Origin of the sequence: Nakamurella multipartita DSM 44233, from assembly GCF_000024365.1 — a bacterium.
GTDB lineage: Bacteria > Actinomycetota > Actinomycetes > Mycobacteriales > Nakamurellaceae > Nakamurella > Nakamurella multipartita.
Map to the genome: position 1 here is coordinate 913416 of NC_013235.1, position 56273 is coordinate 969688.

Genomic DNA, 56273 nt, shown 5'->3' on the forward strand with positions numbered 1-56273 from the left:
GCCGGATCGAGTTGCCCGGGCACCCGCGACTGGTCGGGTGGCACCGCCACGCGGCGCCTCTGACTGAGGGGCCAGGGGAATCGACACCGGAATCGGGATGGGAAGTGTGATGAGCAATTCAGCCGGCGTGGTCGTGGATGAGCTGCGGCAGGCGTGCGCGGGGATGCAGACCCTGGTGGACGGGGTGCGGCCGGCGCAATGGGGTGCGCCCACTCCCTGCTCGGAGTGGGACGCGCGGGCGCTGCTCAACCATGTGGTGTTCGGCAACCGGTCCTTCACCTCGATCCTGCACGGCGATCCGGCGCCCCCGCAGGAGCAGATCCGCACGATGCGCGACCGCGACTACCTGGGCGACGACCCGGCCGCCGCGTGGCGGGACAGTGCCGACGGGTTGCTGGCCGCGTTCACCGGCCCGGAGGTGCTCGGCCGGGAGTTCCGCTCACCGCTGGGCCCGCTGCCCGGTGCCGGCCTGGCCCGGCTTCGCATCACCGAGACTCTGGTGCACGGCTGGGATCTGGCCCGGGCGACCGGCCAGTCAGCGCCTTTCCCGCAGGAAATCGTGGAGGCGACCTTGAGTTTCACCCGGCGGCAACTGTCCGACGGGTCGGTGCGATCGGCCCTGCCGTTCGCCGCCGAACAGCCGGCGGCCGCGGACGCTCCACCCCTGGATCAGCTCGCGGCTCTGCTGGGTCGCGCCGTCGGATGACGGCTGACCCGTCTTCGACCGAGGTCATCCTGGCGGCGGTGGACGCCCAGCGCGAGGCTGATCTGGGCCGATGGGTGATGACATGACTGACCCGACGCCCGACAGCTTCCGGGCCCTGGCCCGTTCCTCTCCGTGGCTGTGGCGCACCCTGCGGTTCACCATCGAATGGGAGCGCCCGCCACCGGGGGAGCCGGCCGCGGTGCGGGCGTGGGTAAGCCGGCCGCACGGTCTGCGGGTGGAGGGGCTGGACGGGCGGCTGATCACGGCCGGGTGGTGGCCGGCGCCGGACGCGGGGATGCCCGCGGTGACAGCCGGCCCGATTGACCGGCCCGACGGGTTGGTCGCCCGCCGACCGGACGACTGGTCGGGCCCGTACCGCTACGACGACCCGATGTTCACCAACTACCGGTGGGTGGCGATGCTGCACCCGTTCGAGCTGGCCGACGGGGTCGACCGCGACGACGACGGCGCGCAGGACGGGCTCTGGTCGCCCGACCGGACGCCCATCGAGTTCATCGAGTCGCCGCGGGCGGTGGACCGGGCCGGCCGCGTCGAGTGGGAGGCGACGGTCGTGACCACGCCGTCCTACGCGGCCCGGTGCTCGTGCTGCCCGCTGCTCAACGGTGACCAGGCGGCTCGGACGCTGGCCGGCGAGGGATGGGTGCGCACGGACGTTGGCCGCCCGAGGGCGTGGCGGGTCCGGCTGGACCGGGAGACCGGGATCGTCAGCCACCTGGCCGAGTCGGGTGGCCGCAGCCGGAGTGGGGGCTGGTCCCTGCGCATCGAGGCGGTGGACGAACCGATGCCGCGGGCACTGTTCGGTCCCGACACGGGCGGAGGCACCACGTCGGTGGTGCGGATCGACCTCACGCCCTGATCGGTGCGGGTGGTCAGCGACCCAGGATGTCGGCCAGGTCGTAGCTGACCGGTTCTTCGAGCTGCTCGTAGGTGCACGACCGCGGGTCCCGGTCCGGGCGCCACCGGTTGAACTGGGCGGTGTGCCGGAACCGGGTGCCTTCCATGTGCTCGTACCGGACCTCGACCACCCGCTCCGGGCGCAGCGGGATGAACGAGAGATCCTTGCCCACGTTCCACCGGCTGTACTCCGAACTGCGCGGGGTCCGGGCCCCGCTCTCGTCCGGCTTGGCCCAGTTCCACGGGTGCTCGTCGAAGGTGGTGACCAGCGGCTGCAGCTCGGTGAACAACTGCTTGCGGCGGGCGGCCGGGAACGCGCCGATGACGCCGACCGAGGCCAGATCGCCGGCATCGTTGTACAGCCCCAGCAGCAGCGAGCCGATACTATCCGGGCCGCTCTTGTGCACCCGGTACCCGGCGACGACGCAGTCCGCGGTCCGCTGATGCTTGATCTTGAACATGGTCCGCTTGTCCGGCTGGTAGGTCCCGGTCAGCGGCTTGGCCACCACCCCGTCCAACCCGGCCCCCTCGAACTGCTCGAACCATTCCGCGGCCAGCGCCGGGTCCCGGGTCGCCGGGGTCAGGTGCACCGGCGCCGCCGCGCCGGCCATCGCCTGCTCCAGCGCCGCCCGTCGCTCGGCGAACGGGCGGCCGGTGTAGTCGGTGTCGCCCAGGGCGAGCAGGTCGAACCCGACGAAGCTGGCCGGGGTCTGTTCGGCCAGCATCCGGACCCGGCTGGCCGCCGGATGGATCCGCTGCTGCAACACCTCGAACTCGAGCCGATCACCCACGATCACCACGATCTCGCCGTCGATGACGCAGCGCGGCGGCAGGTTGGCCTTGATCGCCTCGACCAGCTCGGGGAAGTACCGGGTCATCGGTTTCTCGTTGCGCGAGCCGATCTCCACCTCGTCGCCGTCGCGGAAGACGATCGAGCGGAACCCGTCCCACTTCGGTTCGTAGGACAGCTCACCGGTCGGGATGTCGGGCACCGACTTGGCCAGCATCGGGGCGACCGGGGGCATGACGGGCAGCTGCATGGGCCTCATTGTGGTCGACGGGTCCGACACCGCCCGGCGAATCGGCTTCCAGTGGGTGGAGGACGACCCGCGGTCCTGCCCCACGGCCCGTGGCGGTCCGATACTGGACCGGTGACCTCGAAGAAGAAGCGGTACGCCCAGCCGGCCGCGGCGCCGGCCACGCCCACCCGGTCGACGACCACGACCCGCCAGTGGGTCATCCGGGGCATCGGCGCCCTGGCCGTGGTGATCGGCGTGGCGATGGCGCTGATCGGGGTCACCCCGGGCATCGCCGGCGGCTGGGGCAAGCTCGTGCTCGTGGCCCCGGGCATGATCCTCGCGGTGGGCGGCTTCATCGCCGTCATCGAGACCACCCGATTCGCCCGCAGCCAGCGCACCAGCCGGCGCCGGTTCGGGCTCTGACGGGCCGGTCGATCAGCGGCCGGACACCGAGAAGTGCTGGTAGTCCACAGGCTCGCGCCAGCTTCCGCCCCAGCTGAACCCGTGGTCGGCGAAGACGGTCACCACCGCGTCGCCGGCGTGGATCACACCCGGCGCGTCCGGCCGGTCCACGAATGCACGGCCCGCGGCCGGCAGCACCAGTGAGCCACGCAGGTACGGGTTCTGGACCGGGTTCACGTCGATGGCCGTGCCGTAGGAATGCTCCGAGAAGCCGACGCCCCCGGTCACCGGGCGGCAGTTGAAGGCCGAGGTGTTGTTGGCCGCCATCGACGCGTCATCGTCACCGCCGAAATCGTCGACCAGCCGCATCGACGCGATCGGGTACCCGATGTCGTACAGCTGCCGGAAGATGGCGACCACGTCGTCCGCGACCGCCGCGGAGACCACCAGTTCGCCCTGCTGGACCGTCCCGTCCGGGCTGCGGTAGGTCAGGCTGAGGTAGCGCAGGTCGGTCAGCGCGACGGGACAACCGGGTCGCCAGCTCGAGGCCATGCGTGCGGCCAGCGCGGCATCGACGGGCTCGATCAGGCCGGTGAACGCCGGGTCGGCCGGGGGCACCGGCCCCGCGGTGGTGTCCGTTGACGCCTCGTCGGTGGTCTCGGGCACGGTCACCGACGGTTCGGCCGTCGCTGTCTCCGCGGCCGCCGGTGGGACCGAGGACGGAGCCGAGGGCGGTGCCGACCCCGTCGAGCCGGTCGACCGGGCCGACGAGGCCGAGGACAGGGCCGAGACTAGCGGCGACCCCGTCGAGCTGTCCTCCGACGCCGAGGCGCCGGTCGTGCAGCCGGCGGCCAGTCCGAGCACCACGATGAGGCCCGCGACCAGGCCGGCGATCAGAACCGCGCGCCTCACCCGTCGGACGGCCCGATCTCGGATGCCTCGCGCAGACCGCGGGCGTCGATCGCCACGACCTTCTCGACCCGGCGGCGGTACTTCTCGTCACCGCCCGGGGCGCCGGGCACGCCCAGCCAGTCGGTGCTCATCCACACCCGCACAATCTCCATGGCGATGGCCGGTCCGATGATCTTGCCGCCCAGGCACAGCGCGTTGGTGTCCGAATGCGATCGGGCCAGTTCGGCGCAGAACGGGTCCTGGCAGACCGCCGCGAAGACCCCGCGGACCTTGTTCGCGATCATCGCGCTGCCGTAGCCGACACCGTCGACCATGATCGCGCGGTCCACCTCGCCCCGACCCAGGGCGAGCGCGGCGGGATAGGCGAAATCGGGCAGATCGCATGCCTGCTCGTCGTGGGTGCCGAAGTCGACGACCTCGTGACCCTGCTCGGTCAGCCACTGCTTGATCTGCGACTTCATCGGGTATCCCGCATGGTCGTTGGCCATCGCGATGCGCATCGGTGAACTCCTGTTCCGGCCCGGCGGCGGGCGGCGAATGGCGCGGGTGGGCGCCGATTCGACGGTAGCCCGGCGGGCCCGGCAGGGCGCGCGGTCAGGCGCGGGAGCGGGGCCCGGCGCATCAGGATGCGGGGCCCCGCCGCAGCGGAGGGGGACCCGGGTGAGCGCGACGTTGCGCTCAGTGCCGGGCGCCGGTGTGACCTCCGGTCCCGTCGCTGCCGACCGGTCAGGGTCCGGCCGCGCGACGTCCGCCCGCCGCGCCGAGGGCCGACCACGAACCCACATCCGATGTCACGTCGGGGGAGCGCCGGTCACCCGTCGCCGTCCGTTCGTGCTCCGTCCTCAGCCGCACCCGACTTGGCGGTCCGGTTCGGTCCGCAGACCTCCGCGTCGCGCTGCCGGTGTGCAGGAATGTGTCTACTCCGGTCGGGTCCGGGTGGCAACGAGTGATCGATTCAGGCGACGGGACAATGGCCTCATGTCTGGGCCCACGATCGACAGCGTCGTCACCTTCCCGGCCGGTTCACTCACCGAGTCCGCGGTGGTGCAACTGGTTGCCCGCGCCGACGGGGAGCTCGGGGTGGTCACCGACCGGACGCCGTTTCATCCGCTGGACCCGACCTGGCCCGATCAGGGACCGGACCTCGGGACCATCGGCGTCGACGGCCGGTCGGCGGCCGTGCTGGACTGCCGGGTGGGCGCCTGGGACGGGACGGACCTTTTCGTCGGATCGGCGGTGCCGGTGCGGCGGGGCGAACCGGGGTGGACGTTCGTCGTCGTCCACGTTCTCGCCGCCGGCCCGCTCGAGGTGGCGAGCGGGGACGAGGTCACGCTGACCGTGGACGAGCAGCACCGGGCGGCCCTGTCCGCCGGACACACCGGATGTCATCTGGCCGCGCTCGCGCTCAACGCCGCCCTCGCCGGTCGCTGGCGCAAGCAGCCCCGCGTGGACAGCCTGGGTCACCCCGACTTCGACCAGTCGGCGATCACCTCGTCCCGGATCGAGCCGTTCGGCTCCGTGGACGAGTACCGGCTCGGGCGAAGCCTGCGGCGCAGCGGCTTCGACGCGGCCGGGCTGGCCGACGACCTGCCGGCGCTGACCGAGACGGTTACCGCCACCCTCGACCGGTGGGCCGCGGCCGCCGGCGAGGTTCGGGTGGAGGTCGCCGGACCCGGACTGGCCGATCGCCGCGAGTGGGTCTGCCTCCTGCCCGACGGCCCGGCCCGGATCCCCTGCGGCGGGACCCACGTGCGTTCCACGGCCGACGTCGCCCCGATCCGGGTTCACCTGACCCTGGACGAATCCGGGTCCCAGTTGACCATGCACACCGAGGTCGGCTCCCCGATCCGGTGATGGTCGTCACCGTCCGTCAATGGCGCCGCGCCCGTTCCCAATTTCGAGTGAATTGTCGGTCGGCGGTCAATGATCGACGTACATTGAATTGAATGCCGCGTGCGGCGGGTTTCGATTCACCGCCAAATATCGCGAACGATGCCCAGCGATCACCGCCGACGGTGGCGATCCGGGGGGAGGGGTGGCGTGATGCCGGCTTCCTCCGTGCCCCGATCTGCCTGGTTGCGCCCCGCCCTCCGCGGTTGCGTCGTAGCCGGGTTCGGCCTTGGTCTGTGGCTGTTCGGATCCGCGGTCGCCTCCGCGTCGAGCGGGGATGCCGATCCCGGTGCGGCGGTCGGGGGCATCACGGCCGGCGTGGCCGGCCCGGTCGGTGCGGCGGTGGCGCCGGTCGTGGGCGGCGCCGGTGATGTGGCTCAGCCGGCGGTGGACGCGACCGCATCCCGGGTCGTGGCGCCGGTGGCCGAGGCCGCCGAGCCCGTGGTGTCGACGGTGACCGAGCCCGTGGCCCCGGTCGTCGAACCGGTGGCGGAGGCCGTGGAGCCGGTGGCCGAGCCCGTGGTGTCGTCGGTGGCCGAGCCGGTGGCCCAGGTCGTCGAACCGGTGGCGGAGGCCGTGGAGCCGGTGGCCGAGCCCGTGGTGTCGTCGGTGGCCGAGCCGGTGGCCCAGGTCGTCGAGCCGGCGGTCGAGGTGGCCGAGCCGGTGGTCGAGGGCGTCGCGCCGGTGACCGATCCGGTGGTCGACGTCGTCGCACCGGTGGTCGCTCCGGTCGTCGAGGCGGTCGCGCCGGTCACTGATCCGGTGACCGATGCCGTCCACCCGGTCGTCGAAGCCGTCGTTACGACGCCCGTGGCTGACCCGATCCTCGATTCGAGCCCGACCGGCGTCGTCGAGGCCATCACCGCGGAAAGCCCCGAGGCCGGCCCTCTGAGCGCCCCGGTGCTCGATCCGGTGCTCGACAACCCGGTGCTCGACAACCCGGGGCTCGAGCTCGCCGGGCGCGGCGTCGCCGGGGGCGTCACTGGGTCGACACCGGTCGCAGTAACCGGGTCCTCCCCGGCGACGACCGATTTCGAGCGGCGCATCACGAGCGTCGACGCAGCCGCCGTTCCGGGTGGCGCCTTCACCGTCGGCCCGCTGGACACCCAGATCGGCTGGCTCGGGTCGGCCGCGCCGACCGGGTCCGGACCTGGCTCCGCCGCGAGTGTGACGGTCGGCTGCGGCGCCAACGCAGGGTCCGGCGGCGGCTCCGGTGGCGCCGGCAGCGCGGGCGCGGCCGAGCTGCCCGCCGGCATGGTGCAGCCCTGCGGCGCGGGCATCCGACCCGCCGCCACCGATCCCACGGCACTGCCGACCCGGGCCTACGACCCGGGATTCTCACCCGACTAAGTCGGTCTCCCCGCCGTCGTCGACGGCAATTTGATGGTGTCACGCGTTCGGCCGATGGCTGCACGCGGAATTCAGAATGCTCTTTTCTCTGACACACATTCCATTGGGGAGATTTGAAATGAACGCTTGGATGAAACGAGGGCTGTGCATCACCGCCCTCAGCGCAGGAACGATTCTCTTGGGGACCGCGATGGCCAGCGCCGACGAGCCGGCGCCGGACGGATCGCTGGTGTCCGTGCCCATCGAGGTGTCCGATGTCGACGTCGACGTGCTGGACAACTCGATCACCGTGTCGATCGAGGACACCACCTCGGTCGCGCCGGCGGTGGGCGACGACGATGCTCTGGTCTCGGTGCCCGTCACCGTGGAGGGCGTCGATGTCGATGTGCTCAGTGACGGCGGCGACGACGCCCCGCCGCCGGCGCAGGCGGAAGTGGACCCGACGCCCGCCGCATCGACCGGCGACCTGGTCGAGGTCCCGGTGGACGTCCACGACGTCGACGTCGACGTGCTGTCCGATCAGGCCGACCACAGCGCGGGCAGCGAACCCGCGCCGGCCCCGGAGGCAGACGCCGGCCTGGTGCAGGCGCCGGTCGAGGTGTCGGACGTCGACGTGTCCGTCCTGTCCGCCGAGCCGGCCGAGCAGCCGGCCCAGCCGCAGGCTGAGCAGCCCGCGCCGACCGGCACCGATTCCGGCACCGCACCCGAGTCGTCCTCGGACGGTGCCCTGGTCGATGCGCCGATCACCGTCTGCGGGGTCACGATCGGCGCCGGCTCCACCGAGTGCTCGGTCGCGGAGCCGGCGGGGTCCTCTGCGTTGGTTGATGCGCCGGTGACGGTGTGTGGGATCGGCGCCGGGGTGCTGGGGGATGCCGGTGCCTCGTGTGCGGGGTCGTCGGAGCCGGCGGGGTCCTCTGCGTTGGTTGATGTGCCGGTGACGGTGTGTGGGATCGGCGCCGGGGTGCTGGGGGATGCCGGGGCCTCGTGTGCGGGGTCGTCGGAGCCGGCGGGGTCCTCTGCGTTGGTTGATGTGCCGGTGACGGTGTGTGGGATCGGCGCCGGGGTGCTGGGGGATGCCGGGGCCTCGTGTGCGGGGTCGTCGGAGCCGGCGGGGTCCTCTGCGTTGGTCGATGTGCCGGTGACGGTGTGTGGGATCGGCGCCGGGGTGCTGGGGGATGCCGGTGCCTCGTGTGCGGGGTCGTCGGAGCCGGCGGGGTCCTCTGCGTTGGTCGATGTGCCGGTGACGGTGTGTGGGATCGGCGCCGGGGTGCTCGGCGATGCCGGGGCGTCATGCGTGCCGGCATCCGGTTCGGGTGGCGGCGGCACGGTCGATGTTCCGGTGACGGTCTGCGGCATCGGGATCGGCGGGCTGGGCAATTCCTCCGCCACCTGCGGCTCCACCGGCCCGGTCGGGGCAAGCAGCGCCACCGATCCGACCGATCCGACCGATCCGACCGGACCGAGCAACCCGGTGAACCAGGGCACCTCCACCGTCCCGGGTCAGACGATCGTCAGCCCGGCCGGGTTGGCCCCGAGCGCGGTGCGGCCGGCCGCAACCGGCGCGATCAGCCCGGTCGTCCTGGGCGCCCCGCTGGCCGCCTCGGCCACCGCGCAACCGCAGCTGACGGCATCGGCCACCGGACCGGAATCCACCCGTCTGGCCTTCACTGGACTGCCGGTCGCGGCCGGGCTGGGACTGGCCGTCCTGCTGCTGCTGGCCGGTCTCGGGCTGCTGGTCGGCACCCGGCGTCGGGGCGTTCGCAGCTGACCGCTGGGTGGGCGTGACGCCGGCGAGGGGTCACGGCCCACCCGCCGGGCTGCAGAACCGGGTGCGCCCGCACCCGGTTCTTCAGCGTCCGATGAGCCGGTTCAACCATTGCGGACCGGCGATGGTCACGGCGTCCGGCAGCCGCGCCCGCAACCCCCGATCGGCGGTCACCACCAGCACCGCCGCGACGGCAACCGAGCCGATCAACTGTGCCGCCTGCGTGGCGATCGTCGAATCGCCATCGCGGGGCGCCGCGATCACCTCCACCGAATGGGAGCCGGCGGGCGCCGCACCCCGGGCGGCGCCCTCGACGACGGCGACCACTCGGGCGATGCGCCGCCGCTGCCCGTCCGGATCCACCACGTCGATGCCGATCAGCGGGTCCAACGCGGTCAACAGCCGGGTCGCGGCCGACCGCCGATCCCGCCACCAGCCATCGGGCCGCGAGCCCATCACGTTGGCCACGTCCACCAGCAGCACGGCCTCCATCGGCCGATCGGGCGTTGGCAGGTGGTCGGTCACCACCGCAACCTATCGGTCGGGGGGCGGCGGCGACCGGACCCGGTAAGCACCGGCTCAGCGGGTGCCCGAGGGCAGGACCGTCGCCACCCGCATCACCGGCCGAACCCGGGGTCGGCCACCTGCTCGGCGGCGTCCAGCACCCGCAGGATGTTGCCGCCGGTCAGGCCAGCCAGGTCGGCGTCCGACCAGCCGCGGTCGGCCAGCTCGGCCAGCAGCGCCGGGTAGGTGGAGACGTCGGCCAGGCCCTGCGGCAGCGACTCCACGCCGTCGTAATCGCCGCCCAGCCCGATGTGGGCCACCCCGGCCACCTCCCGGGCGTGGTCGACGTGATCGGCCACCTGGACCAGCGTCGCGACCGGCGCCGGATGCTCGGCGCGCCACCGCTCCAACTCGGCCAGGGCCGCCGGATCCAGGTGCTCGCCGTCGTGCTCGGTGAATACGGTGACCTGGTCCAGGCCCAGCTCGTGCCGGCGGGCGTCCTCCGCGGCGGCGTGCTCGGCGCATTCCTGGGACACGAAGTGCGGCACGAACGTCACCATCTGCACGCCACCGTTGCCGGCCAACCGGGCGAGCACCTCATCGGGCACGCACCGCGGATGATCGGTCAGCGCCCGGCACGACGAGTGGGAGAAGATCACCGGCGCCGACGAGGCATCCAGGGCAGCGTGCATGGTCGAGGGCGCCACGTGCGAGAGGTCGACGAGCATGCCGATCCGGTTCATCTCGGCCACCACCGCCCGGCCGAAATCGTTGAGCCCGCCGACGGCCGGCACGTCGGTGGCCGAGTCCGCCCACGGCACGTTCTGGTTGTGGGTCAACGTCATGTAGGCGACGCCGAGCCGCCGCAACATCCGCAACGTGCCCAGCGAGCAGTCGATGCTGTGCCCACCCTCCGCGCCCAGCAGCGCGGCGATCCGGCCGGCCGCCATGATCGCGCGAACCTCGGACGCGGTCCGCGCGGCCGCGAAGGTGTCCGGGTACCGGGCCACGAGCCGCAGCACGCAGTCGATCTGCTCCAGGGTCGCCGTCACCGCCGATCCGCCGGTCATCGTGCCCGGCACGTACACCGAGAAGAACTGGGCACCGACGCCGCCGGCCCGCAGCCGGGGGATGTCGGTGTGCAGGGTGGGCTGGTGCTCGGCCAGGTCGCGCCGGTTCAGGTCGTAGGCGACCTGTTTGCGCAGGGCCCAGGCGACGTCGTTGTGCCCGTCGATCACCGGGGATGCGGCCAGCACCCGGGCGACCCGTTCGGCCGGCGTGCTCACGGCATCCCCGCCAGCCGCTGGACGGCCTCGTCGATGACCTCGTCGCGCTTGCAGAAGGCGAAGCGGACGAACGGCGTTCCGTCGGCCGGATCGTCGTGGAACACCTCGTCCGGGATCGCCACCACCCCGGCCCGGGCCGGCAGATCCAGGCAGAACTGCATGCCGTCGGTGGCGCCGAGCGGCCGGATGTCGGTCATCACGAAGTAGGTGCCCTGCGGGCGGCCCACCCCGAAACCGGCCGCGGCCAGGCCGGCGCACAGCCGGTCCCGCTTGCCCTGCAGGCTCCCGCGCAGGTCGGCCACCCACGGCATCTCGTGCCGCAGGGCATGCGCGACCGCCGGCTGGAACGGCGCCCCGCCCACATAGGTCAGGAACTGCTTGGCCGCGCGGACCGCGGCCACCAGGGGCGCCGGCCCGCACACCCAGCCGATCTTCCAGCCCGTGGTGCTGAACGACTTGCCGGAGCTGGAGATGGTCAGCGTCCGCTCGGCCATTCCCTCGAAGGTGGCCAACGGCAGGTGCGGCACGCCGTCGAAGGTCAGGTACTCGTACACCTCGTCGGTGACCACGACCAGATCATGCTCGACGGCCAGCCGGGCCAGACCGGCCAGCTCCGTGGCGTCCAGCACGGTACCCGTGGGGTTGTGCGGCGAGTTGACGATCAGCATCCGGGTGGCCGGGCCGATCGCCGCCGCCACCTCGTCCACATCGAGCGCGAAGCGCCCGCCGGCGTCGGGACGCAGCGGCACCGACCGGTGCCGGCCGCCGGCCATCGCGACGATGGGCGGGTAGGAGTCGTAGTGCGGCTCGATCAGCAGCACCTCCGCACCCGGTTCGATCAGGCCGAGGACGGACGCGGCCAGCGCCTCGGTCGCCCCCACCGTGACCAGGACCTCGGTGTCGGGGTCGAAGACCTGCCCGTAATCCCGCTCCCGAGCGAAGGCGATGGCCTGCCGCAGTTCGGGGATGCCGGGGCCGGGCGGGTACTGGTTGATCCCGTCGGCGATCGCCTGCCGGGCCGCGGCCAGCACCGACGGCGGACCGTCGGTGTCCGGGAAGCCCTGACCCAGGTTGATCGACCCGGTCCGCGACGCCAGCGCCGACATCTCCGCGAAGATCGTGGTGGTGTAAGGGCGCAGCCGGGACACCAACGGGTCCGTCCAGCGGGAGGACCCGCGCCGCGGCGAGGCCAGAGTCATGCCCTATTCCTACCGCGTGGGTCCGACGGGCGCGTGGGCGCGGTGGGTCGGCGGGCCCGCGGGGAACAATGACCGCATGAGCACCACCGAATCGGAGTCGACCACCCCGCCGGTCCCCGGCGGACCGCCGCCCGCCCCCGCTGCGCCGGCGCCCCGTCCGGCCCCGGTGTCGACCCCGGCCGGGGAGTTCCTGAGCGCGTCGGATCAGGTCAAGCGACGGGCCCTGCGCAAGATGAAGGCGATCGCCACCGGGGCGTTGGGGCTGATGGCGGTCATCTTCGTGATCGCCTTCCTGCTCGAGGACCGCTACCCGTGGCTGGGTTACGTCCGGGCGATGGCCGAGGCCGGCATGGTCGGCGCGCTGGCCGACTGGTTCGCCGTCACCGCCCTGTTCCGCCGGCCCCTTGGCCTGCCCATCCCGCACACGGCGATCATCCCGACCCGCAAGGACGCGATCGGCTCGTCCCTGTCGGAGTTCGTGGCCACCAACTTCCTGTCCGAGACCGTCGTACGCGAGAAGCTCGCCGGGTTCTCGGTGGCCAAGCGGATCGGCGAGTACCTGGCCCGGCCCGAATCGGCCGAGCGGGTCACCGCCGAGCTGGCCTCGGCCGTGCGCGGCATCAGCACCGTGCTCTCCGACGACCAGGTCGCCGACCTGCTCGAATCCATGGCCCGCCGCAAGATCGCGGAAACCAAGATCGGCCCACCGCTGGGCCGGATCTCGGCCGAGGTGTTCGCCCGCGGCGACCATCATCCGTTCGTCGACATGGTGGCCGAGCGCTGCTACGAGTGGATCCGCGACAACTACACGGCCGTCTCCCGGGTGGTGTCGCAGCGGGCGCCGTCGTGGTCGCCGCGGTTTCTGGACGACATGGTCGCCGACCGGATCTACAACGAGGTGCTCACCTTCGCCCGGGCCGTCAAGGACGATCCGCAGCACCAGCTGCGCCAGTCCCTGGACACCTTCCTGTCCGAGTTCGCCCAGGACCTGCAGCACGACGAGGCGACCATCGAACGGGCCGAGTCGATCAAGGATCAGGTGGTCGGCAACACGGAGGTGCGCTCGCTGGCGGCCAGTGCTTGGCAGTCGGTCAAGGAGTCGCTGCTGCGGGCCGCGGAGGATCCGGACTCCCCGCTGCGCCGGTCGGTCGTCCAGGGTCTGCTCGGCTTCGGCCGGCGGCTGCAGGAGGACCCCGACCTCACCGCCAAGGTGGACGGCTGGGTCGCCGACGTCGCCGGCTACGTCGCGCGCAACCACGCCCGCAACATCACCGGCATCATCGACGACACCGTGGCCCGCTGGGACGGCGAGGCGACCAGCCGCAAGATCGAACTGCAGGTCGGTCGCGACCTGCAGTTCATCCGGATCAACGGCACCGTGGTCGGGGCCCTGGCCGGGCTGGTCATCTACACCTTCGCCCAACTGGTGCTGACCTGACTGTCGGTGGTCCGTGCTGCAATGCCGGCATGACCACCACCACAGCCATCGCCCGCTTCGACCTGGTCGTCCTGGACACCCCCGAGCCGCGCCGGCTGGCCGAGTTCTACTGCGCCCTGCTCGGCTGGCGGATCGTGGACGAGGACGAGGACTGGGTCACCATCCGCGGCACCGCCGAGTACGGCCTGGCCTTCCAGCTGGCGCCCGACCTGGTCCCTCCGACCTGGCCCGATCCGGCCGTGCCGCAGCAGTCCCACCTGGACGTCACCGTCGACGACCTGGACGCCGGGGAGGCGGCCGTGCTGGCCATCGGCGCCCGGCCGACGGGGATCACCGGCAAGGGATTTCGCGCCTACCTCGACCCGTCCGGGCATCCGTTCTGCCTGTGCCTGCCGTGACGGCGGACACCTGGACCGCACCGCCGGCCGAGCGGCTCGACGGTGGCCACGCACGCTCGACCCAATTAGCGTCGCCCGGGTGAGCGCAACACCCCTGACCTCATGGCCGACCGGACTGACCGCCCGCCCGCTGACCATCCGGGACGTGCCGGCGGTGACGGACTTGCTGGCCGCCTGGGAGCGCGTGGAACCGACCGATGCCAGCGTCAGCGAGACCGAGCTGGGCGAGCGGTTCGCCGCCCCCACCGCCGCCCTGGACGGAGGCGGGGTGGCCGTCCTGGACGGCGGGCAGCTGGTCGGCTACGGCCTGCTGCACGTCATCTCCGCCGAGCCGCTCTGGCTGGCCTACACCGACGGCGGCGTGCACCCGGACTGGTGGCGCCGGGGGATCGGCCGCCGGATCCTGCACCAGCAACTCGATCAGGCCCAGCAGTTGCGGGGGCGGCGCTCACCGGGTCGGCCGGGCGAGGTTCGCGCGATGGCCGCGCACACGCGGGAGGGCACCCGGCACGCCCTGGAGTCCTTGGGCTTCGTCACCGAGCGCTTCTTCGTCCGCATGCGGGCCGACCTGCGCGGGCCTGCCGCTCCGTACACCGACCCGACGCCGGACGGGGTGCGCATCCGTCCCTACCGGGCGGCCGACGACGAGGCGGTCCGGCTGGCCTCCAACGCCGCATTCGCCGATCACTGGGGGTCGGTTCCGCGGGACCCGGACGTCTGGCAGGCGGACTACTCCGGCGCGTCGGCGTTCCGCCCGGGCGTCAGCCTCGTCGCCGAAGCGGAGGACCAGCGCGTGGGCCTGGCGCCGGAGATCGTGGGCTTCCTGCTCAGTGCCGAGTACGAGGCCGACACCGCGCGGCGCGGCCACCGCACGGGCTACATCAGCCGGCTCGGCACGGTCCGGGCGGTCCGGGGCCGCGGGATCGGCACCGCCTTGGTGGCGCATGGGCTGACGACCCTGCGCGCCGCGGGCTACGCGCAGGCCGAACTGCACGTCGACGCCGAATCGCCGACCGGCGCGGGCCGGCTCTATGCCCGGCTCGGCTTCCAGATCGTGGATCAGGAGCGGCTGCTGACCCATCGGCTCTGACCTGGGCCCGGCCCGACGCAATCGACCGGCCGCCTGTCAGGCTGGCGCAGATGCAGTACCACCCGCTGACCCCCGACCGGCTCGCCCAGGAGCTGGCCGTCGCGATCGACCGCCGGCCGGAGCCCCACCCGCGGATCGGTATCGACGGCGCGGCCGAGATCGGGGCCGCCGCGCTGGCCGACCGCGTGGCCGAACGGCTGCACGCGGGAGGCCGGCCGGTCATCCGAGCCAGCACGGCCTGGTGGTGGCGGTCCGCGTCGCTGCGCCTGGAGCTGGGCCGCACCGACGTCGACATGCTGCTGTACGGATGGGTCGACCATGGCGCCCTGCGCCGGGAACTGCTCGACCCGGTGGCCGTCGGAGCGCCCGCGCGGTACCTGACCCGGCTGCGCGACCCGGACACCGACCGGGCGGTGCGGCAATCCCGCCGGCCGGTTCCGCCCGGGTCGATCCTGCTGCTGGACGGGCCGTTCCTGCTGGCTGACCCGGCCGGGCTGGACGCGGTGCTGCACCTGCAGGTCTCCGGGGCAGCCCTGCGGCGAGCCCTGCCCCCCGAGCGGCTCTGGTGGGTCGAGGCGTTCGAGCGTTACCGGGCCGACCACACCCCGGCCGGCCGGTCTGCGGCCGTCATCGCCTACGACCATCCGGCCGCCCCCGCGATCGCCTGGGCGGACGCCGCCCGGTGACCGGCCGGACCTGCACACGTCCGGTGTGAGCCCGACCACCTGCGCAAACCGGCTGCTTGCAATTGCAAGCAGGATGGTTACTCTGGAGTAGGAAGACGCCAGGGAAGGGCCAGGAGAAGGGGAGGGCGGCATGGACATCGACCTGAATCCGGTGCTGACGCCCGTCCGCGACCTTGGCGAGTTCATCCGCGAGCAGCGGCTGGCCGCGCAGATTTCCCTGCGTGGGCTGGCGGCCAAGGCGGGGGTGTCCAACCCCTATCTCTCCCAGGTCGAACGTGGCCTGCGCCGCCCGAGCGCGGAGATCCTGGCCCACATCGCCCAAGGACTGTCCATCTCGGTGGAGACGATGCTGGCCAAGGCCGGCATCCTCGAGGCCGCCGAGGCGCCCGAGGTGCTGGTGGCCATCCGCGCCGATCCGGTGCTGACCGAACGGCACAAGTCCGTCCTGGTCGACATCTACGCCGCCTTCCGCAAGGAGGCGCAGGCGGCCGCCGCACCGCCGGCCGTCGAGCCGGCCCTGCCGGCCGCGTCCCCGGCTGCGGGCGGCGCCTTTGACCCGACACCCATCACCCCGGGCATCGACGCGATGCCGGAAGGAGACAACCATGCAGATCAGTGACCTCCGCGCGGTCCCCGACGCCGTCATCGACCAGGTGGCCGATCGCTTCGGCGACCTGCCCCGTCCGGTGCTGGCCGCCATCGGCGCCGGCGACCTGGCCCTGGAACAGCTCGTCGCCCTGCGCGAATCCCTGGTGGAGCAGCTCAGCGATCCGGCCAAGCGACCCGATCCGGCCGAGGTCGCCGGCGCCGTCAACGCCTCGGTCGCCACCCTGCAGGCCAAGGTGCAGCAGACGGCGACCGGGTACGTGGCCAAGGCCCAGCAGGCCGTCGGCGATTACGCGCAGAAGGCCCAGCTGGCGATCAGCGAGTACCCGGGCAAGCTGCAGCAGGCGGCGACCGAGTTCCCGGCCAAGGCCCAGCAGACCCTGGCCGAGCTGCCGGACAAGGCCGGCCAGCTCGTCGCCTCCGGCGGCGAACTTCAGCAGCGGGCCGCGCAGATCGCCACCGACGTGGCCGAGGAGATCCAGACCTTCACCGCACAGATCCCGGAGAAGGCCAACGAGCTGGTGGCCGAGCTGCCGCGGCGGGTCGCCGAGTTCACGCCCGACCTGACCCCCGAGACCGTCCGCGACACCCTCGACGCCTACATCGAGATGGTCGGCACCATCTACGAGAGCCTGGCCGAGCGCGGCGACAAGACCTGGTCGAAGGTGCGCTCGGCGTCCCTGCGTCCGGGCACCGTCGTCGACGCCGTCGCCGAGCAGCCCCGCACCCCGGTCCGCACCCCGGTCCGCACCCCGGTCCGCACCCCGGTCCGCACTGCCAAGGAGGCAAAGGCGGCGGCCAAGGACGCCACCGGCTCCGTCACCAGTAACGTCACCGGCCCGGCCGCCCGAACCGCAAAGGCCACCGGGGCCAAGACCGCGACGACCAAGACCGCGACGACCAAGACCGCGACGACCAAGACCGCGACGACCAAGACCGCGACGACCAAGACCGCGACGACCAAGACCGCCCCCGCCAAGACGGCAGCCGCCAAGACGGCCACCGCCAAGAGCGCCTCGGCCAAGCCGGGGACCCGCAAGACGGCGACCAAGGTGACCACGGCCGGTCCCGACACCGCGCGCGCCGCGAAGTCCGCCACCCCCCGGTCAAGCACGACCCGAACCCGGTCCGCCGCCGGCCGCGCCGCCTCCACGACCCCGGCCGCGCCCCCCGCACAGGACTGAACGCGCGCGCCCTCGACCTGCTTGCGGCGGGTCGGGGGGCGGGCGATCCGCACTCGGTATCGACCACCGGCGGATCCCACGTACCCTTGACGGGTGGATTTGGTGCTCCCTGTCATCGCCGTGATCAGCCTGATACTGGCGGTCGTCGGTGCCGGCATCGGCGTGTTTGCCGCCGTCGACGCAGTCAGCCGGCGCTCAGATGCGTTCGCGGCCGCCGACAAGCAGACGAAGGGCACCTGGGCCGGGATCACCGTGGCCTGCGCCGTTGCGCTGGGACTGGGCTTTTTCGGTGGGGCCTTCGCCCCGCAGAGTCTGCTGTGGCTGGCCGGCCTGACCGGCAGCCTGGTCTACCTGCTCGACGTGCGCCCGCGGCTGCGCGAGGTGCAGCGCGGCGGTCGCTGGTAGGAGGAACGACCCGGGCCGGACGAATCCGCACCCGAAGGGGTCGAACCGTTCGGCCCGACCCCCGCCACCGCGGATCAGTGCTCGGCGCGGTGCGTGTGTCCGTCGCCGGTGGCGATGGCCTCCTCGGCCGCCAACCGCTTGCGCTCCCGGTCGTAGGAGACGCGAATCTCCTCCTCGGCCTCGGCCCGGCCGACCCAGTTCGCGCCCTCGACGCTCTTGCCCGGCTCGAGGTCCTTGTAGACCTCGAAGAAGTGCTGGATCTCCAGCTTCTCGAAGATGCTCAGGTCGCCGATGTCCTGCAGGTGCGACTGCCGCGGGTCCTTGGCCGACACGCACAGGACCTTGTCGTCGGGGCCGGCCTCGTCGGTCATCCGGAACATGCCGATCGCCCGTGCCGTCACCAGGCAACCCGGGAAGGTGGCCTCGGACAGCAGCACCAGCGCGTCCAGCGGGTCGCCGTCCTGCCCCAGGGTGTCGTCGATGAAGCCGTAGTCGGCCGGGTACTGGGTCGCCGTGAACAGGGTGCGGTCCAGCCGGATCCGCCCCGAATGGTGGTCCACCTCATATTTGTTGCGGCTGCCCTTGGGGATCTCGATGGTCACGTCGAAGTCCACGAGCGTCACACCTTTCGCACATCGAGGAACGGCAGCCGCGATCCTCATCGGAAATGAATGGGAAATCTCCCCCATCCGGTCCGCGCGCAACTGCATGGCGCGGATCAGGACTGAACAGACTCTAGTCTGGACCGGGTACAAGGGCTCGCGATGCGTGGCCGGGCTCGGATGTGGGCCTGCTGACACCTGACGCGGGCGATGTGGCCGCCGACCGGACGGGCGGACGGCCCGAAGCGGCGCAGGAGGAACTCAGTGGCCCCAGTGACCAGGTCCCGACGCATCGGGATCATCGCTGCCGCCGTGGTCGTCGCGCTGGTCGCGGTCGGCGTCGTGGTCTTCGTCAGCACCCGCGGTTCGAGCACGGCCTCGTCGACCTCGACGAGCGCCACCGAGGTGGTCGATCCGCCGGTGACCGGGCCGCCCGCCCGGATCGCCCCGATGGCCATCTCCGACAAGATCCCCAGCACCGCCGGCCTCGAGTCCCAGCTGGCCGCCCAGTTCGCCAACCCGGCCCTGGCCCAGTTCAGCGGCGTCATCATCGACCCGGAGAGCGGCACGGTGCTGTGGAACCAGAACTCCACCGCCCCCCAGCTGCCCGCCTCCACCGCCAAGCTGCTCACCGGCACCGCCCTGCTGACCTCGGTCGACCCGACCAGCAAGTTCGTCACCAAGGTGGTCAAGGGCGACCAGGAGGGCGACATCGTGCTGGTCGGCGGCGGCGACGTCACTTTGTCCGCCCGGGCCGACGGGGTGGACACCGTCTACAAGGGCGCCCCGCTGATGTCCGACCTGGCCGCCCAGGTCCGGGCCAGCGGGGTGGAGGTCAAACGGATCGTGCTGGACACCGACTACTGGACCGGCCCGGACCTGGCCGACGGTTGGCAGACCGGCGACATCCGGGGCACGCCGACGGTGGCCCAGGGCTACATCACCCGGATGTCCCCGCTGATGGTGGACGGCGACCGCGAGGACCCGGCCAACGAGAACTCGATCCGCACCGGCGACCCGGCCACCACCGCCGGCAAGGCGCTGGCCCGGATGATCGGTCAGCCCGACGTCACGATCGTCGACGGCACCGCCCCCGAGGACGCCCAGGTGCTCGGGCAGGTCTCCTCGCAACCGATGTCCGTGCTGCTGGCCCAGGCGCTGGAGAACTCCGACAACGTGCTCGCCGAAGCCCTGGCCCGGCAGGTGGCGATCGCCCGCGGCGCCCCGCCCAGCTTCGACGGCGCGTCCGCGGCGATGCTCGAGGCCCTGGAGGACCTCAAGATCGACACCATCGGCATCGAGATGTACGACGGGTCCGGCCTGTCCACCAAGGATCAGGTGCCCCCGTCGGTGATGGGCCAGGTGGTGGCCCTGGCGGTCAAGGGCGACCCGCCCGCCCTGCGCAACCTGCTGACCGGCATGCCGGTGGCCGGGGTGTCCGGCAGCCTGGCCGACCGCTACCAGGACGACGCCTCCAGGGCCGGCGCCGGCTGGGTGCGGGCCAAGACCGGATCGGTGCAGCTCACCTACGCCCTGGCCGGGTACGTGCCGGACGTGGACAACCGGATCCTGGTGTTCGCCTTCGTCTCCAACGGCGTCAGCTCGGGCACCCGCCCGGCGCTGGACGCGCTGGCCGCCGGGCTGCGTGGCTGTGGCTGTGCCTGATCCGGCCGGTCCCGCCGCCAGCCCGATCGATTGGGCCGCCGCCGTGCGGGCCGGCCGCCGGCTGGCCCCGTCCGGGCCGTCGGTCACCGCCGACGAGGCCGCCCGGGTGGTCGCCGACCTGCGGGCCTTCTCGGCCCGCGCCGAGCTGCTCGTTCGCGACACCACGGACCTGGGTCACGGCCTGCCGGTCGACGACGCCGACGTGGTCGACCGCCCCGGGTGGGTGGCGGCCACGGCCGAGGGCATGGAACGGCTGGCCACCCCGGCGGTGATCAAGCTCGCCGCGGCCACCGGCGCGCGCAATCCCGGCCAGCTCACCCGCGCCGTGGCCGGGCAGCAGATCGGCTTCATCCTGGGCTTCTTGTCCGGCAAGGTGCTCGGGCAGTTCGACCCGCTCGGCGGCGACCAGGCCAAGCCGGGCCGGCTGCTGCTGGTCGCGCCCAACATCGTCAAGGTCGAGCGCGAGCTGGGCGCCGACCCCACCGACTTCCGGCTGTGGGTCTGCCTGCACGAGAGCACCCACCGGTTGCAGTTCACCGCGGTCCCCTGGCTGCGGGACTACTTCCAGTCGTTGGTCGCCGACTTCGCCGACAAGGCCGACACCGACCCGGCCCGGATGCTCAGCCGCGCCGTCGCCGCCATCAAGGGCCCGGCCGGTCCCGACGGCGGCCGCCCCTCCTGGCTGGAGGGGATCCAGTCGCCCGAGCAGCGGGCCGTGTTCGACCGGGTGATGGCGCTGATGAGCCTGCTGGAGGGGCACGCCGACCACGTCATGGACGCCGTGGGCCCGAGCGTCGTGCCGTCGGTGACCAGCATCCGCCGGTCGTTCACCGAGCGGCGACGCAAGGGATCCGGCCCGATCGACCGGCTGCTGCGGGTGCTGCTGGGCATGGACATGAAGCTCGCCCAGTACGTCAACGGGGCGGCATTCGTCCGCGGCGCGGTCGACCAGGTCGGCATGACCGGCTTCAACGCCGTGTGGCAGTCGCCGCAGACGCTGCCCACCCGCGCCGAGATCGCCGACCCCGCGGCCTGGGTCCGCCGGGTCCACGGCTGACCGAGCCCGTCGGGTGCCTGTCACCGTCCACGGCAGCCGGGTGGCCACGGCCTGCTCGGCCTGGCTGAGCGCCCACGCCCCCGGTGGGCCGGTGGTCGTCGCCTGCTCGGGCGGGGCCGACTCGCTGGCCCTGACCCTGGGCGTGCTGGCCGCGGCCGGTCGCCGGCCGGTCATCGGGGCCACCGTCGACCACGGCCTGCAACCCGGCTCGGCCGACCGCGCGGCCGGGTGCGCCGAGCTGATGCGGCGCCTGGGCTGCGTGCAGACCCACGTGCTGACGGTGACGGTGACCGGCGACGGGGGGCTGGAGGCCGCGGCCCGACGCGCCCGCTACGGTGCGCTGGCCGCGCTCGCGCAGGTGGCCGCCGCCGCGGGCGGAGCAGCCGGACCGGCGGCGTCCGCGGTTCGCGTACCCGTGCTGCTCGGCCACACCGCCGACGACCAGGCCGAGACCGTCCTGCTGGGCCTGGCCCGCGGGTCCGGCCCGCGCTCCATCGCCGGGATGCGTCCCTGGCGGGCGCCCTGGGGCCGCCCGCTGCTGGCCCTGACCCGGGCGCAGACCGAGGCGGCCGTCCACGAGGCCGGGCTCATCCCGTGGTCGGACCCGCACAACGCCGACCCCGCGTTCACCCGGGTCCGGCTGCGCCGCGAGGCGCTCCCGCTGCTCGAGGACGTGCTGGGCGGCGGGGTGCGCGACGCCCTGGTCCGCACCGCCGATCTGATGGCCGACGATCTGGCCGCCCTGGACGATCTGGCCGCGGACGCCCTGGCCGGCGCCCGGTCCGGTGATGCCCTGCTGATCGAACCGCTGGTCCCGTTGCCGGCCGCGCTGCGCCGCCGGGTGCTGCGGGCCTGGCTGGCCGGCGCGGGCGCCGGCCCGCTGACCTACGACCACCTGAGCCGGCTGGACCGCCAGCTCACCGCCCGCACCGGTTCGGCCCAGGTGCGGGTGCCCGGCGGTCTGGACGTCAGCCGCCGGGACGGGGCCCTGACCGTCGCCCGGGTCGGCTCCCGCTGACCGGCCGGCGCCGGCCCCGGCGGGGCGCCGGGACCACGCAGGTGGCAGGCTTGGCCTCGACCGCGATCACCCGCGACCGACCCATCTGGGAGAGCCCGTGCACGGCAGCAGTCACGCAGATCCCGGGTCCACCCCGGACGGCGTCGCCACCCCGCTGACCACCCTGGTGACCAGCGACGATGCGACTCCGGCCGGCGAGGGATGGGACCCCGGCGCGGTTCACGGCTACCCCGGTGAGCTCTCCGCGATGCTGATCCCGGCGCAGGCCCTGCAGGCCAAGATCGGTGAGCTGGCCCGGGCGGTGGCCGCCGACCACACGCTCGAGTCGCCGCCGCTGCTGATCTGCGTGCTCAAGGGAGCGGTGATATTCGTCACCGACTTCGCCCGGGCCATGCCGATCCCGTCCGAGCTGGAGTTCATGGCCGTCACCTCCTACGGCTCGGCCACGTCCTCGTCCGGCGTCGTGCGGATCCTCAAGGACCTGGATCGGGACATCACCGGCCGGCGGGTCGTCATCGTCGAGGACATCATCGACTCGGGCCTGACCCTGTCCTGGCTGGTGAAGAATCTGGCCACCCGTGGCCCGGCGGCGATCGACGTGGTCGCGCTGCTGCGCAAGCCGGAGGCGGTCAAGGTCGACGTGGACGTGCGGTACGTGGGCTTCGACATCCCCACCGAGTTCGTCGTCGGGTACGGCCTGGACTACGCCGAGCGGTACCGCGATCTGCCGTTCGTCGGGTTGCTCGGCGAGCACATGTACCGCTGAGCGTGCCTGGGGGAACCGCGGGAGCCGGCTGAGCGTTCAACGAGGCGGCCGGCGACGACTCGGGACAATCGGGTCGCGACGGTAGGCTGAAACGCACTGGTCGAGCCCTCGTGCCGCCCGGATGTGCGAGGTCGTCCGAACCCGACGGGTCGTCCGTCGGTTCGCCGGCCGCCGCACTCGAGAACCGTCAGGGAGGTCGCGGCCGTCATCGGCCCGGAGCCATATGGACAAGAAGCGTCTTCTTCGCTCGCCGCTGGTGTGGATCGCGGTCGTGCTGGTGCTGTACCTGATGTACAGCTACTTCGCCGACGACACCCGCGGGTACGTGCAGCAGAACACCTCGGTCGCGCTGTCCCAGCTCAAGGACGGCAACGTCACCGAGGCCACGATCGACGACAAGGAACAGCGGCTCCGGCTGACGCTGACCAACCCGGTCGACGGCAGCAACAAGATCTACACCAACTACCCGGCCTCGGCGGGGGAGCAGATCTTCGACGACGTCCAGACGGCCAACGTCTCGGGCGGCTACAACACGGTGGTCACCAGCGAGTCCACCCTGTTCTCCCTGCTGATCTACCTGATCCCGGTCGGCCTGATCATCCTGTTCCTGCTCTGGATGATGAACAACGCCCAGGGCGGCGGGAACCGGGTCCTGTCCTTCGGCAAGTCCAAGGCCAAGCTGTTGACCAAGGACATGCCGCAGACCAAGTTCACCGACGTGGCCGGGGCCGACGAGGCCGTGCAGGAGCTCGACGAGATCCGGGACTTCCTGCAGAACCCGGCCCGCTACCAGGCCCTGGGGGCCAAGATCCCCAAGGGTGTGCTGCTGTACGGCCCGCCCGGCACCGGCAAGACCCTGCTGGCCCGCGCGGTGGCCGGCGAGGCCGGGGTGCCGTTCTACACGATCTCCGGCTCGGACTTCGTCGAGATGTTCGTCGGGGTCGGCGCCAGCCGGGTGCGTGACCTGTTCGAACAGGCCAAGGCGAACGCGCCGGCCATCATCTTCGTCGACGAGATCGACGCGGTCGGCCGCCATCGCGGCGCCGGCATGGGCGGCGGTCATGACGAGCGCGAGCAGACCCTGAACCAGCTGCTGGTCGAGATGGACGGGTTCGAGGCCAAGGGCGGCATCATCCTGATCGCCGCGACCAACCGGCCGGACATCCTGGACCCGGCCCTGCTGCGGCCGGGCCGGTTCGACCGGCAGATCCCCGTCGGCCAGCCCGACCTCAAGGGCCGGCAGGCGATCCTGGCCGTGCACGCCAAGGGCAAGCCGTTCGCCCCCGACGTCGAGTTCCTGCCGCTGGCCAAGCGGACCGTCGGCATGTCCGGCGCGGACCTGGCCAACGTGATCAACGAGGCCGCCCTGCTGACCGCCCGCGAGCACGGCACCGTGATCACCAACGCCGCGCTGGAGGAGTCGGTCGACCGGGTGGTGGGCGGTCCGGCCCGCCGCGGCAAGGTCATCTCCGAGAAGGAGAAGAAGATCACCGCCTACCACGAGGGTGGGCACGCCCTGGCCGCGTGGGCGATGCCGGGCCTGGAGCCCGTCTACAAGGTGACGATCCTGCCCCGGGGCCGCACCGGCGGTCACGCACTGGTGGTGCCCGAGGACGACAAGTCGCTGATGACCCGCTCGGAGATGATCGCCCGGCTGGTCATGGCGATGGGCGGTCGGGCCGCCGAGGAGCTGGTGTTCGCCGAGCCGACCACCGGCGCGTCCTCCGACATCGCCCAGGCCACCAAGATCGCCCGGGCGATGGTCACCGAGTACGGCATGTCGGCCAAGTTGGGTGCGGTCAAGTACGGCCACGGCGACGACGAGCCCTTCCTGGGCCGGACCTATGGCAGCGGCCCCGAGTACTCCATCGAGGTCGGCAGCGAGATCGACGGCGAGGTGCGGGCGCTGATCGAGACCGCGCACACCGAGGCCTGGGCGGTGCTCAACACCTACCGGGACGTGCTGGACGCGCTGGCCGGCGCCCTGCTGGAGAAGGAGACCCTGGAACGCAAGGACCTGGAGGTCATCTTCGCCGAGGTGGAGAAGCGTCCGCGGATCACTGCGTTCGACGAGTTCGGGCCGCGCCTGCCCTCGGACCGCCCGCCGATCAAGACCCCGGGTGAGCTGGCCATCGAGCGCGGCGAGCCGTGGCCGCCGGTCCAGCCCGAGCTGACCAAGCCCGGGTCGCAGCGGCCGGTGCCGGTCGGCGTCGCCGCCGACTACCCCGGCCAGGCCGGCTACAACACGCCCAAGCCCGATCCCCAGCGGTCGGCCCCCCAGCCGCCGCCGAACTGGACCGGCGGGGTGCTGCCGGGTCCGTTGGCGCCGTACGACCCGGGCCCCTACGGTCGGCCCAGCAACGGCAACCAGCCCGCCGGGCCTCCGCCGAATGGCAGCTCCTACGGCGGGCCGCCGAACGGGCATGGGCACGGCACGTGGGGTCAGCCGACCGGACCGGTCGACCCGCAGGACCCCTGGGCACCGCCGCGGGACCGTCAGTCGTGACCGCCGGGCCGGCCACCGATGCGGGCCGCGCGCCGGCCGCCGCCACGGACGGCTCGCCGGGCGCGAACGGCGGCCCGGGCCCGGCCCGGGCACCGTTCGACCAGGCCCGGGCCGAGGCGGCGGTGCGCGAACTGCTCCTCGCGGTCGGGGAGGATCCGGACCGGGACGGGCTGCTGCAGACGCCGGCCCGGGTGGCCCGGGCCTACGCCGAGCAGTTCGCGGGTCTGTTCACCGATCCGAGCGAGGTGCTGCAGACCTCGTTCGACGAGAACCACAACGAGATGATCCTGATGCGGGACATCGACCTGTACTCCACTTGTGAGCACCACCTGGTGCCGTTCTTCGGCCAGGCCCACGTCGGGTACATCCCGGGGCCGGACGGCCGGGTCACCGGCCTGTCCAAGCTGGCCCGGCTGGTCGACGGCTACGCCAAGCGGCCGCAGGTGCAGGAGCGGCTGACCACGCAGATCGCCGACGCCCTGGTCCACCGGCTGCGTCCGGCCGGCGCCATCGTCGTGATCGAGGCCGAGCATCTGTGCATGGCCATGCGCGGGATCCGCAAGCCGGGCGCGGTGACCACCACCTCCGCGGTGCGCGGCATCTTCCAGTCGCAGGCCCGCACCCGCGCCGAGGCGATGAGCCTGATCACCGGCCGATGAGATGAACCGATCGCCCGCCAGCGGCCGGCCGCTGGAGCGCGCGGTGATCATGGGCGTGGTCAACGTGACCGCGGATTCGTTCTCCGACGGTGGCCGCTACCTGGCCGCCCCGGCCGCGGTCGAGCGGGGCCTGGCCTTGGTCGCGGCCGGCGCCGACCTGGTCGACGTCGGCGGCGAGTCGACCCGCCCCGGGGCCCACCGGGTGGCGGCCGAGGTCGAGGCCGCGCGGGTCGTCCCGGTGGTCGGCGCGTTGGCCGCCCAGGGCGTGCGGTGCAGCGTCGACACCACCCGGGCCGAGGTCGCCGCAGCCGCCGTTGCCGCGGGCGCGCGGATCGTCAACGACGTCTCCGGCGGCCTGGCCGACCCGGAGATGGCGGCGGCGGTCGCCGACGCCGGGGTCGCCTGGATCCTGATGCACTGGCGCGGCCACAGTGCCTCCATGGACGACCTGGCCGTCTACGACGACGTCGTCGACGACGTCCGGCGGGAGCTGAGCGCCCGGGTGGAGGCCGCCCTGGCCGCCGGGGTCCGCGAGGACGCGATCGTGCTGGACCCGGGTCTGGGCTTTGCCAAGACGGCCGAGCACAACTGGGCCCTGCTGCGGGCGCTGCCGTCGATCACGGGTCTGGACGGGCCCGGCTGGGGCCTGCCCGTGCTGGTCGGCGCCTCCCGCAAACGGTTCCTGGGCGCCCTGCTGGCCGACGCCGCCGGACCGCGGCCGCCGGCCGGGCGGGAGGCGGCAACGACCGTGATCTCCGGGCTGGCCGCCGCGGCCGGCGCCTGGGGAGTGCGGGTGCATGAGGCCGCCGACTCCCTGGACGCGGTGCGGGTGGCGGCCGCGGTCACCGGACGCGGGCCGGTTCGCCGGCTGGACCCCGAGCGGCTGTGTCATCATTCGCCGGGCTATGATGCGCCCGCCGACCCGGTCACGGGCGGTGCCGACCGGGGGAGCGAATAAGCATGGCGGACCGGATCACGCTGGTCGGGCTGGAGCTGTTCGGCCACCACGGCGTCTACCCGCACGAGAAGCGGGACGGGCAACGGTTCGTCGTCGACCTCACGGTCTGGGCGGACCTGACCGCGGCGGCGGCGACCGACGACCTGACCCACACGGTCAACTACGGCGAGCTGGCCCAGCTGGCCGCGCAGGTGGTCACCGGGCCGCCCCGCGATCTGATCGAGGCGGTCGCCGGTGAGATTGCCGACCGGATCATGCGCGACTATCCCGTGCACGCCGTCGAGGTCACCGTGCACAAGCCGTCCGCGCCGATCCCGTTGACCTTCGCCGATGTCAGCGTCACCATCCGCCGCTCCATCCGGCGGGACGGCGCGGGCCGGACCGGAGCCGGGTCATGAGTCGCGCGGTCCTGTCCCTGGGATCCAACGTCGGCGATCGCACCGCGCACCTGCAGACGGCGGTGAATAGCCTGGGCCGGACGGTGCGGGCGGTCTCCTCGATCTACCGGACGCCGCCGTGGGGCGGAGTGCCGCAGCCCGACTACTACAACCTGGTGGTCATCGCCGAGGACGACGGCAACGACGCGCACGCCTGGTGGGAACGGTGTCAGGCGTTGGAGCAGGAGGCCGGCCGGGAACGGACGATCCGCTGGGGTCCGCGCACCCTGGACGCCGACGTCATTGTGGTCGAGGTGCACGGACACGCGGTGATCAGCGACGAGCCCGAGCTGACCCTGCCGCATCCGCGGGCGGCCCAGCGGGCCTTCGTGCTGCGTCCGTGGGCCGAGATCGACCCCACCGCCGAGCTGCCCGGGGCGGGGGCGATCGCGGATCTGCTCGACCGGTTGGACACGTCCGGAATCGTCCGCGTCGGCCATGTGCGCTGACCGGTGCCGGCGGCGGGCATGAGCACCGCGGACGGGCGAATGGGGCTGACCCGGTGGCGCGACCTCGCGGTGGTCGGCCTGGTCGCCGCGGTCGCCGGCTACCTGCTGGTCCGGGTCAGCTACTCGCAGATTCCGCCGTTGCCCCGGCTGGCCGGGGTGCTGGCGGCGCTGCTAGGCATCGGCGAGGGGGTGGCCGGCCTCGGGCTGCGTCGCCGGATCCGCCCCCGCGAACAACCAACCGGGCCGTCCCCGCGCCGCCCGGTGGAGCCGCTCACCGCGGCCCGGGCGGTGCTGGTGGCCAAGGCCAGCGCGCTGGCCGGGGCGGCCCTGGCCGGGCTGTGGCTGGGCCTGCTGGGGTACGTGGTGCCGCTCTGGTCCCAGTTCGCGGCCGCTGCGGCCGACAGCATCACCGGCTTCATCGGGCTGGCCGGCGCCGTCGTCATGGTGGCTGGGGCGTTGTTCCTGGAGCGGTCCTGCCTGGTGCCCGACCAGCGCTGAGCCAGGCTCGGCCGGCGTCGAGCCGGTCCGCGACGTCGAGCACCCGCGCCCGCAGGGCCTGCGACCGCTGCGTGAACTCCCGCTGGGCGGCCACGTACTGGGCCTTGCCGGCCGTGGTCTCGATCGGGATCGGCGGGTAGCCCAGATCGGCCAGGTCGTAGGGAGAGGCCCGCATGTCGACCTCCCGGATGTGCCGGGCCAGCACGAACGCGTCGACCACCAGCTCGCTGGGCACCATCGGCAGCAGCCGGTAGGCCCACTTGTAGATGTCCATGGACGCGTGCAGGCAGCCGGGCTGCTCCAGCTGCAGGCGGCCGTCGAGGGTGGGCTGCACCAGATTGCGCGGCCGGGCCGGCCCGGTGAAGAAGCGGAAGGCGTCGTAGTGGGTGCACCGGATCTGGTGGCTGCGCACCACCTCGTCGGTGGCCGCCGGGCCCAGGCGCAGCCGCCGCCCGCTGTGCCGGAGCTGGTCGGGGTCGTGCCGGTAGACCATCGCCCATTCGTGCAGCCCGAAGCAGCCGTACTGGGCGGGGGCCGTCGCGGTCGCCCGCAGCAGCCGCCGGACGAACTGCAGGGCCGCGTCCCGGGCGGGCAGGAATGCCGGCACGTCCACCCCGACCACCGCGCCGTCCGGCTCCAGGGTCCGGTGGAAGCGCCAGCCGGCCCGCTCCGGGGCCTGGGCCAGAGCGACGTCGAAACCTGGGTGCCAGCGCCGGAGCTGGCCGGGCCGCAGGTCGTAGTAGGAGAACAGGAAGTCCTCGACCGGGTGCGGCTGCTGGCGGCGGACCCGCTCGCGATGGCCGCGGGTGAGCTCGTCGACGCGGGCCTCGTGCGCGTCCTGCCGCGGCCGCCAGAGCTCGACCGGCAGCACCGTCGGCCCGGCCGGCCCGCTCGCGGTCACGCTGGTCATCCGTCCATTGTCCGGCCCGCGGATCGGGGTTCGGCACGGCTGTGCATGGTCGGGCCGGGGCCGGCCGGCCAAGTAGGCTGACACGCCGTGAGCTCACCGACCCCCGTAGACGACGAAGACCTGCCGGAGCAGATGCGCGTCCGTCGCGAGAAGCGGCAGCGCCTGCTCGACCAGGGCGTCGAACCGTATCCGGTGGAGGTGGCCCGCACCACGAGCCTGGCCGAGATCCGGCGTCGCTTCCCCGACCTGCCCCCGGACACCGACACCGGGGAACTGGTCGGCGTCACCGGTCGGGTCATCTTCCTGCGCAATTCGGGCAAGTTGTGCTTCGTCACCCTGCGCGAGGGTGGTGCCGGCGACACCGGCAGCGAATTGCAGATCATGGTGTCCCTGGCCGGCGTGGGTGAAGAATCTCTCGCGGCATTCAAACGAGACGTCGATCTCGGTGATCACCTGTTCGCGCACGGCCGGGTGATCACCTCCCGGCGCGGCGAGCTGTCGGTGATGGCCGATTCCTGGTCCATTGCCGCCAAGGCCCTGCGCCCCTTACCCGTCGCGCACAAGCCGCTGTCGGAGGAAGCCCGGGTCCGGCAGCGTTACGTCGATTTGATCGTGCGGCCGCAGGCCCGGCGGACGGTGGAGCTGCGGGCCGCGGTGAATCGCTCGCTGCGGGCGACCCTGCACGACCGCGGTTTTCTCGAGGTCGAAACTCCGATGCTGCAGGTGCTGCACGGCGGGGCCGCGGCCCGGCCGTTCTCCACCCACATGAATGCGCTGGACATGCAGGTGTTCCTGCGGATTGCCCCTGAGCTGTACCTCAAGCGGGCGGCGGTCGGCGGAATCGAGCGGGTCTTCGAGATCAACCGCAACTTCCGCAACGAGGGTGTGGATTCCTCCCATTCGCCGGAGTTCGCGATGTTGGAGGCGTACCAGGCGTACTCGGATTACAACGGCATCGCCGAGCTGACCCGCACGCTGATCCAGAATGTCGCCATCGCGGTGCACGGCACGACCTCGGTGATCCACGCCGACGGGCACGAATTCGATCTGGGCGGCGAGTGGCCGGCGATCACCCTGTACGGGTCGCTGTCCGAGGCGGCCGGCCGCGAGATCACCGTGCGGACCCCGATGAGCGAACTGATCGAGATCGCCGAGAAGCACGGTGTGCCGGTCGCTCCGCACTACGGTCCGGGCAAGCTGGCCGAGGAACTGTTCGACGAGCTGGTGGTCGACACCCTGGTCGCCCCCACCTTCGTCCGCGACTACCCGGTCGAGACCTCGCCGCTGACCCGCGATCACCGCAGTGAACCGGGGTTGACCGAAAAATGGGATCTCTACATCCGTGGCACCGAAATCGCCACCGGGTACTCCGAACTGGTCGACCCGGTCATTCAGCGCCAGCGATTCCAGGAACAGGCCCGGTTTGCCGGCCTGGGTGACGACGAGGCCATGGTCCTGGACGAGGAGTTCCTGCGGGCGATGGAGTATGCGATGCCACCGTCCGGCGGCATGGGCATGGGCATCGACCGGCTCATGATGGCCCTCACCGGTCTGGGGATCCGGGAGACCATCCTGTTCCCATTCGTGCGCCCGGGAGAATGACGGACGTCACCGGAGCCGTACGCAAACGCATTGAACGGATGAAGTATTGTGCCCGGGCATTGACTGTGGGTGATCTTCGCCACCAAGGGGTCTTCGCTCCGTGATGGGTGGCGAAAAGGCGATGCACGGCATTTGCGGAAAAAGTGGAAAAGTGGCCCCGGGCCGCTCTATCCTGGGTGTTCGGGGAAAACAGCAGTTTCTAGGAGGCTCACCCAATGGCAACCCTGACCACCGTCTCGTTGGTGGACGATCTGGACGGCTCCGAGGCCGCGGAGTCCGTGGAGTTCGCGCTTGACGGAGTGTCGTACGAAATCGATCTGAGCGAGGAGAACGCGGAAAAACTGCGGGACGCGCTCGCCAGCTACGTGGCCAGCGCTCGCCGGGTGGACGGCGGCCGTCGTGGCGCCCGGGCCAAGGTGGCCAAGCCGGCCAAGGCCGCCCGCGGCAGCCGGACCGCTCCCGATCGCGAGCAGACCGCCGCGATCCGCGAGTGGGCCCGGTCCAACGGCTACGAGGTCTCCGAGCGGGGCCGGCTGTCGGCCACCGTGCTGTCCGCGTTCGAGGCCGCGCACTGAGCGGTGCGACCTGAGCCGGTCTGATCCGGCGCGTATCGACCCCTGTCCCCTGGGTTGCGGACGGGGGTCGATACGTCTGCCGCCCGGTTCGCGGGCGGGTCGTTGCGGCCCTGTTCGCCCACGGCGTAGCCGTCGCGATGGCGGAACGAGACGCCGTGGGGGAGCGTTGGATTGCAGTGACGGCACGGTGCGCGGTGCCGTCGCCGCAGTGACCTGCCACGTTCTCCGGGGCGGATCGCGCCCACTGGCCGACTACAGTGAGCTATCCGACTCCGGGCCCGAGACGGCGACCCCGCCGCTCACGGGAACCAGGGCGGGACGAGTGGCAGATCGCCTCACCGCGCACGCCCGTAAGGAGTGCACATGTTCGAACGGTTTACCGACAGAGCCCGTCGTGTGGTTGTGCTGGCCCAAGAAGAGGCCCGCATGCTCAACCACAACTACATCGGCACCGAGCACATCCTGCTCGGCCTCATCCATGAGGGTGAGGGCGTGGCCGCCAAGGCCCTGGAGTCCCTCGGCATCGCACTCGAAGGCGTCCGCGCCCAGGTGGAGGAGATCATCGGCCAGGGGCAGCAGTCCCCGTCCGGTCACATCCCGTTCACCCCGCGGGCCAAGAAGGTGCTCGAGCTCTCCCTGCGCGAGGCGCTGCAGCTGGGCCACAACTACATCGGCACCGAGCACATTCTGCTCGGCCTCATCCGCGAGGGCGAGGGCGTGGCCGCCCAGGTGCTGGTCAAGCTCGGCGCCGACCTGAACCGGGTGCGCCAGCAGGTGCTGCAGCTGCTCTCCGGCTACCAGGGCAAGGAGACCGCGGCGGCCGAGGGCGGCCGGTCCGAGGGCACCCCGTCGACCTCGCTGGTCCTCGATCAGTTCGGTCGCAACCTGACCCAGTCCGCCCGGGAGGGCAAGCTCGACCCGGTCATCGGGCGCGAGAAGGAAATCGAGCGGGTCATGCAGGTGCTCTCCCGCCGGACCAAGAACAACCCGGTGCTGATCGGCGAGCCGGGCGTCGGCAAGACCGCGGTCGTCGAGGGCCTGGCCCAGGCGATCATCCGCGGCGACGTCCCGCAGACGCTCAAGGACAAGCACCTCTACACCCTCGACCTGGGCAGCCTGGTCGCCGGTTCCCGCTACCGCGGTGACTTCGAGGAGCGCCTGAAGAAGGTGCTCAAGGAGATCCGCACCCGCGGCGACATCATCATGTTCATCGACGAGATCCACACCCTCGTCGGCGCCGGTGCGGCCGAGGGTGCCATCGACGCGGCCTCCATCCTCAAGCCGATGCTGGCCCGCGGTGAGCTGCAGACCATCGGCGCGACCACCCTGGACGAGTACCGCAAGTACGTCGAGAAGGACGCCGCGCTCGAGCGTCGTTTCCAGCCGATCCAGGTCGGCGAGCCGACGGTGGCCCACACCATCGAGATCCTCAAGGGGCTGCGCGACCGGTACGAGGCGCACCACCGGATCACCATCACCGACGACGCGCTGGTCTCCGCGGCCACGCTGGCCGACCGGTACATCAGCGACCGGTACCTGCCGGACAAGGCGATCGACCTGATCGACGAGGCCGGCGCCCGGATGCGCATCCGCCGGATGACCGCGCCGCCGGACCTGCGCGACTTCGACGAGAAGCTGGCCGGCGTCCGCCGGGACAAGGAATCGGCGATCGACGCGCAGGACTTCGAGAAGGCCGCCGCCCTTCGGGACACCGAGAAGCAGCTGCTGGCGCGCAAGTCCGAGCGGGAGAAGGCCTGGAAGGACGGCGACCTGGACGTCATCTCCGAGGTCGACGACGAGCAGATCGCCGAGGTGCTGGCCAACTGGACCGGCATCCCCGTCTTCAAGCTGACCGAGGAGGAGACGACTCGACTGCTGAAGATGGAGGAGGAGCTGCACAAGCGGATCATCGGCCAGGATCAGGCGGTCAAGGCCGTCTCCCAGGCGATCCGCCGCACCCGCGCCGGCCTGAAGGATCCCAAGCGGCCCTCCGGCTCGTTCATCTTCGCCGGCCCGTCCGGCGTCGGGAAGACCGAGCTGACCAAGGCGCTGGCCGAGTTCCTGTTCGGCGACGAGGACGCGCTGATCCAGGTCGACATGGGTGAGTTCCACGACCGGTACACCGCGTCGCGGCTCTTCGGTGCCCCTCCCGGATATGTCGGCTACGAAGAGGGCGGGCAGCTCACCGAGAAGGTGCGCCGCAAGCCGTTCTCCGTGGTGCTGTTCGACGAGATCGAGAAGGCGCACCAGGACATCTACAACACGCTGCTGCAGGTGCTGGAAGATGGCCGGCTCACCGACGGCCAGGGCCGCACGGTGGACTTCAAGAACACCGTCATCGTCTTCACCTCGAACCTGGGGACGCAGGACATCTCCAAGGCCGTCGGGATGGGCTTCCAGCAGGGCAACAACTCGGAGTCCAACTACGAGCGGATGAAGCAGAAGGTCAACGACGAGCTCAAGCGTCATTTCCGTCCCGAGTTCCTCAACCGCATCGATGACGTGGTCGTCTTCCACCAGCTGACCACCGAAGAGATCAACCAGATGGTCGACTTGATGCTCAAGCGGGTCGAAGCGGCGCTGCGGAACAAGGACATGTCGCTGGAGCTGACCGACGCGGCCAAGACGCTGCTGGGGGAGCGGGGCTTCGACCCGGTCCTGGGTGCCCGGCCGCTGCGCCGGACCATCCAGCGGGAGATCGAGGACAAGCTGTCCGAGAAGATCCTGTTCGACGAGATCCGGCCCGGCCAGATCATCCTGGTCGACGTGCAGGACGCCACCGACGTCACCGGCAAGCCGACGAAGGAATTCACCTTCCGCGGCGAGCCGCGTCCGTCCGAGGTGCCTGACGCGGTGCCGGCCGGCCTGGCCATCGACGCCGGCCCGGAAGGCGCCACCGGCTGACGCCGACCGCCCGGACGACCGACCGACGCCCCGCCACCGACCAGGTGGCGGGGCGTCGGCCGTTTCCGGGGCCGGAGCCTGTCCCCGGCGCCGCCGCCCTCCCCAGCGCCGCGCCGGAGCCCGGGTTCGCTGACCGGAAAATCAACGTGCCGTTGGGCAGCCAAGGGTGACCCGTGGTGGTGACCATCGGGTTGAGTGGGTGTCGGGTTTAGGCGGCCGCGGTCAGGGTGACGTTGAAGCCGAGGGCTTCGAGTTGCCGGACGTGGTTACGGGTTCGGCGTCCGATGTCGATGCGTTGGTCGTTGAAGTCGACGCCGAGGTCGTGGAAGGTCGTGCCGGGGTTGGCGAGCAGGTGCCAGATGATGACAAGGATGGATCGGGCGATGGCGACGATCGTTTTGAGTTTGCCGCGGCGTTTGATCAGGCGTCGATAGCGTTCTCCCAGGAAGGTTTGGGTCTTGCCGCCGGTCGCGGCCGCTTCACCGAGCACGGCGCGCAGGTAACGGTTGCCCTTGCCGGTCTTACCGGTTGTTGATCGTTTCCCGGACTGGATCGTGCGGGGGCACAGCCGGGTCCAGGACACCAGATGGCCAGCGGTCGGGAACCGGCTCATGTCCAGCCCGATCTCGGCGATGATGACCTGTGCGTTGCTTGGGCCGATCCCGGGTATCTGGTCCAGGATCTTGATCATGTCTGCGGCCGTCGGCGGTGTCCGGCGCTGGGCCGCCTCGTCGGCGGGTGCGTTCGCCCTCGTACCGGGCCGAGTTTGGCCATCCGGTGCGGGGCGGTCCGGATCGGGGGTGTTACCGGCCGGCAACCTGGCCAGGAGTGCCTCGATGCGTGCGGTCAGGACGTCGATCTGATCGGTCAGCGTGTCGATCTGATGCAGCAGCATCCGGGCCAGCTCGGCGTGATGATCGTCGAACTGACCGGTCAGCGACTCGACCAGGTCGGCGTGCTTGAGCCGCATCCGGCCGCGGGCCATGCCGGCCAGAACCCGCGGGTCCCGCTGGCCCGCGATCAGGGCCTCAATCATGTCCCGGACGGACAGGGTGTCGATCCTGCTCGCCACGGAGGTGACCTTGATCAGGGCGTCCTCCAGCAGCTTCTCCAGCCGTTGCCAGTACCTGGTCCGGTCGCCGGTCAGATCGGCCCGCATCCGGGTGTAGTCGCGCAACTGCCGGACCTGCGCTGATGGCACGAACGATGGACGCAACAGCCCCTTCTCGGTGAGCTTGGCCAACCACACACTGTCCAGCTTGTCCGTTTTGGGGCGACCGGGGACGTTCTTGACATCGCGGGCATTGACCAACTGCACGTCCAGGCCATGAGCTTCCAGCAGATAGAACCAGATCCGCCAGTAGTCCGAGGTCGATTCCAGGGTCACCTTCTCGATGCCCTGGTCTGACAGCTGTGCGGCCAGGCCCAGGACCGCTCTGGTTCGGGCCGGGACGTCCCAGACTTTGCTCACTCGCCGACCCGTCCCGGACGCGGCTGGTACGCGAACGCAGACTGTGCCCGAGTCCTTGCCCACGTCGATCGCGCAGACCCGCTGCACGATCTGTTCATGGGGTTCGTCGAGGATCTCCTCGACCTGTTTGGTCATCACACCGCGTCGCTCCTTCCCTGAGGTGCACCACCGCCACGGCGGGCTGCCCGGGGGCCTCGGTCGGGAACCGAAAATCTGACCGGCGTGCTCGAAGCAACAGTGCGTGACCCGTCAAGGTCGGGCCCCGGCGCCAGACTGATCAACGGGCTCGAAGCTCAAGCGAACGAATCGGCGTCGACAGGCAACCCACCACCCATTTTCACGCCGTCGTGGCGTCACCGGAAGGGACAGGGTGACTGATCAAAGCCGCGGGTGCGTGTCGGAGATGCCGGGTTCGGCGCGGGAAAGATCCGGAATGTCAAGTGGTGGTTGCAACTGTCAACTCCTGCAGCACTTCTGCTGGGGTTCGGTACCCCAGGACCTTGCGGGGGCGGCTGTTGAGCAGGTCCGCGACGTGATCGAGTTCTTCCTGACTGATCGTGCGGAAGTCGGCGACGCCGCGGGGGAAGTAGTAGCGGATGAGCCGGTTGGTGTTCTCGTTCGTTCCGCGTTGCCAGGGGCTGTACGGGTCGGCGAAGTACACCTTGATGCCCGTGGCGATGGTGAAGTCCACGTGCCGGGCCATCTCCTTGCCCCGATCCCAGGTGAGGCTGCGGTGCAGATCGGCGGGCAACGCGGTGATCTTCGAGGTCAACGATGCGTTGACCGCAGCTGCGGTGCGTCGTCCGCCGGGCAGGCCGCAGATCAGGGTGAACCGGGAGGCCCGTTCGACGACCGTAGCGATCGCCGAGGATTTGCCGACCCCGATCACCAGGTCACCCTCCCAGTGCCCAGGGACCCTGCGGTCATCGGCTTCGGCGGGGCGCTGCGTAATCGGGACGGCATCGGAGATTTTGCCTCGCAACGACTCCGGACGGTCGCGGGTACTTCGCCTGCTCCGTTCGATACGAGCCTCGGTCTGCAGCGCCAGCCGCAGACTGCCGCGGCCGCCGACGTACCACGCGTGATAGATCGTCTCGTGGGACACACGTAAGCCTGGCTCATCGGGATGCTCACGGGCCAACCGGCCCGCGATCTGCTGCGGTGACCACCCCCGCCGCAGATCCGACACCACCCTTTCCCGTAGCGCGGTGCCCGGCGCGAGCTTGCGCGGCTTGGGTCGAGGAGCCCGCGCGCAAGACTGCGAATGAGCCGCATGCGGCCGATACCCGTACGGCGAGGGAAGGCTGTTGCGCTTGATCTCGCGACAGATCGTTGACCGATGCCGACCAAGCTGGCGACCGATCGCCGCCGCCGTCGCGCCGGCCAACAACAGATCGGCCAGCACGATCCGCTCCTCCACCGTCAACCGAGCACCCGGCACAAGATCACTCTCCCCAGCTGTCACACCGACGTTGCAACAGATACTGGAACCCACCATCAGCGAAACCGTGGGGGTGGCTGGGCTGCGCCGGTCACGGCCGGGCCGGTGCTCCGGGCAAGCGGTACCAGCCGGGCTGATCGGACTCGACCAGGCCGTCAGCGAGCAGCGAGCTCAGGCAGCGCCGCGATTGGTCGGGCGGGCCGGCGGCCAGCAGATCGAGCTCGGTGACCGGGCCGGACGCGGCGCGCAGCTGGGCCAGGATCCGGCCGCGGACCTGCCGGTCGGTGCCGTGCCAGGTCTGAACCGGACGTTTGGCCACGCCGGCCACCGATCCGGCGCGCTGCCACCGGCAGCGGCCGAGCAGCGGGCAGCGCTCGCAGTCGGGTCGGACCGCGGTGCAGCGCAGGGCGCCCAGCTCCATCACGGCCACCGAGAACCGCGCCGCGGTGGCCGGATCCTCGGGCAGGTACGCGCTCATCTCCAGCCGGTCCGCGGCCGTCGCCGACGCCCGCGGCTCGTCGACGCCGCGCACCACCCGGGAGAGCACCCGGCGCACGTTGGTGTCCACGACGGGCACCCGGGCGCCGAAGGCGAACGCGGCCACCGCCCGGGCCGTGTACTCGCCGATCCCGGGCAACTGCAGCAGCTCCTCGACCGTGGCCGGCACCGCCCCGCCGTGAACTGCGGTGATGGCGGTGGCGGCCCCGTGCAGCCGCAACGCCCGGCGCGGGTAACCCAGCCGGCCCCACGCGCGGATCGCCTCCCCGGCCGATTCCGCGGCCAGGTCGGCCGGCCGCGGCCAGCGGTCCAGCCACTGCGTCCAGACGGGCAGCACCCGATTCACCGGGGTCTGCTGCAGCATGACCTCGCTGACCAGCACCCCCCAGGGGGTCGCCGACGGGCCACGCCACGGGAGGTCCCGGGCGTGGCGGTCGTAGAACTCCAGCACCAGATCGGCGTCCAGGCTCGGCCCGGCGCCGACGTCGGGATCAGTCCGCGTCAGCTGTGCTCTCCACCGGCTTGCCCTGGCCGGTCGGCTCGTCGTCGGCGAGAACCTCTTCCAGCAGGCCGGTCTCGACATCGAAGATGAAGCCGCGGACCGCGTCGGTGTGGTACACGAACGGCGAGTCCTGGATGCGGCGCATCGACTCACGAACCGAGTCGTGCGGATCGCTGAACGCCTGCACCGACCAGGTCGGCCGATAGCCGGCGAACCGGGACAGCAGGGCCCGGAACTCGTCCTCGTTGAGCTTGGCCAGACCGCAGTCGGTGTGATGGACGATCATCACCTCGCGGGTGCCCAGCGCGTGCTGGGAGATGGCCAGCGAACGGATGACGTCGTCGGAGATGATCCCGCCCGCGTTCCGCAGCAGGTGGATCTCGCCGGGATTGAGCCGGAAGGCCACGTGCGCGTCGACCCGGCAGTCCATACACATGACGACGGCCAGATGTTTGAGGGGCGACGGGCCCAGGCCGGACGGATGGTACATGGCCGCAGTCTTGTTTCGCCGCAGCATTTCGTCGATCGCCGTCACAGCAGCTCCTTCGGCGTTGCTCCCCGGGATGGTGTTAGTGCGAGACTACCGTCGCTCGCGTGATGCACCCGGTCGGACCGTCGAGTCCCACGACGTACTGGATTCGTAGAGTCCTGGCGGTCGTGGTGGCGGTTGCCGTGTTGGTCGGCGTCATCCTCTACCTGGCCGGCCGCTCCTCCCGCTCGTCGGCCGGAACCGACCCCGCCCCGGCCGCCGTCACCTCGGCCGCACCGACCTTGACCGGGGTGCTGGCCAACTCGACCGGACCGTCCCGCTCGACCGTGCCCTCGCCCACCCCGACGCCGACCGCGCCGACCGACGCGACCGCCTCGGCGCCGCCGGCCGATCCGAACGCCGCGGCCACACCGAGCCCCACCGACGCCTCCCCTACCGACGCCGCCCCTACCGATGCCTCGCCCACCGCGACCCCGCCCACCGATCCGGCCGCCGCGCCGCCGTCGGAGACGGCGCCGGCCGCACCGCCGCCCCCGCCGCCGCCGTCCTATGACGCCGACGGCAAGCTGTTGTGCGCCGACGCCTCGGTGGCCGTCGCGGCGCAGGCCCCGGAGCAGGTGGCCGCGGGGGCGAATGTGATCGTCGGGATGACGGTCACCAACAGCGGGGCCGAAGCCTGTCGTCGGGACGTCTCGGGCACCCTGCAGGTATTCACCGTGTTCGCGGCGGACGGCACCCGGATGTGGTCGACGGCCGACTGCTTCCCCGGCCAGGGCACCGACGTGCGCGACCTGGCGCCCGGCGAGTCGCTCAAGTACACGGTCAAGTGGTCGGGCACGACGTCGGCTCCGGGCTGCACCGGTGAGCGGGCGCCGTTGGCCCCCGGCTCCTACAGCCTGATCGCGCAACTGGGCGCCCTGTCCAGCCCGCCGGCGGCCTTCACCGTCGCCTGACCGCTCCGGCCGCCCGGAGCGGCGGGGGAGGTCTACAACGCGGTTCCGTAGCGGTCCACGATGGAGGATTCGGCCAGCCGGGACAGCCCCTCGCGCACGACCCGGGCCCGGGCCTCGCCGACCCCGTCCACGGCCTGCAGGTCGGCGGCGGTGGCCGCCAGCAGGCCCTGCAGGTTGCCGAAGTGCTGGATGAGCCGATCCAGCACCGCCGGGGGCACCCGGGGAATGCCGGACAGCAGGCGGTAGCCGCGAGGGCTGACCGCCGAATCCAGGGCGTCGCCGACGATGGTGATGCCCAGCACCCGGGCGACCGCGCCCAGGTCGAGCAGTGCGACCTCGTCGAGCTCGTCCAGCGCGTCGATGATCTCGTCGATCGTGTCCGGGCTCTGCTCGGCCGGTAGGTAGTCGCGGATCAGCAGTTCCTGCAGCCCCTGGGTGCCGCTGAGCATCTCGTCGAGCTGCAGGCCGAGCAGCCGCCCGTCGGTGCCGAGCTCGATGACGTTGCTGGTCAGTTCGTCGGCGATGCGCCGGACCATCAGCAGCCGTTGCAGGACCGTCATCGCGTCGCGCAGGGTGGCGAAGTCCTCGATCTCCAGCGCGGACAGGGTCCGGGCCACCTCGTCGAGGCGGAACTTGTACCGCTGCAGCGTGGACAGGGCCTGGTTGGCCCGGCTCATGATGGTCGGCGGGTCGGCGACGACGTGCCGGCGGCCCCCGAAGTACAGGTTGATGATCGACATCGAATGGCTGACCGCGATGACCGGATGGCCGGTCTGCAATCCGGTCCGTTCCGCGGTGCGGTGGCGGGTGCCGGATTCCACGGTAGGGATGGTCGGAACGGGGGTCAGGTGCACATTGGCCCGGACGATCTTGCTGGCGTCGTCGGTGAGCACGACGGCGCCGTCCATCTTGCACAGCTCGCGCAGCCGGGTCGAGGAGAACTCGACGTCCAGCCGGAAGCCGCCGTCACACAGGTCGTCCACCGCCTGATCGAAGCCCAGGACGATCAGTGCGCCGGTGCGTCCGCGCAGGATCCGCTCCAGCCCGTCGCGCAAGGGAGTCCCGGGGGCGACCCGAGCCAGCACGGCGCGATGCGCAGCCACGCTCGTGCGGTCTTCCACCGGCCCCTCCCTCGGTCCCGGTCAGTTTAGGGCCGGTGGGTCGGGCCCGGATCACCCGGCATTGACGACGCCCGGATGGACGCCCTCCGGGGGCCGTCCCCGGCCTGCTCAGCCGACCCCCTTGGCGCCCCGGTGCATCCACCGGACCACCCCGTCGCCGGCGGCGAAGTTGAGCGCCTCACCCAGGCTGGCCGCCTCGACGACCCGCATACCCCGCGGCCGATCGGTGGCCGAGCCCGGCGGGACGATCGCGTACTCGAAACCGACCCGGGCGGCCGCGGCCAGGCGTTGCGCTACCCCGGGCACCGGGTGCACGTCGGCGGCCAGGCCCAGCTCGCCGATGGCGACCAGCCCAGCCGGCAGGGACGCGTCCCGGGCGGAGGAATGGATGGCCAGGGCCAGGGCCAGGTCGGCCGCCGGCTCGGCGATCTTCCAGCCACCGACGGTCGAGGCGAGCACCTCCTTGCCGGCCAGGCTCACCCCTGACCAGCGCTGCAGGATGGCCACGACCATCGCGGCCCGGGAGGGGTCGAGGCCGGACACCGTCCGCCGACCGCTCTCGGCCCCGCTGGGGGTGATCAGGGTCTGCAGTTCGACCGGCATCGCGCGCCGTCCCTGCAGGGCCACGGTGGTGCAGGTGCCGGCGACCGGAACGGCCCGCCGAGTCAGGAACAGGCCGGAGGGGTCGGGCATCTCGGCGATGCCATCGGGGACCATCCGAAAACACCCGACCTCGTCGGCCGGGCCGTAGCGGTTCTTCACCCCACGCACCGTCCGCAGGATCGAGTGCCGGTCGCCCTCGAAGTGCAGCACGACGTCCACCAGGTGCTCCAGCACCCGGGGACCGGCGATCGCGCCGTCCTTGGTGACGTGCCCGACCAGCACGCAGGCCATGTTCCGCTGCTTGGCCTCGGCGGTCAGCGCGGCCGCGACCGCCCGGACCTGGCTGACCCCGCCGGCGGTGCCGTCGACGGTGGGGGCGGCAATGGTCTGCACGGAGTCGACGATGAGCAAGCGCGGCTTGACCAGCTCGACCTGGCCGAGCACGGCCTCCAGATCGCCCTCGGCGGCCAGGAAGATCCCCTCGTGCAAGGCGTTCATCCGCTCCGCCCGCAGCTTGACCTGGGCGGCCGACTCCTCCCCGGTGACGACCAGGACCGGCCCGTGCCCGCGCTCGGCCCAGGCCTTGGCCGCGGCCAGGAGCAGGGTCGACTTGCCGACGCCGGGTTCGCCGGCCAGCAGGATCACCGCCCCGGGGGTCAGGCCGCCGCCCAGCACCCGGTCGAACTCGGCCAGCCCGCTGGCCGTGGGCCGCACGACCTCGGCCGAGACCTCGCGGATGCGCTGGGCGGGGTGGGTCACCGGACCCGGGGACAGCCGCCGCACGCTCGAGCCGGGTGCCGGTCCCTCGTCGAGGGAACCCCAGGCCTGGCACTCCGGACACCGGCCGTGCCACTTGGCCGTCTCATGACCGCATGCACTGCAGCGGAAGGCCGGCCGCAGGGGGCGAGCGGGGGTACGGCTGTTCGATCTCATGCTCGGCACCGTAGGACATGGGTCCGACAGTGCCCGGCATCACGCGCGATCGGGGCCCGTCAGGGTTGTCGAAGCAGACCCGATCAGCCGGTCAGTGGCCGTTGGGCAGGACGTCGCCCTCGGCCAGCTCGTCCTCTTCCCACAGCGGCGTCGGGTGCGGCGGCAGGATGTTGACGGTCTCCCGGTTGGTGGACCGTTCGGCGGGCAGCTGGATCGGCACGTTCAGATCGACGGTGCCGGCGTTGGCGAACGAGAACGTCATCGGGATGGACACCCCGTACGGCTGGTCCTGGACGAAGCCGGTGACGATCACCTCGGTGCCGCTGGAGTCGCTGGCGAAGTCCGACAGCTTCTGCGGGGGCAGGGTCGCGTCGCCGGTGATGCGGACCGAGTTCGCCGCGCTGGTCGTCACGCTCTCCAGGGTGTCGGCGTTCAGGCCGTTGTTGGAGATATAAAGCAGCACCCGGGCATTGGCTCCGGCCGGGTAGTCCTCGCGCTCGGTGGGGGCCAGACGCGCGTTGAGCACGGCGATGTCGCCGACCGTGCCATTGGCGCCGTCGATGGCCGCGACCTGATCGGCGGTCTGGGAGTACTGGCCGGCCGCGCATCCGCTGACGGCCAGCGTCATCGCGGCGAACAGCGCCAAACCGGCGGGAGCGAGCACTCGGCGCGGCAACCGGGCGGTGCGGGTCACGGCGGTCCCCTCTTCTGGTCCATCCGCTCCCGAGGGAGCGTGCGGCGCGATCGACTGACAGATGCTGCTGATCATGCTCGGCGCGGGCAGGTGCGTGCGAATCCGCCCGGCGGCCTTGGCATGCAGGTTAGTCGCCGCGTCCGGAGCTCTGCTCGCCGGGAGGGGACTGTGTGGCCGTGTCGTGACCGGGGTGGGGCGCCCGGGTCGGTCTTCCGGCGCCCGGGACCGGGCCCGGGCCGGGCGCAGGACGGATCCGGGACCGGCGGTCCACCCGGGTCGTCAAGGGCCGCAACAATTCACGACTGGGTGTCGCATGCACGCGTCCGCGTTGTTTGTCAAGTGATCGGATAGGCCCTGACCTGCGAGAACGGGGGAGGCCGGGGTTCAGAACGTGGTAGGATGGGATTAGCGAAAGGGGTCTTGAACGCTCATGGTTTTCAACGTTGGCGAAACCGTTGTCTACCCGCATCACGGTGCGGCCCTCATCCAGGCCACCGAGACCAGGACCGTGAAGGGTGTCGAAAAGCTGTATCTGGTGCTGAAGGTCGCCCAGGGCGATCTCACGGTCAAGGTACCGGCTGACAACGCTGAGATCGTCGGTGTCCGTGACGTCGTCGATCGTACCGGTCTGGATCACGTCTTCGAGGTGTTGCGCGCGCCGCACACCGAGGAGCCGACCAACTGGTCGCGGCGGTACAAGGCGAATCTGGAGAAGTTGGCGTCCGGCGACGTGAACAAGGTTGCCGAGGTCGTGCGCGACCTGTGGCGCCGCGATCGCGAGCGCGGCCTGTCCGCCGGCGAGAAGCGGATGCTGGCCAAGGCCCGGCAGATCCTGGTCTCCGAGTTGGCGCTGGCCGAAGGAACGAACGAGGTCAGGGCCGAGGGCATCCTCGACGAGGTCCTGGCTTCCTGATCGACGCGATGACGCCGGCTCGTCCGGCGTCATCGGTCGTTTCACATCCCGCACGATGACCGTCGCCGCAATAGTGCCTGCCGCCGGGTCCGGCGAACGGCTCGGTGCCGGCATCCCCAAGGCCTTTGTCCGGGTGCAGGGACGCGAACTCGTGGCGCACGCGGTGGACCGCCTGCGCCAGGCCGGCGTCGATCATGTCGTGGTCGCGGTGTCCGCCGATCAGGTCGAGCAGGCCCGGTCGTTGGTCGGCGACGTGGCTTCGGTGGTGATCGGCGGCGCCGACCGGACGGCCTCGGTCGCGGCCGGCCTGGCTGCCGTGCCGGCCGACGCCGGCATCGTGCTCGTGCACGATGCGGCCCGCGCGTTCGCGCCGGCCACGCTCATCGAGCAGGTGATCGCGCGGGTCGGCGAGGGTGCCGACGCCGTCGTTCCGGTGCTGCCGGTGGTCGACACCATCCGCACCATCACCGACGGCGGCGCGCTCACCGGCACCGTCGACCGCAGCTGCCTGCGGATCGTGCAGACCCCGCAGGGCTTCCGCGCCGCGGTGCTCCGGCGCGCGCATGCCGCGGCCGCCGGTCGCGGCGAGTCGGCCACCGACGACGCCGCGCTGTGCGAATCGATCGGCGTCCGGGTCACTGCCGTCGACGGCGATCGGTCAGCCTTCAAGATCACCACCGCGGACGATTTGGAGACGGCGCAGCGCATGACGACCGATCCGGCCCCGGTCACCGACCTGCGAGTCGGTTCCGGCATCGACGTGCACCCGATCGAGCCCGGCCGGGACTGCTGGGTGGCCGGATTGCTCTTCGAAGATGCCGACGGTTGCGCCGGACATTCCGACGGTGACGTGGCCGCCCACGCGCTGTGCGACGCCCTGCTGTCCGCGGCCGGGTTGGGCGACCTGGGTGCAGTCTTCGGCACGTCCGATCCCCGCTGGTCGGGCGCCTCCGGGGCCACCTTGCTGGCCGAGGTGGTGGCCCGGGTCAAGGCCGCCGGATACCAGGTGATCAACGCCTCGGTGCAGGTGATCGCCAACACGCCCAAGCTCTCGCCCCGCCGGGTCGAGGCCCAGCAGGCACTTTCCGCCGTCGTCGGCGGTCCGGTCTCGGTGGCCGGGACGACCACCGACGGCCTTGGCCTGACCGGGCGCGGGGAAGGCCGCGCGGCCACCGCGACCGCCCTGCTCGGGCCGGCCTGACTCCCGTCGGGGCCTCACCCGGGCGTCAGGTCGCGGGCAGCTCGTCCTCGACGTAGCGGGGGCGCACGGCCAGCAGCCCGGCGCCGATCTGCACGACGACCACCCCGCACATGGCCAGCAACGGCACCGTCCACGCGCCGGTGAGGTCGAACAACAGCCCGAAGCCCAGTGGCCCGACGGAGGCGATCAGGTATCCGGCGCACTGGGTGAACGCCGACAGCGAGGTGGTGGCCAGCCCGGTCCGGGCCCGTAACGCGATCAACGTCAGGGCCAGCGGGAACGCACCGGTGCCCACCCCGATCAGGATCGACCATAGCCAGACCGGGTCGGTCGGCGAGACGATCAGCCCGGCGAAGGCCAGCAGGTAACACGAGGCCAGCGCGACCACCAGGGCACCGGGATGGCGGGTGCGTCCCAACAGGTTCGGCACCAGCGCCGCCAACGGAATGCCCACGGCGATGGCGATCGACACCTGGGCGGCGGCGGCGGTGTCGGTCATTCCCTGGTCGACCAGGATCTCGGCCAGCCACCCGAAGACGACGTAGGCCACCATCGACTGACCGGCGAAGAACAGGGCCAGCGCCCACGCCACCCGGGTCCGGGCCAGCATCCGCAGGGGCAGGCGGGTCCCCGCCGCGGTCGGCCCCGCCGGCGAGCGGATCAGCAGCAGCCACGGGATCAACGCGACGGCCGCGGTGGCCGCCCACAGTCCGATGCCCAGCCGCCAGTCGCCGCCCAGCCCGCGTTGGACCGGCAGCGTCAGCCCGGCCGCGGCGGCCCCACCGATTGTCAACAGGGTGGTGTAGGCGGCGGTGATCAGCGGGATCCGGTCGGGAAAGTGCAGCCGGACCAGGCCCGGCATCAGCACGTTGGCCACCGCGATCCCGGCCAGGGCCAGCAGCGACCCCGCGAACAGAGCCGGCACACCCGGGACCGCGGCCCGGACCAGCTGACCGACCAGCAACGCGGTCAGCGCCACGACCACCGTGCGGTGCGGGCCGATGCGGGCGGCCAGGGCCGGGGCGGCCAACCCCATCACCGCGAAGGCCAGCGTCGGCAGGGACAGCAGCAGTCCGGTGGTGCCGGCCGGCAGCCCGGTGGCGTCGCGCAGCTCGGGGACGACCGCACCCAGCGCGTTGACCACCGGGCGCAGGTTGATCGCCAGCAGCAGGACGGCGATCGTCACCAGGGTCCGGCCGGGTCGGGTCACCCGGGGCACAGTAGTCGGCCGGTCAGCCGAAGAGCTCCAGCGGGAACCGGGTCGCGTACACCCGGGCGGGCGCGGTGTTCGGCACCGGCACGATCAGGCCGGGGATCCCCAGCAGTGCGGACATCGGCACCCGGGCCACCTGCCCACCGTCCCGGACCAGATTGACCGCGTCGGCCAGCGGCAGGACGGTCGGTACCCCCTGGGTCAACGTGGTGAGGGTGACGGACTGCCCGTCTTTGGCGAACAGCCGCAGCTCCGGCACGAAGTAGTCCTGCCGGGTGCGCTCGTAGTGCTCGCGCAGCAGCGGTTGCTGGGCGGCGTACTGCAGGGTGTCCCAGCGGCGCCGCAGCGCATCGGCGAACGGTTGGGTGGCGGCCGGCCAGCTGAACGGGGTCCACTCGAGGCCGCGCAACGTCAGCGGCTGGATCGACACCGGCAGGTTCCCCGATTCCACGATCCGCTCGGCCATCCGGACCATGAAACTCATCCCGGCGGGATCGTCCGCGCTACCGACCAGCAGGTCGCCGATGGTGGGAATCAGCACGACCGGGTTCCCGTCGATCGGCAGGGCGCGGATCAACTCCGGTCGCAGCAACGCGGTCCCGGCGAACCGGACGTCACGGAACAGGCGCACCGACTCGACCCGCTCGGGCTCCGGAACGGGCCGGCCGAACCCGGCCGCCACCGCGGCGTTCAACGCCTGGGGCAGGCTGACGCCCCACCGGGCCAGGTCGGTCGGCGAGACCGCCGCGTCCAGCCCCGGAAGGTCCAGGAACAGCCCGACGCTGAGGTCGGCGACGACCGGCTGCACCACGTCGAGGCCGGCAAAAGCGCCACGCAGGGCCAGACTCAGGTGTCGCTGCTGCAGCGTCAGCGCGCCCATCGGGCGAACCGACAGGACCGACCGGGCCGCCTCAAGGGTCGGGGGAGTCTGCATCGGGCGACGGTACCGGGTCCCGGCGGCCGGAGTGCTCAGCACGACCGAGCAGGGCCCGGCGATCACCGACGCCGGAGCCCCGTCATCGGGCCGCTGCGACTCAGCCATGCCCGCGCGGATCAACAACGCCGGCGCGGACCAGATCGTCGACTCCCGTCCCACCCGTCACATTCGCGGTGACTTCATCCGCGCGGGCGGTCGGTGGGGTGACCGGCCGGCGCGCAGCAGCGCCGACGAGGGGTGCGCCAGCAGGTCCATCAGCTCGGTGAGACCGGTGTCCGTCCAGGTGAACATGCGGGCGAAAACACCTGGACCAGGTCCACGTCAGCCATGCTGACGCGGTGCCGGGTACCGCGACGGGTCGGCGGGCATGGCGCAGACCCCTCGGGATCGGGCTCGTTGGCGGGGCCGTTCAGCGCAGGCGCAGGACAGCTTTGCCGACCACGCTGCGGCTCTCGAGATCGGCGAAGGCCCTTGCGCCGTCGGTGAAGTCGTACTCGACGACGGTCGGGCCCGGCATGCCGGCGGCCAGCAACCCGGCGAGGGCGGCGGCGGTGGACCGGAACAGCGCGGGGTGAGCGGAGATCAGGCCCAGCCAGTTGACGCCGCGGACGTCACTGTTGCGCAGCAGCAACCGGTTCGCCGGGGCGGACGGGATCCGCCCGGACACGTACCCGAGGGTCAGCAGCCGGCCCTCCGGTGCGAGCGCCCGCAGGGAGGCGTCGAACACGTCACCGCCGACGGGATCGACGATGACGTCGGCGCCGCCGGCACCGCGGACCGCGTCCAGCCAGTCGTCCGGACCGTAGACCTGCTCGGCTCCCGCCTCCTGCGCCGCAGCACGCCGATCGGGGGTGCTGGCGACCGCGGTGACCCGGGCGCCCAGCGCGGTACCGATCCGTACCGCCGCCGATCCGAGCCCACCGCCGGCGCCGTGCACCAGCATCGACTCACCCGGCCGCAGGCCGGCGCGGCGGACGAGGGCCACGTGGGCGGTGTGGTCATTGACCACCAGCGCGGCGCCCGCCGCGAAGCCCAGCGAATCGGGCAGGGGGGCGACCAGATGCTCGTCGGCCCAGACGGTGTCGGCGCAGCCACCGACCGGCAACGACGCATACACCCGGTCGCCGACGGCCAGTCCGGAGTGTGCCGGCGCCGCTTCGACCAGGCCGGCCACCTCCAGACCGGGGATGAAGGGCGGTTCCTGCCGTACCTGGTAGAGCCCGCGGGTGACCAGCGTGTCGACGAAACCGACCCCGGCTGCGTGGACCCCGATCCGGACCATCCCGTCCGCCGGCGCGCTCGGGTCGGCAACCTCGTCCACCGACAGCGCCGACGGCCCGGTCAGCGCGTGCGCCCGGAGTGCCCGCACGGCCGATCAGCCGAAGGCCGAGATGCCGGTGACATCCCGTCCGATGATCAGCGACTGGATGCTGTCGGTGCCCTCGTAGGTGTGCACCACCTCCATGTCGGTCATGTGCCGGGCGACATGAAAGTCCAGGAGCAACCCGTTGCCGCCCAGAATGTCCCGGGCCTCGGCACAGATCGACCGGGCGGTGCTGGCCGTGTACATCTTGGCCATCGACGCCATCGGACCGGTCAGCTTGCCCTGCTCCTGCAGCTGCGCCATCCGGAAGCACATCAGCTGGATGGCGGTGGTCTCGGCGAGCATGGTGGCCAGCTTGTTCTGCACCAGCTGGTAGGCCGCGATCGGCTTGCTGAACTGCTGCCGGTGGGTGGCGTAGGTCAGGGCGGCCTCGTAGGCGGCGACGGCGTGCCCGGCCGCCTCCCAGGACGCCCCGCCGCGGGTCGCGGTGAGCACCCGGCTGACGTCCCGGAACCCGTTGGCGTGGGCGAGCCGGTTGGCCTCGGGTACCCGGACGTTGTCCAGCACGATGTCCGGCTGCCAGATCGCCCGTTTGCCGATTTTGCCGGTGATCAGCTCGGCCGTATACCCCTCGGGATACGCTCCTTGGTCATCCTTTTCGACGACGAAGCCTTTCACCTTGCCGTCCGCCTCGTCCCGCGCCCAGACGATGACGACATGACCGATGCTCCCGTTGCCGATCCATCGTTTGCTGCCGTTGAGCACCCAGTGGTCGCCGTCGCGGCGTGCGGAGGTCTCCAGCGCGACCGAGTCTGACCCGTGCTGCGGCTCGGTCAGTGCGAACGCACCGATCTTGTCGAGCGTGGCCAGGCCCGGGAGCCAGCGCTGCTTCTGCTCCGGCGAGCCCAGCATGTTGATCGAGCCCATGGCCAGGCCGCTCTGCACGCCGATGAACGTGTTGACGCTGCCGTCGCCGCGGGACAGCTCGAGGGTGACCATGCCCTGGGCCAGCCGGGACAGGCCGGGGCAGCCGTAGCCCTGAATCGCGCCGCCCACGATGCCGAGCTTGGCCAGCTTGGGCACCAGCTCGAACGGGAACTCCGCCCGTTCCCAGTAGTCGTTGATGATCGGCAGCACGTCGGCGTCGACGAACGACCGGACCCGGTCCCGGATCTCCCGCTCCTCGTCGCTGAGCAGGTCGTGAAGCAGGTAGTAATCGGTGCCGCGGGCGGTGGTCAGGTCCTTGGTCAGTTCGGCGGCCAGATTCAGCTTGCTGCTCATTGCTCGCTCACTTCCGTGATCAGCTCCGTAGCCGGTCGGGGCGTCCTGGTGCCGGCGTGATCGTAGGTGTACCAACCCTTTCCGGTCTTGCGTCCGAGCTCGCCGCGTTCGACCAGGGCCGTGACGCTGCGACTGGGTCGATCCCTGGGGTCGCCGCTCTGGGCGAACCGGTCCTGCTTGGTCAGGTAGCCGATGTCGATGCCGGTGAGGTCCATCAGCTCGAACGGGCCCATCGGGTAACCCAGAGCGGTGCGGCAGGCGGTGTCGATGTCGGTGACCGAGGCGACCCCGTTCTCCAGCAGGAAGATCGCCTCGTCCCGCACCGCGCCCAGGATCCGGTTGGCGACGAAACCGGGGATCTCCCGCTGCAGCACCACCGGCACTTTGCCCAGCCGGTCGGCCAACGCCACGGAGGTCGCCACCGTGACATCGGAAGTGTCCGGCCCGCGGACGATCTCGACACACTTCATGACCAGTGCCGGGTTGAAGAAGTGCAGGTTGCAGACCCGGTCGGGGCGACCGGTGGCGTCGGCGATCCGGGAGGACACGATGCTGGATGAATTCGTCGCCAGGATCGCATGCGGCGGAGCGGCGTTGTCCAGCTCGGCGAACAATGTGCGTTTGATGTCGAGCTTCTCGACCGCGGCCTCGATGACGTAGTCGGCGGTGGCCGCGGCCGCGGTCAGATCGGTGGTGAAGGACAGCCGGCCGAAGGCGGTCTCGACGTCGGACGCCGTCCGGCGCCCCTTGTCCACATCCCGGGCCAGCCGGGACCGCAGATCGGCGTGGGTCCGGGCCAGGGACGGCTCGGCGATGTCGGTGATGGTGGCCGTGAGACCGGCGAGGGCACAGACCATACCGATCTGCGAGCCCATCGCGCCGGCCCCGACCACGAGCACGTGGTTGACGGACATGCCGGTCACCGGCCCCTGAACTGCGGTGGCCGCTTGTCCAGAAACGCGTCCGTGCCCTCGTTCTTGTCCTCGGTGGTGTACAGCAGCGCCTGCGCGAGCCGCTCGACGACCAGGCCGGTGCGTTGATCGGCGTCCATGCCGGAGCGGATCACCAGCTTGGCCAGCCGGATCGCCAAGGGACCCTTGGCGGTGATCTGCCCGGCGATCGCCCGGGCCGCGGCCAGCAGTTCCGCGCCGGGGACGACGGAGGTGACCAGCCCGATCCGCTGCGCCTCGTCCGCGGTGATCAGCCGCCCGGTGAGGATCATTTCGATGGCCCGGCCGGTGCCGACCAGGCGGGCCAGCCGCTGGGTGCCGCCGGCCGCCGGCAGCACCGACAGGTTCGTCTCGGGCAGGCCGAAACGCGCGGTGTCAGCGGCGATCCGGATGTCGCAGGCCATGGCCAGCTCGCAGCCACCGCCCAGCGCGAACCCGTTGACGGCGGCGATCGTCGGCTTCTCGAACGCCTCGACGTCGTCGTACAGGCGCTGCAGATCGGAGGCCAGCGCCGTGTGCAGGGTGTAGCCGCGGACCTGGGAAATGTCGGCGCCGGCCACGAACGCCTTCTCGCCGGCGCCGGTAACGATCAGCACCTGCACGTCGTCGTCGGTGCGCAGCGCGTCCAGGGCGGCCCGCAGGTCCAGTTGCATCTGCCGGCTGACCGCGTTGCGGACCTCCGGCCGGTTGATGGTGAGCACGGCGATGCCGTCGGAGACCTCGGTGAACAGGGTCTGGTAGTCGACCCGGGCCGGTGCTGGCACGGTCGTCATGGCGCTCACCGGTACGCGGGCAGGCCGGTGATGGCCTGCCCCATGATCAGGGTGTGCACCTCGTCGGTGCCCTCATAGGTGCGGACGGATTCCAGGTTGTTGGCGTGCCGCAGCGGCGAGTAGTCCAGCGTGATGCCGTTGCCGCCGAGCATCGCCCGCGCCTCCCGGCAGATCGCGATGGCCTCGCGCACGTTGTTCAGCTTGCCGAACGAGATCTGCTGCGGATGAAGGGTTCCCGCGTCCTTCAGGCGGCCGGTCTGCAGGGCGACCAGGATGCCTTTCTGGATCTCCAGCACCATGTCGGTCAACCTGCGCTGACTGAGCTGGAAGCCGGCCAAGGGTGTGTCGAACTGCTTGCGATCCAACATGTACCGCAGCGCGGTTTCGTAGGAGTCGCGGGCGGCACCCATCGCGCCCCAGATGATGCCGTAGCGGGCCTCGTTCAGGCAGGCGAACGGGCCCTTGAGCCCGACGACGTTGGGCAGCATCGCGTCCGCCGGCAGCCGTACGTCGGTCAGGGTGATGTCGCACTGGATCGACGCACGCATGGACAGCTTGGGTTCGATGGGGGTTGCGGTGAATCCGGGGGTGTCGGTCGGCACCACGAACCCCCGCACCCCGTCTTCGGTCGTGGCCCAGATGATCGCGACCTGCGCGACCGAGGCCAGGCCGATCCACCGCTTGGCGCCGTTGAGTACCCAATCGGACCCGTCCCGGACGGCGTGGGTCACCATGCCGGCCGGGTCCGAACCGGCGGTCGGCTCCGTCAGCCCGAAGCAGCCGATGAGCTCGCCGGTGGCCATGCCCGGCAGCCATTGCTGCTTCTGCTCCTCCGAGCCGTGCTTGTGGATGGCGCTCATGGCCAGGGACCCTTGCACCGAGACGAAGGTGCGCAGGCCGGAATCGCCGGCCTCCAGTTCCAGGGCGGTCAAGCCGTACTCGACGGAGCTGCGGCCGGGACAGCCGTAACCCTTCAGATGCATCCCGAGCAGCCCGAGATCGCCGAATTCCCGGGCGATCTCCACCGGGAAGTGCGCGTCTTCGTACCACTGGGCGATGTTCGGGCGGATCCGCGCGTCGACGAACGCCCGGACCTTGTCCCGCTGCGCGAGCTCCTCGGCGGTGAATAGCGAGTCCAGGTTCAGGTAGTCGCGGGCCCGGTCGGTGATCGGGGTCTGCGGCTCGGTGACGGCTCCGTCGTAGATCCCGGTCGGGCGGGGGCGAGCAGAGCCGTTCTCCGAGCTGACGGCCTCGGTGGTGGTCATGTGGTCAGCTCCAGGTGGTTGGTTCTCGGGTGCGGTGCGGACGGCTTCGGCGGGTCTGCGCGGATCAACTCGCACGCGATGTGACGGGTGGGACGGAAGTAGACGAGTTGCGCCGCGCCGGGGTAGTTGATCCGCGCGGGGTGGCGGGGGGTGGGGTCAGGGGGCCTCCAGCAGGACGGAGATGCCCTGGCCGACGCCGATGCACATGGTGGCCAGGGCCCGGCGGGCGCCGCGGTCGTGCAGCTCGATCGCCGCGGACAGGGCGATCCGGGCGCCGCTGGCGCCCAGCGGATGGCCCAGGGCAATGGCCCCGCCGTTCGGGTTGACGTACTCGGCGTCATCCGGGATCCCCAATTGCCGCAGCACACCGAGGGCCTGCGCGGCGAACGCCTCGTTGAGCTCGATCAGGTCGAGGTCGGCGACGGTCAGACCGTTGCGGCACAACACCTTCCGGGTGGCCGGGACCGGCCCGATGCCCATGATCCGGGGCGGCACCCCGGCCGCCGCGGCCGAGCTCACCCGGGCCAGCGGGGTCAGCCCGTACCGGCGGACGGCCGACTCCGACGCGATCAAAACGGCGGCGGCGCCGTCGTTCACGCCGGAGGCGGTGCCGGCGGTGACGGTGCCACCCGGATTGATCGGCGTGAGCTTGGCCAGGGCCGCCAGGGAGGTCGCCCGCGGGTGCTCGTCGGTGTCGACGACGACCGGCTCGCTCCGGCCCCGCGCGGATCGAGCGGGCGGGATCGTCACCGGCAGGATCTCCCGGGCCAGCCGGCCGGAGCCGATGGCCGTGGCCGCCCGATCCTGCGAGCGCAGGGCGAACGCGTCCTGATCCTCCCGGCTGATGCCGAAGTCGGCGGCCACGTTGTCCGCGGTCTCCGGCATCGAGTCGGTGCCGTATCGCTCGCGCATCGCCGGGTTGACGAAGCGCCAGCCGATGGTGGTGTCATGAATCTCGGCCGAGCGGGAGAACGCCGACGTCGCCTTGGGCAGGACGAACGGCGCCCGGCTCATGCTCTCCACGCCGCCGGCCAGCACCAGGTCGGCATCGCCCGAGCGGATCGCCCGGGACGCGATGGCGATCGCGTCCAGGCTGGACCCGCAGAGCCGGTTGACCGTCGTACCGGGCGCGCTGACCGGCAGATCGGCCAGCAGCGCCGCCATCCGGGCCACGTTCCGGTTGTCCTCGCCGGCCTGGTTCGCGCAACCCAGCACCACGTCGTCCAGGGCGTCCCAGTCGACCGACGGCAACCGAACGGTCAGCCCGCGCAGCACGTGCGCGGCCAGGTCGTCGGGGCGGACGGTCGACAGGCCACCCCCGTATCGACCGAACGGGGTGCGGACCCCGTCGACCAAGTAGGCGATGCTCATCTTGCCGCCCTTCCGGAGCGCCTGACGCGCCCGCCCACCCAGATCACGACGAGCCTCCGACCTGTTCGCGCAGCTTGTACTTCTGGATCTTGCCGCTGGCGGTCGAGGGGAGGGCGGCCAGCACCTCCAGCCGCTCGGGCCAGTACTGCTTGGCGACGCCCTTCGAACCCAGGAATGCCTTCATCTCCTCGAAGGTGAACCCCTCGACGCCTGGCCGCAACACGACGCAGGCGCAGGCGCGTTCCTGCAGCCGCGGATCGGGGATGCCGACGACCGCGACGGTGGCGATCTTCGGGTTCTCGTACAGGGCGTTCTCCACGTAGGCGACCGGGATGTTCTCGCCGCCGCGGATGATCACGTCCTTGGTCCGCCCGGAGAGCTTGAGGTAGCCGTCGGGATCGAGGTAGCCCAGGTCGCCCGTGTCGAACCAGCCGTCGGTGAACAGGTCACGGGTCATCGACAACCGGTGGGCGTACCCGACGAACAGGAATGGTCCGCGCACCTGAACCCGGCCGGCCGCCCCGGGCGGCAGCTCCTGCCCGTCCGGATCCACGATGCGCAGGCGCATGCCGGGGAACGGGAATCCGTCCCGTTCGGCGATCACGTCCGGCGGGTCGCCCGGGATGCCCAGGGTGACCAGGGCGTTCTCGGTCTGCCCCCAACCACCGAGCACGGTCAGACCCGGCAGGCGCGCCTGCGCGGTCCGGACGATCGCCGGCGGGACCGGTGCGCCCATGCAGCAGAACCGGGTCAGGCTGGACAGGTCGCGGGCGTCCAGGTTGGGGGCGCCCAGGGTGTCGTGCAGGAACGGCGTGGCCGCCGCGGTGAAGGTGATCCCGTGCTCCTGGACCAGGTCGACGAAGCGCGTGTTGTCCCAGACGTCCTGGTAGACACCGGTGGCGCCGAGCTGGGTGGCCAGGCGCGCGCCGTAGAGCAGGCCGGTCAGGTGCGAGAAGGTGGAGGCCATGTGGATGACGCTGCCCGCGCCCACCCCGAGCCGGGCCGGCAGCGGGGCGTTCGCCGCGACCAGCGTGTTGTGGGTGTGCATGACGCCCTTGGGCTCGCCGGTGGTGCCGCAGGTGAACATCAGCAGCGTGACGTCGTTCGGGTCCGGGCGCAGGGCCGCCAGGCCGGCCGGGTCCCGCTGCTGCTCCCAGGGGGTGGCCGCGAAGTCCGCCCACGACCCGGCCGTGCCCGGCTCGCCGCCGAGTACCAGGACCTGCTGCAGGGCCGGCCATTCCGGTCGCAGCCGGTTCGCCATCGCAGCGTAGTCGTAGCCGCGAAATTCGGCCGGGACGACCAGCAGCTTCGACTCGGCCAGGGCGACCATGAAGCCGACCTCGCGGTCCCGGTAGATCGGGATGAGCGGGTTGGACACCGCGCCGATCCGGGTGGCGGCGAAGTGCACCACCAGGAACTCGATCCAGTTGGGCAGCTGGAAGGAGATGACGTCACCGGGTTCGACGCCCAGCTCCAGGAGGCCCAGCGCGGCCCGGTCGACCTCGGCGGCCAGCTCGGCGTAGGTGACCTGGCGGCGTGGGTCGATCGCGGCGACCTTGTCCGGCGTCCGGGTGACGGCCTCGTCGAGGAAGTCGGTGATGATCTTGTTCTGCCAGTAACCCGCCGCGGTGTACTCGGCGATGATCTCGTCGGTGAGGATCGTCTCGAGGGTCATAGTCGTGGGGTCCGGTCTCAGCTCATCGTGAGGCCGCCGCTGACGCTGACGGTCTGACCGGTGATGTAGGAGGCCTCCTCGGAGGCGAAGAACGCGACGGCGTTGGCCAGGTCGCTCGGGTCGGCCAGCCGGCGCAGCGGGATGGCCTTGGTCAGTGCGTCCCGCAGCTTGGGGTTGTCGCCGCCGATCGAGGCGAACAGCGGGGTGTCGGTCGGGCCGGGGCACACGCAGTTGACCGTGACCTGGTGGCGGGCCATCTCGCGGGCCACGGCCTTGGTGAAGGCGATGACGCCACCCTTGGCG

Annotated in this window: 56 protein-coding genes (2 of these 56 cut by a window edge); 30 read left to right on the plus strand and 26 right to left on the minus strand. The window is 71.5% G+C overall.

What is annotated here, in order from left to right; translation table 11 throughout:
• The 3 genes from NAMU_RS04110 to NAMU_RS27015 form a co-directional block, all read left to right on the plus strand.
• Positions 1 to 110 carry the 3' end of a maleylpyruvate isomerase N-terminal domain-containing protein gene (locus tag NAMU_RS04110; protein ID WP_015746150.1) on the plus strand. The gene continues 505 nt to the left of window position 1, outside the view, so only the last 110 of its 615 coding nucleotides appear in the window; the start codon falls outside the window, past its left edge; it ends in the stop codon at positions 108 to 110.
• Entirely contained in the window at positions 110 to 706 is a 597-nt protein-coding gene (locus NAMU_RS04115; RefSeq protein WP_015746151.1) for a TIGR03086 family metal-binding protein, read from the plus strand. Before NAMU_RS04110 ends, NAMU_RS04115 begins: the two co-directional genes overlap by 1 nt.
• Positions 707 to 788: 82 nt before the next feature.
• Positions 789 to 1583, plus strand: coding sequence for a hypothetical protein (locus NAMU_RS27015; RefSeq protein ID WP_052307805.1), 795 nt, complete (start codon positions 789 to 791; stop codon positions 1581 to 1583).
• 13 nt (positions 1584 to 1596) lie between these two features.
• On the opposite strand, the gene NAMU_RS04125 is transcribed toward NAMU_RS27015, so the two are convergent.
• A complete protein-coding gene (locus NAMU_RS04125) occupies positions 1597 to 2661 on the minus strand; it encodes an ATP-dependent DNA ligase (RefSeq protein WP_015746153.1) in 1065 nt (354 codons plus the stop codon).
• A 111-nt stretch (positions 2662 to 2772) separates the two neighbouring features.
• Here NAMU_RS04125 and NAMU_RS04130 point away from each other — a divergent pair, with 111 nt between their 5' ends.
• Positions 2773 to 3063 carry a hypothetical protein gene (locus NAMU_RS04130; RefSeq protein WP_015746154.1) on the plus strand — a complete coding sequence of 97 codons (291 nt, stop codon included), beginning with the start codon at positions 2773 to 2775 and terminating at the stop codon, positions 3061 to 3063.
• Between the two features lie 12 nt (positions 3064 to 3075).
• Here the strand turns inward: NAMU_RS04130 and NAMU_RS30345 are convergent, their stop codons facing one another.
• Positions 3076 to 3954: a M15 family metallopeptidase gene (locus tag NAMU_RS30345; RefSeq protein WP_015746155.1), complete on the minus strand. Its 879-nt coding sequence runs from the start codon at positions 3952 to 3954 to the stop codon at positions 3076 to 3078.
• On the minus strand, positions 3951 to 4454 hold the full coding sequence (locus NAMU_RS04140; RefSeq protein WP_015746156.1) for an RpiB/LacA/LacB family sugar-phosphate isomerase: 504 nt from the start codon (positions 4452 to 4454) through the stop codon (positions 3951 to 3953). The genes NAMU_RS30345 and NAMU_RS04140 overlap by 4 nt, the downstream gene beginning before the upstream one ends.
• Positions 4455 to 4932: 478 nt before the next feature.
• Between NAMU_RS04140 and NAMU_RS04145 the strand changes: the two genes are divergently transcribed.
• The 3 genes from NAMU_RS04145 to NAMU_RS04160 all read left to right on the plus strand — a co-directional run bounded on the left by NAMU_RS04145 (position 4933) and on the right by NAMU_RS04160 (position 8962).
• Positions 4933 to 5808, plus strand: coding sequence for an alanyl-tRNA editing protein (locus tag NAMU_RS04145; RefSeq protein WP_015746157.1), 876 nt, complete (start codon positions 4933 to 4935; stop codon positions 5806 to 5808).
• A 99-nt stretch (positions 5809 to 5907) separates the two neighbouring features.
• Positions 5908 to 7194, plus strand: coding sequence for a ribonuclease E domain-containing protein (locus NAMU_RS28810; protein ID WP_138179943.1), 1287 nt, complete (start codon positions 5908 to 5910; stop codon positions 7192 to 7194).
• Positions 7195 to 7384: 190 nt separating this feature from the next.
• The gene (locus NAMU_RS04160) at positions 7385 to 8962 is read left to right on the plus strand and encodes a hypothetical protein (RefSeq protein WP_041368419.1); all 1578 of its coding nucleotides are present in this window, start codon (positions 7385 to 7387) and stop codon (positions 8960 to 8962) included.
• Positions 8963 to 9043: 81 nt separating this feature from the next.
• Here NAMU_RS04160 and NAMU_RS04165 read toward each other — a convergent pair whose 3' ends face one another.
• The 3 genes from NAMU_RS04165 to NAMU_RS04175 all read right to left on the minus strand — a co-directional run bounded on the left by NAMU_RS04165 (position 9044) and on the right by NAMU_RS04175 (position 11948).
• Positions 9044 to 9484: a hypothetical protein gene (locus tag NAMU_RS04165; RefSeq protein WP_217180747.1), complete on the minus strand. Its 441-nt coding sequence runs from the start codon at positions 9482 to 9484 to the stop codon at positions 9044 to 9046.
• 92 nt (positions 9485 to 9576) lie between these two features.
• Positions 9577 to 10749, minus strand: a complete 1173-nt coding sequence (locus tag NAMU_RS04170; RefSeq protein WP_015746161.1) for a dipeptidase — start codon at positions 10747 to 10749, stop codon at positions 9577 to 9579.
• A complete protein-coding gene (locus NAMU_RS04175; protein WP_015746162.1) occupies positions 10746 to 11948 on the minus strand; it encodes a pyridoxal phosphate-dependent aminotransferase in 1203 nt (400 codons plus the stop codon). The genes NAMU_RS04170 and NAMU_RS04175 overlap by 4 nt, the downstream gene beginning before the upstream one ends.
• Positions 11949 to 12024: 76 nt before the next feature.
• Here NAMU_RS04175 and NAMU_RS04180 point away from each other — a divergent pair, with 76 nt between their 5' ends.
• From NAMU_RS04180 to NAMU_RS04210, 7 genes are all read left to right on the plus strand, one after another.
• Positions 12025 to 13386 carry a DUF445 domain-containing protein gene (locus NAMU_RS04180; RefSeq protein ID WP_015746163.1) on the plus strand — a complete coding sequence of 454 codons (1362 nt, stop codon included), beginning with the start codon at positions 12025 to 12027 and terminating at the stop codon, positions 13384 to 13386.
• A gap of 29 nt (positions 13387 to 13415) precedes the next feature.
• The gene (locus NAMU_RS04185; RefSeq protein ID WP_015746164.1) at positions 13416 to 13784 is read left to right on the plus strand and encodes a VOC family protein; all 369 of its coding nucleotides are present in this window, start codon (positions 13416 to 13418) and stop codon (positions 13782 to 13784) included.
• A 79-nt stretch (positions 13785 to 13863) separates the two neighbouring features.
• On the plus strand, positions 13864 to 14874 hold the full coding sequence (locus NAMU_RS04190) for a GNAT family N-acetyltransferase (RefSeq protein ID WP_015746165.1): 1011 nt from the start codon (positions 13864 to 13866) through the stop codon (positions 14872 to 14874).
• A 50-nt stretch (positions 14875 to 14924) separates the two neighbouring features.
• Positions 14925 to 15560 carry a nucleoside/nucleotide kinase family protein gene (locus tag NAMU_RS04195; protein ID WP_015746166.1) on the plus strand — a complete coding sequence of 212 codons (636 nt, stop codon included), beginning with the start codon at positions 14925 to 14927 and terminating at the stop codon, positions 15558 to 15560.
• A 130-nt stretch (positions 15561 to 15690) separates the two neighbouring features.
• On the plus strand, positions 15691 to 16179 hold the full coding sequence (locus NAMU_RS04200; RefSeq protein WP_015746167.1) for a helix-turn-helix domain-containing protein: 489 nt from the start codon (positions 15691 to 15693) through the stop codon (positions 16177 to 16179).
• A complete protein-coding gene (locus NAMU_RS27025; protein WP_015746168.1) occupies positions 16166 to 17350 on the plus strand; it encodes a hypothetical protein in 1185 nt (394 codons plus the stop codon). The genes NAMU_RS04200 and NAMU_RS27025 overlap by 14 nt, the downstream gene beginning before the upstream one ends.
• A 93-nt stretch (positions 17351 to 17443) precedes the next feature.
• Positions 17444 to 17755: a DUF2516 family protein gene (locus NAMU_RS04210; RefSeq protein ID WP_217180748.1), complete on the plus strand. Its 312-nt coding sequence runs from the start codon at positions 17444 to 17446 to the stop codon at positions 17753 to 17755.
• 74 nt (positions 17756 to 17829) lie between these two features.
• Here the strand turns inward: NAMU_RS04210 and NAMU_RS04215 are convergent, their stop codons facing one another.
• Complete coding sequence (locus NAMU_RS04215) at positions 17830 to 18369, minus strand: inorganic diphosphatase (protein ID WP_015746170.1); 540 nt, start codon at positions 18367 to 18369, stop codon at positions 17830 to 17832.
• 252 nt (positions 18370 to 18621) lie between these two features.
• Here NAMU_RS04215 and dacB point away from each other — a divergent pair, with 252 nt between their 5' ends.
• The 10 genes from dacB (at position 18622) to NAMU_RS04265 (ending at position 28370) form a co-directional block, all read left to right on the plus strand.
• The gene (gene dacB, locus NAMU_RS04220) at positions 18622 to 20022 is read left to right on the plus strand and encodes a D-alanyl-D-alanine carboxypeptidase/D-alanyl-D-alanine endopeptidase (protein ID WP_015746171.1); all 1401 of its coding nucleotides are present in this window, start codon (positions 18622 to 18624) and stop codon (positions 20020 to 20022) included.
• Positions 20015 to 21079, plus strand: coding sequence for a zinc-dependent metalloprotease (locus NAMU_RS04225; protein WP_015746172.1), 1065 nt, complete (start codon positions 20015 to 20017; stop codon positions 21077 to 21079). The genes dacB and NAMU_RS04225 overlap by 8 nt, the downstream gene beginning before the upstream one ends.
• 13 nt (positions 21080 to 21092) lie before the next feature.
• Positions 21093 to 22097, plus strand: a complete 1005-nt coding sequence (tilS, locus tag NAMU_RS04230) for a tRNA lysidine(34) synthetase TilS (RefSeq protein WP_015746173.1) — start codon at positions 21093 to 21095, stop codon at positions 22095 to 22097.
• A gap of 247 nt (positions 22098 to 22344) precedes the next feature.
• Positions 22345 to 22863, plus strand: coding sequence for a hypoxanthine phosphoribosyltransferase (gene hpt / locus NAMU_RS04235; RefSeq protein WP_041369792.1), 519 nt, complete (start codon positions 22345 to 22347; stop codon positions 22861 to 22863).
• 223 nt (positions 22864 to 23086) lie between these two features.
• The gene (ftsH, locus tag NAMU_RS04240; protein WP_015746175.1) at positions 23087 to 25369 is read left to right on the plus strand and encodes an ATP-dependent zinc metalloprotease FtsH; all 2283 of its coding nucleotides are present in this window, start codon (positions 23087 to 23089) and stop codon (positions 25367 to 25369) included.
• 122 nt (positions 25370 to 25491) lie between these two features.
• Positions 25492 to 26028 carry a GTP cyclohydrolase I FolE gene (gene folE, locus NAMU_RS04245; protein WP_052308125.1) on the plus strand — a complete coding sequence of 179 codons (537 nt, stop codon included), beginning with the start codon at positions 25492 to 25494 and terminating at the stop codon, positions 26026 to 26028.
• 1 nt (position 26029) lies between these two features.
• On the plus strand, positions 26030 to 26986 hold the full coding sequence (gene folP, locus NAMU_RS04250; RefSeq protein WP_015746177.1) for a dihydropteroate synthase: 957 nt from the start codon (positions 26030 to 26032) through the stop codon (positions 26984 to 26986).
• A 2-nt stretch (positions 26987 to 26988) separates the two neighbouring features.
• Positions 26989 to 27384, plus strand: coding sequence for a dihydroneopterin aldolase (folB, locus tag NAMU_RS04255; RefSeq protein ID WP_015746178.1), 396 nt, complete (start codon positions 26989 to 26991; stop codon positions 27382 to 27384).
• Positions 27381 to 27872 carry a 2-amino-4-hydroxy-6-hydroxymethyldihydropteridine diphosphokinase gene (gene folK / locus NAMU_RS04260; RefSeq protein ID WP_015746179.1) on the plus strand — a complete coding sequence of 164 codons (492 nt, stop codon included), beginning with the start codon at positions 27381 to 27383 and terminating at the stop codon, positions 27870 to 27872. The genes folB and folK overlap by 4 nt, the downstream gene beginning before the upstream one ends.
• Positions 27873 to 27890: 18 nt before the next feature.
• Positions 27891 to 28370 carry a DUF3180 domain-containing protein gene (locus NAMU_RS04265; protein ID WP_015746180.1) on the plus strand — a complete coding sequence of 160 codons (480 nt, stop codon included), beginning with the start codon at positions 27891 to 27893 and terminating at the stop codon, positions 28368 to 28370.
• On the opposite strand, the gene NAMU_RS04270 is transcribed toward NAMU_RS04265, so the two are convergent.
• Positions 28312 to 29280, minus strand: a complete 969-nt coding sequence (locus tag NAMU_RS04270) for a hypothetical protein (protein ID WP_015746181.1) — start codon at positions 29278 to 29280, stop codon at positions 28312 to 28314. The genes NAMU_RS04265 and NAMU_RS04270 overlap by 59 nt on opposite strands.
• 132 nt (positions 29281 to 29412) lie before the next feature.
• On the opposite strand from NAMU_RS04270, the gene lysS reads away from it, so the two are divergent.
• The 3 genes from lysS (at position 29413) to NAMU_RS04285 (ending at position 34361) form a co-directional block, all read left to right on the plus strand.
• Positions 29413 to 30882 (plus strand): lysine--tRNA ligase, encoded by a 1470-nt coding sequence (gene lysS / locus NAMU_RS04275; protein WP_052307812.1) that lies wholly within the window; start codon positions 29413 to 29415, stop codon positions 30880 to 30882.
• Positions 30883 to 31097: 215 nt separating this feature from the next.
• Entirely contained in the window at positions 31098 to 31457 is a 360-nt protein-coding gene (locus tag NAMU_RS04280; protein WP_015746183.1) for a histone-like nucleoid-structuring protein Lsr2, read from the plus strand.
• Positions 31458 to 31820: 363 nt separating this feature from the next.
• Positions 31821 to 34361 carry an ATP-dependent Clp protease ATP-binding subunit gene (locus tag NAMU_RS04285; RefSeq protein WP_015746184.1) on the plus strand — a complete coding sequence of 847 codons (2541 nt, stop codon included), beginning with the start codon at positions 31821 to 31823 and terminating at the stop codon, positions 34359 to 34361.
• 208 nt (positions 34362 to 34569) lie between these two features.
• Here the strand turns inward: NAMU_RS04285 and NAMU_RS04290 are convergent, their stop codons facing one another.
• The 4 genes from NAMU_RS04290 to NAMU_RS04305 all read right to left on the minus strand — a co-directional run bounded on the left by NAMU_RS04290 (position 34570) and on the right by NAMU_RS04305 (position 38808).
• Positions 34570 to 35967, minus strand: a complete 1398-nt coding sequence (locus NAMU_RS04290) for an IS110 family RNA-guided transposase (RefSeq protein WP_041368389.1) — start codon at positions 35965 to 35967, stop codon at positions 34570 to 34572.
• Between the two features lie 301 nt (positions 35968 to 36268).
• Positions 36269 to 37330 carry an IS30 family transposase gene (locus NAMU_RS04295; protein ID WP_083785683.1) on the minus strand — a complete coding sequence of 354 codons (1062 nt, stop codon included), beginning with the start codon at positions 37328 to 37330 and terminating at the stop codon, positions 36269 to 36271.
• A 34-nt stretch (positions 37331 to 37364) separates the two neighbouring features.
• Positions 37365 to 38222 (minus strand): HhH-GPD family protein, encoded by an 858-nt coding sequence (locus NAMU_RS04300; RefSeq protein WP_015746186.1) that lies wholly within the window; start codon positions 38220 to 38222, stop codon positions 37365 to 37367.
• A 40-nt stretch (positions 38223 to 38262) separates the two neighbouring features.
• Positions 38263 to 38808, minus strand: coding sequence for a beta-class carbonic anhydrase (locus tag NAMU_RS04305; protein ID WP_015746187.1), 546 nt, complete (start codon positions 38806 to 38808; stop codon positions 38263 to 38265).
• Positions 38809 to 38933: 125 nt separating this feature from the next.
• Between NAMU_RS04305 and NAMU_RS04310 the strand changes: the two genes are divergently transcribed.
• The gene (locus NAMU_RS04310) at positions 38934 to 39716 is read left to right on the plus strand and encodes a hypothetical protein (RefSeq protein WP_138179945.1); all 783 of its coding nucleotides are present in this window, start codon (positions 38934 to 38936) and stop codon (positions 39714 to 39716) included.
• Between the two features lie 32 nt (positions 39717 to 39748).
• On the opposite strand, the gene disA is transcribed toward NAMU_RS04310, so the two are convergent.
• From disA to NAMU_RS04325, 3 genes are all read right to left on the minus strand, one after another.
• The gene (gene disA / locus NAMU_RS04315) at positions 39749 to 40837 is read right to left on the minus strand and encodes a DNA integrity scanning diadenylate cyclase DisA (protein WP_015746189.1); all 1089 of its coding nucleotides are present in this window, start codon (positions 40835 to 40837) and stop codon (positions 39749 to 39751) included.
• Positions 40838 to 40945: 108 nt separating this feature from the next.
• The gene (gene radA, locus NAMU_RS04320) at positions 40946 to 42373 is read right to left on the minus strand and encodes a DNA repair protein RadA (RefSeq protein ID WP_015746190.1); all 1428 of its coding nucleotides are present in this window, start codon (positions 42371 to 42373) and stop codon (positions 40946 to 40948) included.
• Between the two features lie 91 nt (positions 42374 to 42464).
• Entirely contained in the window at positions 42465 to 43067 is a 603-nt protein-coding gene (locus tag NAMU_RS04325) for a hypothetical protein (protein ID WP_015746191.1), read from the minus strand.
• Between the two features lie 430 nt (positions 43068 to 43497).
• On the opposite strand from NAMU_RS04325, the gene NAMU_RS04330 reads away from it, so the two are divergent.
• Positions 43498 to 43980: a CarD family transcriptional regulator gene (locus NAMU_RS04330; protein WP_015746192.1), complete on the plus strand. Its 483-nt coding sequence runs from the start codon at positions 43498 to 43500 to the stop codon at positions 43978 to 43980.
• 55 nt (positions 43981 to 44035) lie between these two features.
• Positions 44036 to 45181, plus strand: a complete 1146-nt coding sequence (gene ispD, locus NAMU_RS04335; RefSeq protein WP_015746193.1) for a 2-C-methyl-D-erythritol 4-phosphate cytidylyltransferase — start codon at positions 44036 to 44038, stop codon at positions 45179 to 45181.
• Between the two features lie 25 nt (positions 45182 to 45206).
• On the opposite strand, the gene NAMU_RS04340 is transcribed toward ispD, so the two are convergent.
• The 11 genes from NAMU_RS04340 to NAMU_RS04385 all read right to left on the minus strand — a co-directional run.
• On the minus strand, positions 45207 to 46391 hold the full coding sequence (locus tag NAMU_RS04340; RefSeq protein ID WP_052307814.1) for an MFS transporter: 1185 nt from the start codon (positions 46389 to 46391) through the stop codon (positions 45207 to 45209).
• A 22-nt stretch (positions 46392 to 46413) separates the two neighbouring features.
• Positions 46414 to 47328 (minus strand): hypothetical protein, encoded by a 915-nt coding sequence (locus NAMU_RS04345; protein WP_138179947.1) that lies wholly within the window; start codon positions 47326 to 47328, stop codon positions 46414 to 46416.
• Positions 47329 to 47493: 165 nt separating this feature from the next.
• Positions 47494 to 47622: a hypothetical protein gene (locus NAMU_RS31360; protein ID WP_281023796.1), complete on the minus strand. Its 129-nt coding sequence runs from the start codon at positions 47620 to 47622 to the stop codon at positions 47494 to 47496.
• 118 nt (positions 47623 to 47740) lie between these two features.
• Positions 47741 to 48700 carry an NADPH:quinone oxidoreductase family protein gene (locus NAMU_RS04350; protein ID WP_015746196.1) on the minus strand — a complete coding sequence of 320 codons (960 nt, stop codon included), beginning with the start codon at positions 48698 to 48700 and terminating at the stop codon, positions 47741 to 47743.
• 6 nt (positions 48701 to 48706) lie between these two features.
• Positions 48707 to 49936 (minus strand): acyl-CoA dehydrogenase family protein, encoded by a 1230-nt coding sequence (locus NAMU_RS04355; protein ID WP_015746197.1) that lies wholly within the window; start codon positions 49934 to 49936, stop codon positions 48707 to 48709.
• Positions 49933 to 50850 (minus strand): 3-hydroxyacyl-CoA dehydrogenase family protein, encoded by a 918-nt coding sequence (locus NAMU_RS04360; protein ID WP_015746198.1) that lies wholly within the window; start codon positions 50848 to 50850, stop codon positions 49933 to 49935. The genes NAMU_RS04355 and NAMU_RS04360 overlap by 4 nt, the downstream gene beginning before the upstream one ends.
• 5 nt (positions 50851 to 50855) lie before the next feature.
• Positions 50856 to 51659, minus strand: a complete 804-nt coding sequence (locus NAMU_RS04365) for an enoyl-CoA hydratase/isomerase family protein (protein ID WP_015746199.1) — start codon at positions 51657 to 51659, stop codon at positions 50856 to 50858.
• A gap of 5 nt (positions 51660 to 51664) precedes the next feature.
• Entirely contained in the window at positions 51665 to 52924 is a 1260-nt protein-coding gene (locus NAMU_RS04370) for an acyl-CoA dehydrogenase family protein (RefSeq protein WP_015746200.1), read from the minus strand.
• A 156-nt stretch (positions 52925 to 53080) separates the two neighbouring features.
• Positions 53081 to 54295, minus strand: a complete 1215-nt coding sequence (pcaF, locus tag NAMU_RS04375) for a 3-oxoadipyl-CoA thiolase (RefSeq protein ID WP_015746201.1) — start codon at positions 54293 to 54295, stop codon at positions 53081 to 53083.
• A 43-nt stretch (positions 54296 to 54338) separates the two neighbouring features.
• On the minus strand, positions 54339 to 55970 hold the full coding sequence (locus NAMU_RS04380; RefSeq protein WP_015746202.1) for a cyclohexanecarboxylate-CoA ligase: 1632 nt from the start codon (positions 55968 to 55970) through the stop codon (positions 54339 to 54341).
• A 17-nt stretch (positions 55971 to 55987) separates the two neighbouring features.
• Positions 55988 to 56273: the end of an SDR family NAD(P)-dependent oxidoreductase gene (locus NAMU_RS04385; RefSeq protein WP_015746203.1), read on the minus strand. 470 nt of this gene lie beyond the right edge of the window; the window shows 286 of its 756 coding nt (coding positions 471-756); its start codon lies beyond the right edge, outside the window; the stop codon is at positions 55988 to 55990.

What these genes read in the sequence shown, in the direction of transcription:
- lysS (WP_052307812.1), top strand. Translation starts at nt 29,413, where the DNA reads ATGCGCGTCCGTCGCGAGAAGCGGCAGCGCCTGCTCGACCAGGGCGTC.
- radA (WP_015746190.1), bottom strand. Translation starts at nt 42,373, where the DNA reads ATGAGATCGAACAGCCGTACCCCCGCTCGCCCCCTGCGGCCGGCCTTC.
- NAMU_RS04125 (WP_015746153.1), bottom strand. Translation starts at nt 2,661, where the DNA reads ATGCAGCTGCCCGTCATGCCCCCGGTCGCCCCGATGCTGGCCAAGTCG.
- NAMU_RS04365 (WP_015746199.1), bottom strand. Translation starts at nt 51,659, where the DNA reads ATGACGACCGTGCCAGCACCGGCCCGGGTCGACTACCAGACCCTGTTC.
- NAMU_RS04295 (WP_083785683.1), bottom strand. Translation starts at nt 37,330, where the DNA reads ATGGTGGGTTCCAGTATCTGTTGCAACGTCGGTGTGACAGCTGGGGAG.
- NAMU_RS04370 (WP_015746200.1), bottom strand. Translation starts at nt 52,924, where the DNA reads ATGACCACCACCGAGGCCGTCAGCTCGGAGAACGGCTCTGCTCGCCCC.
- NAMU_RS04265 (WP_015746180.1), top strand. Translation starts at nt 27,891, where the DNA reads ATGAGCACCGCGGACGGGCGAATGGGGCTGACCCGGTGGCGCGACCTC.
- ftsH (WP_015746175.1), top strand. Translation starts at nt 23,087, where the DNA reads ATGGACAAGAAGCGTCTTCTTCGCTCGCCGCTGGTGTGGATCGCGGTC.
- NAMU_RS04175 (WP_015746162.1), bottom strand. Translation starts at nt 11,948, where the DNA reads ATGACTCTGGCCTCGCCGCGGCGCGGGTCCTCCCGCTGGACGGACCCG.
- folK (WP_015746179.1), top strand. Translation starts at nt 27,381, where the DNA reads ATGAGTCGCGCGGTCCTGTCCCTGGGATCCAACGTCGGCGATCGCACC.
- NAMU_RS04180 (WP_015746163.1), top strand. Translation starts at nt 12,025, where the DNA reads ATGAGCACCACCGAATCGGAGTCGACCACCCCGCCGGTCCCCGGCGGA.
- NAMU_RS04145 (WP_015746157.1), top strand. Translation starts at nt 4,933, where the DNA reads ATGTCTGGGCCCACGATCGACAGCGTCGTCACCTTCCCGGCCGGTTCA.
- NAMU_RS04355 (WP_015746197.1), bottom strand. Translation starts at nt 49,936, where the DNA reads ATGAGCAGCAAGCTGAATCTGGCCGCCGAACTGACCAAGGACCTGACC.
- ispD (WP_015746193.1), top strand. Translation starts at nt 44,036, where the DNA reads ATGACCGTCGCCGCAATAGTGCCTGCCGCCGGGTCCGGCGAACGGCTC.
- folP (WP_015746177.1), top strand. Translation starts at nt 26,030, where the DNA reads ATGAACCGATCGCCCGCCAGCGGCCGGCCGCTGGAGCGCGCGGTGATC.
- NAMU_RS04280 (WP_015746183.1), top strand. Translation starts at nt 31,098, where the DNA reads ATGGCAACCCTGACCACCGTCTCGTTGGTGGACGATCTGGACGGCTCC.
- NAMU_RS04330 (WP_015746192.1), top strand. Translation starts at nt 43,498, where the DNA reads ATGGTTTTCAACGTTGGCGAAACCGTTGTCTACCCGCATCACGGTGCG.
- NAMU_RS04285 (WP_015746184.1), top strand. Translation starts at nt 31,821, where the DNA reads ATGTTCGAACGGTTTACCGACAGAGCCCGTCGTGTGGTTGTGCTGGCC.
- NAMU_RS04380 (WP_015746202.1), bottom strand. Translation starts at nt 55,970, where the DNA reads ATGACCCTCGAGACGATCCTCACCGACGAGATCATCGCCGAGTACACC.
- NAMU_RS04140 (WP_015746156.1), bottom strand. Translation starts at nt 4,454, where the DNA reads ATGCGCATCGCGATGGCCAACGACCATGCGGGATACCCGATGAAGTCG.
- NAMU_RS04290 (WP_041368389.1), bottom strand. Translation starts at nt 35,967, where the DNA reads ATGACCAAACAGGTCGAGGAGATCCTCGACGAACCCCATGAACAGATC.
- NAMU_RS27025 (WP_015746168.1), top strand. Translation starts at nt 16,166, where the DNA reads ATGCAGATCAGTGACCTCCGCGCGGTCCCCGACGCCGTCATCGACCAG.
- NAMU_RS04200 (WP_015746167.1), top strand. Translation starts at nt 15,691, where the DNA reads ATGGACATCGACCTGAATCCGGTGCTGACGCCCGTCCGCGACCTTGGC.
- NAMU_RS04195 (WP_015746166.1), top strand. Translation starts at nt 14,925, where the DNA reads ATGCAGTACCACCCGCTGACCCCCGACCGGCTCGCCCAGGAGCTGGCC.
- NAMU_RS04160 (WP_041368419.1), top strand. Translation starts at nt 7,385, where the DNA reads ATGGCCAGCGCCGACGAGCCGGCGCCGGACGGATCGCTGGTGTCCGTG.
- NAMU_RS27015 (WP_052307805.1), top strand. Translation starts at nt 789, where the DNA reads ATGACTGACCCGACGCCCGACAGCTTCCGGGCCCTGGCCCGTTCCTCT.
- NAMU_RS31360 (WP_281023796.1), bottom strand. Translation starts at nt 47,622, where the DNA reads ATGTTCACCTGGACGGACACCGGTCTCACCGAGCTGATGGACCTGCTG.
- folB (WP_015746178.1), top strand. Translation starts at nt 26,989, where the DNA reads ATGGCGGACCGGATCACGCTGGTCGGGCTGGAGCTGTTCGGCCACCAC.
- NAMU_RS04345 (WP_138179947.1), bottom strand. Translation starts at nt 47,328, where the DNA reads ATGCAGACTCCCCCGACCCTTGAGGCGGCCCGGTCGGTCCTGTCGGTT.
- pcaF (WP_015746201.1), bottom strand. Translation starts at nt 54,295, where the DNA reads ATGAGCATCGCCTACTTGGTCGACGGGGTCCGCACCCCGTTCGGTCGA.
- NAMU_RS04360 (WP_015746198.1), bottom strand. Translation starts at nt 50,850, where the DNA reads ATGTCCGTCAACCACGTGCTCGTGGTCGGGGCCGGCGCGATGGGCTCG.
- NAMU_RS04185 (WP_015746164.1), top strand. Translation starts at nt 13,416, where the DNA reads ATGACCACCACCACAGCCATCGCCCGCTTCGACCTGGTCGTCCTGGAC.
- hpt (WP_041369792.1), top strand. Translation starts at nt 22,345, where the DNA reads ATGCTGATCCCGGCGCAGGCCCTGCAGGCCAAGATCGGTGAGCTGGCC.
- NAMU_RS04115 (WP_015746151.1), top strand. Translation starts at nt 110, where the DNA reads ATGAGCAATTCAGCCGGCGTGGTCGTGGATGAGCTGCGGCAGGCGTGC.
- NAMU_RS04270 (WP_015746181.1), bottom strand. Translation starts at nt 29,280, where the DNA reads ATGACCAGCGTGACCGCGAGCGGGCCGGCCGGGCCGACGGTGCTGCCG.